The sequence below is a fragment of the Actinoplanes sp. NPDC004185 genome (assembly GCF_053603475.1).
Window position 1 is genome coordinate 75741 of the sequence record NZ_JBSGFR010000014.1, and the last position, 54448, is coordinate 130188.

Consider the following 54448-nt stretch of genomic DNA (forward strand, 5'->3'; position numbering starts at 1 on the left):
TCAACGAGCTGACCGCGGACGGCTACGTCGAGCGCAGCCCGGACCCGGCCGACAAGCGCCGCAACGTCGTGACGATCACCGACCGCGGCCAGGCACGCGCCCGCGAGCTGGCGGCACGGGCCGAGGCCATCCAGGACGAACTGCTCGCACCACTGACCGCCGCCGAGCGCGCCGAGCTGGTGCGGCTGCTGAGCCTGCTCAGAGGCGCGGCGCCAGCTTGAGCGCCACCCGCAGCGCCTGACCGGGCCGGCCGGAGCCGCCCTGGGCGTCCCAGACCTCGGAGAGCACCGCCTGCACGAACCCCCAGGCGACCACCCGGTCGACGGGCATGCCGAGGCCGTCGGCGAACTGCTCCACCCGGGCCGGCAGCAGCTCCAGCACCGGCTCGTCACCGCCGAACGGGTTGTAGAGCACCGCCCCGACCTCGTAGCCGGGATCACCGAGGACGCCGTGCGGGTCGATCGCCAGCCACGGCTCCCGGGCCGCGGCCAGCACGTTCTCGTGGTGCAGATCCCCGTGCAGGACCACCCGCCGCGAGGCCGAGGCGCACAAGTCGGCCAGGAGCGCCCGGGCCTGCTCGACCAGGCGCCGCGGCAACGGGTCGTCGCCGGGAAACCGGGCCAGATGCGCGTCGAACGCCGCGACGCGGGAGGACAGCTCCTCCAGCACCAGCCCCTCCGGCGCCGGCCGGTGCAGACGCCGCATCATGTCGACGAGCACGGCCGTGGCCTGCTCGTCGTGCTCGCGGACCAGGGCCCGCAGCGTCCCGCCGGGCTCGGCCCGCTCCAGCAGCAGCGCGCCCCGGTTGTCATCGCGGGCCAGCACCTCGACCGCGGCCCGGCCGCCGAAGAAGCCGAGCGTGTCGGCCTCCAGCGCGACGTGGCCGGCGGCGGCCAGGCCGAGCTTGAGCACGGCCGGCGACCCGTCGGCCCGCCGCGCCGGCGCGACATAGTTGAAACTCAACGGGTACGGCGCCCCGACTGCGAGCCCCCACTCCCGGGCGACGTCCTCGACGAGAACGGGCAGCCGCGCGAGCCAGCGCCGGCCGTCGTCGCCCCAGTTGCCGGTGACGTTGCGAACGAAAGCGCCGGGAAACATGCCCCCAGTCTCGCAGGATGATGATCGACCACATCGGCCTCAGTGCGGCAGGAGCGGCACCCGAGCCAACACGAGATTCGTGGTCTCCGGCCCGAAGGCGTGAGTGATGCGCCCGAGCAGCAAAGATCGGCGGCGCTCTCCGTCCGCGTCGACATATGTCAACGCCAGCAGCGTCAGCATCTGATCATCGATGTCACCACGGGATCGGTCGAGGGTGACCAGGGCCTGCTTGGCGGGCCGAACACCCCACCACCACGTCGTTGCCACGCCGATGATGACGCCACCGAGACCGACCAGTATCACCGCAGCAGGAGACATCTTCCGACCGTAGCCAACTCTGGCCGCGGAAAGGAGAGCTCGATGTCGGTCAATGCAGCGCCGCCGAGGCTCCGGAGTCCCACCGGTCTGTCGGAACGGCACGTTCGACAGACCGGTGGAAAACCGAAAACCGGCCGAGAACTCCGAGTGCGGGCCTCAGCCGGTCGGGCGGCGGATGCCGGTGATGGCTCCGCTGCGATCGATCGACGCCATGCGGACGTGGTCGCCCGTGTGTGGCGCGTGCACCATCGTGTTGCCGCCGACATAGATGCCGACGTGGTGCACCGGGCTGCCGTAGAAGATCAGGTCGCCCGGTTGCAGCTGGCTGCGGCTCACCGCGCGGCCCGCATGGATCTGGTCACCGGTGAAGTGCTCGAGATGCACCCCGGCCACCGCCCAGGCCACCTTGGTCAGGCCGGAGCAGTCGTAGCCGCCCGGCCCCTCCGCACCGAAGATGTAGGGCTTGCCGATGAGGTCGCACGCCTTCTGCGCCGCCCGGCCGCCCTTGTCGTCGGTGTAGTCGACCGGGCACGGGCCGGTCTTGAACGCGCCGTCGGAGACGCCGGCCGCGCCGTACGCCCTGATCCGCAGCTTCTGCAGCTCGTCGACCTTCTTCTGGATGTCCTTCTTCTGCTGTGCCAGCGCCTTGTCGCGCGCCGCCACGGCTTTGGTCAGGGTGTCCAGGTCGCGCTTGTCGCCCGCGAGCTGGTCGCGCAGCTTCGCGGCGCCCGAGACCGACTCACGCTGGTGCCGGCTGATCTGGTCGAGGAACGTGAGCTTCTCGGTCAGACCGGTCGGCGAGCCACTGACGACCATGGCCTTCATGGCGCTGGGCGAGCCCTGCATGTAGGCCTGTCCCGCCATGTTGCCCACCTGCGACATGGCCAGGTCGACCTCCAGCTCCAGCGGTGCGAGCCGTTTGTCGATCTTCCGGAGCTGGGCCTGGTTCTTGAGCAGCTGGTTGTGCACGTTGTTGTACTGCTCGATGACCGGTTCCAGCTTGTTCCACTGCTCGTCGATCTGCTTTTCGATGCTCGACGGGGACGGTGTCGCATTCGCCACCCCGGGAGTGAGAAGAATCCCGACCGCGGCGACGGCGCAGGCGATGCTGCGCAGAATTGCGGCGCTGCGCGCCTCAATCCGTTTCACGTAGGTGCAGTGTCCTTTCTTCCCTCGGCCGCCGACCGGGTTAGCTGACGGGTGCGGGCGGGAAGCGCGCCCGGCCACCGTGCTGCTGGTGGCTTAACCCCAGAACTCCTGGGTCCCCGGTTCGTCTCGCGACGATTAGGCGGTGGCCCGTCAGTTCGCCCGGGTTGGGACGAGGGGGGACTGCCGAGCCGGGCATTACCGTACTCCCGATCAACGACGAATTGAACCCGGCGGTATCAGGACACACTGCGCCGACCATTGCTTGACGCAGCGTAAGAAAAGTAGCCGTCAAAGCGGCCAGGCGGAGAGCGCCCGGTCCAGCCACGGCAATACCAGAATCACTGTGGGTAACACCAGCAGACCGACCGCGCCGGTGGCCGCGGCCAGGCTCAGGCCCACGGTGACCGGGCGCGGATCACTGACATTCAGCCGGTCGAGCCGGCGCCGGCGCTCCGCCGCCGCGCTGCCGAGCTCCGCCGGGGCGTCCGGGCTGACCGCGTCGCTGAGCAGCGCCAACGCCGTGCGCAGCGGCGTCGCGCCGCAGCGCCGCCGGGCCGCGTCGTCGGCGACCATCTCGAGCAGCAGGTGTACGGCGTCGAGCGGCGCCCGGCTGCGCAGTGGCCGCGGCACCGCCCGGTAGAACGCGGTGAACGACTCCATGACCACGTCGTGCCGGTGCCGCAGGTGGGTCTGCTCGTGCGCGATCACCGCGGCGACCTGCTCGGCGTCGAGCACCCGCAGCGCACCGTCGCTGAGCACCACGCGCGGCGAACGGCCCGGCAGGCAGTATGCGAACGGCAGCGGCCCGTCCAGCACCCGCAGCCCGGCGGGCACCTCGGCCGGCAGCTCACCGTGGCGCTCGGCGCTGTCCAGCAGGTCGACCAGCAGCCGGTGCCGGGACCGGCGGGCCCGGGACCGGATGCTCACCCGGACGAGCGACACCAGCAGCCGCACGATGATCACCGTGGCGACGGCCAGCGCGAAGATCAGCGCGGCCGCACCCACCGGACGGTCGGAGCCCAGCTCACTGACCAGCTCCTGCGATCCGGCCAGGACCACGCCGAGCGCGCACAGGACCCCCGTGAGGGTGATGCTCTGCCAGAGCGCGACGGCTGCCGCGGGCGCCCGGTCGGGCCAGCGCGCGCCGGCCAGGATGCCCGGCACCACGAGCGACAGGGTCAGCCCGAGCGCACCGAGCAGCAACGCGGTCACAGCGTCAGGCCCGGTCCTTGCGTGCCGCCTCGATGGCCGCGGTCAGGGCCGACGGGTCGATCCGGCCGACGAAGTGGGCCAGGGCCGCGTCCCGCACGCCGTCGGGCGCCGCGCTGAGGGCGTCGAGCATCAGGGCGGCGGTCATCTCCTCGCGCGACTGCGCGGGGGCATAGCGGTACGCCCGGTCGGCGCGCTGCTGGGTGACGACACCCTTCTTGGCCAGCCGGTCCAGCACGGTCATCACGGTCGTGTACGCCAGCTCGCGGTCGCCGCTCAGCCGTTCGTGCACCTGGCGCACGGTCAGCGGCTCGCCGGCGTTCCACAACTGCGTCATGACCTCACGTTCGAGGTCTCCCAAAGCCATGTGACCCACTCTACTGCACAGTGTCGTACTACGAGGCGTAGTATCTACTACGGAACGTCGTAGAGGGGGCCATCCGTGGACGTGCTCGAGCTGACCCGGCTGCAGTTCGCGGTCGTGACGATCTACCACTATTTCTTCGTGCCGCTGTCGATCAGCCTGGCCGGCACCGCCGCGGGCCTGCAGCTCGCGTGGCTGCGCACCGGCCAGGACCGCTACCGGCAGCTCACCAAGCTCGTCGGCAAGCTGCTCATCGTCACCTTCGCGGTCGGCGTGGTCACCGGGCTGGTGCAGGAGTTCCAGTTCGGCCTGGGCTGGAGCAACTTCGCCCGCTTCTACGGCGACGTGTTCGGCCCGACGCTGGCGATCGAGGGCATGCTCGCCTTCTTCCTGGAGGCGACGTTCCTCGCGCTCTGGTACTTCGGCTGGGACCGGCTCCCGCGCAAGCTGCACGCCGCCACCATCGTCATCGTCGCGGCCGGCACCGTGATGTCCGCGTTCATCATCCTGGCCGCCAACTCGTTCATGCAGAACCCGGTCGCGTACTCGCTGGACCCGGTGACCGGGCGGGCCCACCTCGACGACTTCGGCGCGCTGCTGCTCAACAAGGTCAACCTGGCCGCGTTCCCGCACACGCTGGCCGGCGCGGTCATGGCCGGCGGGTCGCTGCTCCTGGCCATCGGCGTGTGGCGGCTGCGGGCCGGGGGCGAGGCGGCATTCCGTACGCTGTCCCGGCTCGGCGCCTGGCTGACGCTGACCGGGGGCGCCCTCACCGCCCTGACCGGCGACCACCTCGGCAAGGTCATCACCGAGGTGCAGCCGATGAAGATGGCCGCCGCCGAGGCCCTGTACGCGACCACCACCGGCGCACCCTTCTCGGTCTTCGCCATCGGCGGCCCGGACGGCGGCGAGCCGTTCTTCAGCCTGGAGATCCCTCGCCTGCTGTCCATCCTGGCCAAGGGCGGCCCCGGCGCGACCGTGCAGGGCATCGACGACCTCCAGGCCCAGTACGCCGCCCAGTTCGGCCCGGGCAGCTACATCCCGATGATCCCGGTGGCGTTCTGGACGTTCCGGCTGATGATCGGCATCGGCATGCTGGCGGCGGCCGTCGCGGCGTACTACCTGTGGAGCACCCGGCGCGACCGGCAGGCGCACCGGCTGCTGCTCCGCTTCCTGCCGCTGATCCCGATCCTGCCCGCCGCGGCCAACACGTTCGGCTGGATCTTCACCGAGACCGCCCGCCAGCCCTGGCTCGCGTTCGGCATCTCCCGGGTCGCCGACGGCATCTCCCCCGGCCTGACCCGCGGCGAGGTGCTCGTCTCCCTGATCGGCTTCGCCGTCGTCTACGGCATCCTCGCCGTCGTCTGGCTGCGACTGGTCCGCCACCTGTCCCGGCAACCGCTCGAAGCCGCCGCGCCCGCCGCACCCGCCGGTGAGCCGGCCCCCGAGCGCGAACCGGTCCCGGTCTACTGAGGAATCGCCATGATCACAGTCTGGTTCGCGCTCGTCGTGCTCTGCTGGGTGCTGTTCTTCGTCCTCGAGGGCTTCGACTTCGGCGTCGGCCTGCTCTCCCCGGTCGTCGGCCGCGACGACCACGAGCGGGGAGCCGTCGTCCGCACCGTCGGCCCCTTCTGGGACGGCAACGAGGTCTGGCTGGTCGCCGCGATCGGCGTGACCTTCGCGGCCTTCCCCGACTGGTACGCCGCCCTGCTCTCCGGCCTCTACCTGCCGATGGTGGCGCTGTTGCTGCTGCTCGCCGTCCGCGGGGTGGCCCTGGAGTTCCGCGGCAAGGGCGACGGGCCCAGCTGGCGCCGCCGCTGCGACGTGGCCCTGGCGGCCAGCTCGGCCGGCATCGTGCTGCTCTGGGGAGCGGTGCTGGGCGTGCTCACCCACGGCCTGGCCCTCGGCCCGGACGGCCAGGTCACCGGCACGGGCCTGAGCCGCAGCACCGCGGCCCTGCTGAGCTGGCCGGCCCTGACCGGGGCGGGCGCGGCCCTGTTCGCCGCCCTGCTGATCGGGGCGATGTTCCTGACCCTGCGCACGACCGGTCCGGTGCACCTGCGGGCCCGCAGGCTCGGCGTCACGCTGGCCACGGGCGGCACCGCCGTGCTGGCCGCGATCGGCTTCGCCACCGAGTCGCGGTCGGCGCTGGCCGCGGCTGCCCTCTGCCTGGGCATCGCCATGCTGGCCCGCAACGGCCAGGAAGCCCTCGCCTTCGGCGGTACGGCGCTGAGCATCGCCGGCGCCGTCGTGACCGTCTTCACCGTGCACGGCGACGTCGTGCTGCGCAGCACGCTGGACCCGGCCTGGTCGCTGACCATGACGGGCGCGGCGGCCACCGACTCGGCACTGCGGCTGATCAGCGTCGTCGGCGTGGTCGTGCTCCCCGGCGTCCTGGTCTACCAAGCGTTCTCCTACTGGGTGTTCCGGCGCCGGGTGGCCAGCGAGCGGGTGCCGTCATGAGCCGGGGACCCCTCGACCCCCGGTTGCTGCGGCACGCTCGCTCCAGCCGTACCGGAATCGGGATCGCGGCCCTGCTCGGCGCCGGCCAGGCGGCCGCGACGGTCGCCGTCGCCGTCGCCCTGGCCCGGATCGTCACCGGCCACGACGCGCTGGCCCTGCTGGCCGCGGCCTTCGTGCTGCGGGCCGCGCTGACCTGGGCGGAGCAGGTGGTGGCTCAGCGTACGGCGGCCGCGGTCACCGACGAACTGCGCCGCTCGGCGCTCGCGGCGGCGCTGGACCACGGTCCCGCCTGGGTGGCCCGCTTCGGCGGCAACCGGCTCACCGCCGTGCTGGGCAGCGGCCTGGACTCGCTGCGGCCGTGGTTCTCCGGCTACCTGCCCGCGCTGGTCCTGGGCGTGGCGCTGCCGCCGCTGGTCATCGTCGCGATGGCCCTCACCGACCTGACGTCGGCGCTGATCGCCCTGGTCACGCTGCCGCTGATCCCGGTGCTGGGCGCGCTGATCGGCTGGGCGACCCGCGAGCGGGCCCAACGGGCCTGGGAGGCCGACGCCCGGCTGGCGGGCCACTTCCTGGACGTCGTACGCGGGCTGGCGACCCTGCGGGTGTACGGCCGCGCCGACCGCCAGACCACCGTGGTCCGCGACATGACCGACCGGCACCGCACGGCGACCCTGCGGGTGCTGCGGGTGGCGTTCCTGTCCTCGACGGCGCTGGACCTGGTGGCCACGCTGTCCGTCGGGCTGATCGCCGTCGAGGCCGGACTCCGCGTGGCCGCCGGCGACCTCACCCTGGGCCCGGCGCTGCTGGTCATCCTCCTCGCGCCCGAGGTGTACCGGCCGCTGCGCGAGATGGCGGCCCGCTACCACGCGAGCGCCGACGCCTCGGCGGTCATCGCGGACGCCGACGAGATCCTCGCACCGTCCGACGCCGATCCGGCCTTCCTGCCGACCGGTGCGGTCCTGGCCGCGTCCCACGGCGGACGCTTCGGTGCGGGCGGCGAACGACCGGCCGTGTACGCCGCCCGGCTGCGGGTGCGGCACCCCGGGTCCACCGTGGACGCGCTCAGCCTCTACGCGCTGGCCGTCCGCGAGGGGGAACTGGTCGCCCTGCGCGGACCGTCAGGTGCCGGCAAGACCACGGCGCTGCGGGTGCTGGCCGGGCTGCAACCGGCGGTCACGGGACGGGTCGAGCTCAGCGGTCCCGGCCTGCTGTACCTGCCCCAACGCCCGACGCTGCCGCACGTCCGCACGGTCGCCGACGTGTTCCCCGGATCCGGCCCGGACGCGGTGCGCGAGGCTCTGCGCACGGTGGGGCTGGACACCGAGGTGGAACCGGCGACGGTGCTGGGCGAGCACGGGGCCGGGGTGTCGGCGGGCCAGCGGCAGCGGCTGGCGCTGGCGGCCCTGCTGCGGGCGGCCGGGCACGCACCGGCGGTGCTGCTGCTCGACGAACCGACCGCGCACCTCGACGCGGAAGCCGAACGGCTGGTGATCGAGCGGCTGCGGGCGACCGCTGATCAGGGGTGCGCGGTGCTGGTGGTCGCGCACCGGCCCGGGCTGCTGGCCGCGGCCGACCGGATCATCGACGTCGCTCCCCCGGCGCCCGACGTCTCGCCGGGCCCAGGGCCGAGCCCGCATCACGCGGACGACCGGGCTGTTCCGGCGGCGTCCGGCTTCACCGCCTGGCCGCCGCCGGGCCCGGCAGAGCCGGACTCCGCCTCGGCAACGCCGTCACCCAGCATGCCCGCCGCGCGTAAGGAACTGGACCGGCGGGAGGTGGCCGCGGCTACCTGGGGCCAGGCCGGCGCGACCGACCCACCGGCTGTCGTTCCCGCTCCAGCGGCCGCGCCGGGCGCCGTACTCGCGGCCGCTCCGGGTGCTGGTCCCGCCCGCGCGGCCGGTGGATCGCCGGCGGCGCGAGCTGCCGGATGGCTTGTGCGACGCCCCGGCACGGCCGTCGGGTTCGGGGCGGCCTCCTGGCTGGCCGGGATCGTGCTGACCGGGGCGGCCACCTGGCTGCTCGTCCGGGCCGCGACCCTGCCGCCCGTGCTCACCCTGTCGACCGCCGTCGTGCTCGTCCGCGGCAGTGCCGTCGCCCGGCCGCTGCTGCGCTACGTCGAACGGCTGGTCTCGCACGACGTGGCCTTCGCCCGGCTCGGCGAACGGCGGGCGCGGGTCTTCGCCGACCTCATCCCCCGGGTGCCCGGCCCGCGGCTGCGCCGCCGCGGTGACCTGCTCACCCGGGTCGGGGACGACGTGGACGCCCGCGTCGACGGGCTGCTGCGGGGACGCCTGCCCGCCCTCGCGGCCGCCCTGACCCTGGCCCTGGTGACGGTCACCGCTGTGGCGGTGCTGCCCGCGGTCGCGCTTCCGCTCATGGCGGGCCTGCTGATCAGCGGGGTGGCCGCTCCGGCGCTGGCCGCGCGGCAGGCGAGCCGGCTCGACGCCGCCACCGGTCAGGCCCGCGCCGAACTGCGGGACGCCGTCGTGGAGACCGTCGACGGCGTCGAGGAGCTCGCCGTGGGCCACCGGGCCGGGCAGGCTCTGGCCGTACCGGATCGGCGCAGCCGGGTGCTGGCACGGCTGGAAGCGCGGGCGGCCCGCTCGGCCGGTGCCGCCGCCGCGCTGGGCCTGCTCGGCTGGGGTCTCGCGGTGACCGGGACCGCGCTGGTGACCGGCGGCAGCGGGCTGTCCGACGAGTGGGCGGCTGTGCTGCTGCTGGCGGTCGTGGCGCTCGGCGAGCCGGTCGCCGCGCTGCCCGATGCCGCCGTCGCCCGGCGCCGCGCGGCCGGAGCTCGCGCTCGGCTCGCGGAGATCGCCGCGCAACCGGCGTCGGCCGCTCCCAGCTCCGTCGAGGCCGCCGGTGCCGCCGGCGCGACCGGTACCGCCGGCGCGACCGGGGACATTGCGATCCGCGGGCTGGTGGCCGGCTGGGATCCGGCCCGGCCGCCCGCCCTGACCGGCATCGACCTGGACCTGCCGGCCGGCTCCCGCACCGCGGTGCTCGGACCGTCCGGCGGCGGCAAGTCCACCCTCGCCGCCGTGCTGGCCCGGCTGCTGGACCCGCGCGCGGGCACGGTCACCGGGCTGGGCCGTAGTGCCCTGGTCGGTGACGAGGCCGATCACGTGTTCGCCTCCACGGTCCGGGAGAACCTGCGCCTTGCCCGCCCCGGAGCCACTGACGCCGAGCTGCACGCCGCCCTGGCCCGGGTGCGGCTCGACGGCTGGCTGGCCGGCCTGCCGCAGGGGCTCGACACCTGGCTCGGCACCGGCGGGGGGACGATCTCCGGCGGTCAGCGCCGCCGGCTGGCGACCGCCCGGGCCCTGCTCGCCGCGCCCGATCTGCTCATTCTGGACGAGCCCACCGAGGGGCTGGACGAGGCCGGCGCGGCCGCGCTGATGGCGGATCTGCTCACCGCCACCGACGGGCGGACCGTGCTGCTGCTGACCCACCGCACGGAAGGGCTGGACCGGGTGCACGCCCGCTACGAACTGCGCGACGGACAGCTCACGGCCTGTCGGCGAGCGGACACCGCGGTGGTCGGGGCTCGGTGATACTGACCTCCTTTGTGGAGGTTGCATGAACAGCTTCGTGCTGGTCGGGGGTTCGGGCTTCCTCGGCACCGAGGTCGCCGCCGCGCTGCTGGCCGCCGGGGCCGAGGTCACCAGCGTGGACCGGGTCGCGCCGCCGGAGGTCACCGCGTCGGCCGGGCTCGGCTGGATCAGCGCCGACCTGCTCACCGACGAGCTGCCCGAGCTGCCGCCGGGCGTCGTCGTGCTGCTGCTCGGGGCCAGTGATCCTCGGCCGCGCCGGCCCTGGACGCTGCCGCTGCACAATGCCATCAGCACGGCCCGGCTGCTGCCCGCCCTGGCCGGGCGGCGGGTCGTGCTGACGTCCTCGGTCGAGGTGTACGGGTCGGCCGCCGGCCCGCTCACCGAGGACACCACACCGGTGCTGCCGTGGTCGGCCGGCGAGATCGACGCGTGGTGTGCCGACGCCCGTGATCTGGCCCGGGCCGCCTGTCCCCCGTGGCGGGCCGCGCCGCTCGTCCGCCGGATGGCCGACGCGGACCCGACCGGCCGGTGGACGTACGCGATGGCCAAGCTCGCCCAGGAGCGGCTCGTCGCCGGGGCCGTGGAGGACGGCCGGCTGACCGTGCTGCGGCTGGCCAACGCGTTCGGTGCGGGTCAGGACCGGGTCGCCACCCGGCTGGTCCGCCGGGCGCGCGCCGGGCTGCCGCTGCCCGTCACCGCCGGGACCGTCCGCAGCTTCCTGCCGCCGGTGGAGCTCGGCCGGATCCTCGTGGGCGGCATCGGGCCCGGCGTGTACAACGTCGGCGGGCCGCCGGTGTCGCTGCGCGCCCTGGCCACCGAGATCCGTACGCTGTGCGGCTCCGCCTCCCCCGTCCGCGAGCAGCCGCGCCGCCTGCCGGACAGCTCGGGGCTGGTGGTCACCAACCGGCTCGCCGCGGCCGGCTACCGGATCGGTTCGCTGCGCCCGCACCTGGCCCGGCTCATCGAGCAGATCGGCGACGACCGGGAGCCGCTGTTCCGCCCGCCGCTGCCGGTCGTGGTGCCGCCGCGGCCGGTCCGTCCCGAGCTCGTCGTCGCCCGCCAGCAGCAGTGCCTGGTCAGTGGCGAGGTGAAGCACGGCAACCGGTGGACGCGGGAGCTCACCGAACGTCTCGGCAAGGAGCTCGACCTCGACGACGACCGGCGGGTGCTGCTCACCGCCTCGGGGACCGCCGCGCTGCGGATCATGGTGGCGGCGACGGCAGGCCGGGCGGGGCCGGGCGACGTGGCGGTGCTGCCGTCGTACACGTTCCCGGCGACCGCCGAGGTCCTGGTGCAGCTGGGCTACCGGCTGCGGTTCGCCGACGTGGACCCGGCGACCTGGACGCTGGCCCCCGCGGCGGTCGCCGAGGCGCTACGGCCGGGTGACGTGCGGCTGGTCATGGCGGTCGACACCTTCGGCAATCCGTGCGACTACCCGGGGCTGCGCGCGGTCTGCGAGCGGGCCGGGGTGGCGCTGCTGGCCGATTCGGCGGCGGCGCTGGGCAGCCTGCACCGGGGCCGGCCGGTGGCGCAGCAGGCGGACGCGCACGCGTACTCGATGAGTTTCGCCAAGGTCCTGTCGGCCGGCGGCGCGGGCGGCGCCCTGGTCCTGCCGGCCGAGGCCGCGGAGCGGGTGCAGGCCGACCCGGCCGGCTGGACCCGCTCGGAGCTGATGAACGAGCTGCACGCGGTGGTCGCGCTGGATCAGCTGCCGGTGCTCGGCGACCTGGTCCGGTGGCGCGCCGAGGTGGCAGCCGTCTACGCCGGCCTGCCGCTGGAGACGCAGCGGGTGCATGCCGGCGACCGGCACAGTTATGTGCACTGGGTGGCCCGGGTGGCGGACCGCGACGGGCTGCAGCGGCGCCTCGACGCGCTCGGGGTGGGGACCAAGCCGTACTTCGCGGCGGTGCACCGGGGGCCGCTGGGCGCGGGTGAGAGCCTGCCGGTCACCGACGCGCTGCACGCCGAGGCGCTGGCCCTGCCGATGTCGTCGGAGCTGACGGTCGAGCAGGCCGAACGGGTGGTCGCGGCGGTCCGGCGCAGCCTGGCCTCAGGGTGAGGTGAACGCCGAGCCGGTGGGCTCGCCCTGGCGGGGACGGGCCAGGCAGTGCACCAGCCGCTGATCGGTGCCGGGCACCTCGATCGGCCAGGCTTCGCGTTCCCAGCCGTCGGTCGCGGCCCGGTCCCGGCTGCGGCCGGCCATGACCCGCACCGAGCAGGCGGCCGCGATGTCCTCGCGCAGCAGCAGTTCGTCCTCGTGACTGCGGCTGACGTCGGCGGGCAGGCCGGCGGCCGCGAAGGTCTCCCACGTGTGGTCCCCGGTGCAGGGGAGGTCCCTCGGCGACGACGCCCGGCCGTTGATGGCGGTCACCCCGGCCCAGCACAGCGGCTCGGCCGGGCAGAGCAGCGGCCCGCAGGTGACGAAGCCGGCCGGCTGGACGGCCCCGGGGGCGGCCGGGACCGAGGTCCCGGCGCCCGCTGCCGGCCCGCCGTCCGGTCCCGGGCGCAGCGTCTGCCACAGCGCCACGCCACCGGCCACGGCCAGGACAACCAGCGCCGCGGCCAGCACCGCCCAGCGCCGGGACCGTGAGGTGGACGGCCACGGTGCCCGCGGTGCCGGGCCGGGACCCGCTGCGGCGCGGGCGGCGTCGGCCAGTGCGGCTGCCGACGGCCAGCGGTCGGCCGGGTCGGTGGCCAGCGCCCGTTCGACCACGGCCAGCACCGGGGCGGGGATGTCACCGCCGAGTGTGCGCGGCGCGGCCTGCAGCCGCTGCAGCGCCACCGCGTACGGGTTGTCCCCCTCGAACGGGCGCCGTCCGGCCAGGCACTCGTACGCGGCCAGCCCGAGCGAGTAGATGTCACTGCGGCCGGTGGCGGGGTGACCGAGCACCTGCTCCGGTGACAGGTACGTCGGCGTGCCCAGGACGGCTCCGGAGGCGGTGAGCGAGGTGCCGTCCTGGGTCCGGGAGATCCCGAAGTCCGTGATGAGCAACGTGCCGTCACGCCGTACGAGGAGGTTGGCGGGTTTGATGTCGCGGTGCACGATGCCGCGCTCGTGCACCGCCTCGAGGCCGTCGGCGGCCTGCGCGACGAGCCGCATCGTCGTCACCGGGTCGAGGCGCCCTCGGCGGGCCAGCAGCTGCGACAGGGACTCGCCGTCGATGAACTCCATGACCAGGTACGTGATCCCGGCGCCGCGCCCGTAGTCGTGGATCGACGCCACCGCGGGATGGTTGACGCTGGCCATGGCCTTGGCCTCGACCAGGAACCGCTTGGCGAAGTCGGGCTGGTCGGCGACCCCGGGCAGCATGGCCTTGACCGCGACGACCCGGCCGAGCACCTCGTCGACCGCCCGCCAGACCTCGCCCATGCCGCCGGCGCCGATCCGCGCCTCGAGCCGGTAGCGGTCGCCGAGCCTGAGACCGGCCTGCAGCATCGCCCTCCACCGTCCGTCCGCCGGACCGCCCCCAGCGGCCGCCCGCCGCGCATCCTGTCATGCGCCGGCGGGCGACGGCCGGGGGCTCCCGATCCGCGGGTCTCAGGCGGAGAAGCGGGCGGCGATCCAGTCCGCGACCAGGGTCGTCGAGGCGAAGACCGCACCGTCGTGGCTCTCGTTCTCGAGGGAGACGAGTTCGACCGGCGGCGGGTAGTCGTCCAGCTCGTCCAGCAGCGCGTCGGTGACGAAGGCCGGCACCGCCTCGTCGGCCGTGCCCTGCACGAGCAGGATCGGCGCGCTCGGTGCCACCTGGGCCGGGTTGTCGTAGTGGGCCAGCTGGTCCACCACCGCCGGCGGCAGGGCGCCGCCCAGGAGCAGCTGACCGGCGTTCAGCGACTGGTACGCGGCCAGGATCTCGTACAGGCAGCCGGATGCGAGCACGGACACGCGTTGCCGGGCCGGCGGGGCCAGCACGGTGAGCGGGTCGAACGACGGCTGGACCGCGGCCAGGCCGTACAGGGCCATCACCAGGTAGCCCTGGCCGGGCGTGCCGGGGATCAGCGGGGCCAGCACATCGACGTTGGAGACCGGGGCGATGGCCGCGACGCCGCGCAACGTGAGATCGCCGTCGTAGCCCGGTGCCAGTTCTCCGGCGAACAGGGCGCCCTGGCCGCCCTGGGAGTGGCCGTCGAGGACGTACTCGGTGCCGAGGTTGGAGTCCAGGTGGCGGGCGGCCTTGACGCTGTCGATCATCGACCGGGCGGCGCTGCCACCGACGAGGTACGGGTGCGCCTGCGGCGTACCCAGTCCCGGATAGTCGGGGGCCGCGACGGTCCAGCCCCGGGTGAGCAGCTCGGCGACGGCGGCCCGGGCTTCCGGCCAGAAGACCCCCTGGTTCTCGGAGGGCGCGCACTGGTCGGCCAGCCCGGTGGTGCCGTGACCCCAGACCACTGTCTTGTTGGCCTTCTTGCGCCGGGGACTGAGCACCAGCCCGGTGGTGGTGATGCTCGCGCCGGTGACGCTCGTGCTGACGTACGAGACGCGCCGGCCGGTGGCCAGAGCGGTCAGCTCCGGCGGCAGAGTGGCCGCCGCCGTGGACAGGACAGTGCCCGGCGGGTCGGCCGCGGCCGCCGCCGGACTGGCGCCGGGGATACCACCACCGATGACCGCCAGGACGGATCCGACGACGGCGGCCCTCCTCGCGTGATGCCGCAGGACTGCGTTCATACGTTCCACCCCTTCCGGGCGTGATCTCGCTGGATACCTCCATGCAAGCCCGCTGACCAGGGCGATCTCGCACATCACGTGCGACGGTGCCGAGGACTCCCCGTTCGGTGCGGCCCTGGTCGGCCGATCGACGGCGCGGGCCGGCTGTGCGACGGTGGACCCATGACGGCCATCGTCGGGTTGACGCAGTCGGGTTCGGTCTACATCGGCGGGGACAGCGCGGGCGTGTCGGGCCTGAGCCTGACCGTGCGCGCCGACGCGAAGGTGTTCCGCAAGAACCGCTATCTGTTCGGCTTCACCACCTCGTTCCGGATGGGCCAGCTGATCCGGTATTCGCTGACCCTGCCGAAGCCCGCCGGCGACCTGGACCGGTTCATGGCGACGACATTCATCGACGCGGTGCGCGACTGTCTCAAGGCGGGCGGCTGGGCGGCCAAGGAGAACGACCGCGAGGAGGGCGGTACGTTCCTGGTCGGCGTACGCGGGCAGCTCTTCGCCGTCCACGACGACTACCAGGTGGCGAAGGCGGCCGACGGTTTCGCCGCGGTCGGCTGCGGTGACCAGATCGCCCTGGGCGCGCTCCACGCCACCGCGGGCACCGCGCTGGGCCCGCGCCGCCGGGTGAAGAAGGCCCTGGCCGCGGCCGAACGCTTCAACGCGGGCGTCCGTGGCCCGTTCGTGTGCCTGAAGGGCCGTTCCTAGGCCGACGCGGCGCGGAGCTGCGTGACCAGGAGCTCGAGGCGGGCGGTGTCATGGCCCGGGCGTAGCCGGCCGTTGCGGCCGAGCACCACCAGTCCGTGCAGCGCCGACCAGACGACCTCGGTGAGAGTGTCGACGTCGCGCCCGCCGGCGATCGTGGCGACCGCCGCGCGCAGCTCGGCGAAGGCTTCCTTCAGCGGCGCCGGGGTGTCCTCGGCCGCGAAGTGCAGTCGCGTGGCCCTGATGAACATCGCGTCGAACAGCGCCGGGTTCTTCGCCGCGAACCCGCTGTAGGCGGCGGCGACCCGGCCGAGCTCGTCGCCGGCCGCCCGACTGTCGCCGCGGGCGGCGCGCAACGTCCGGGCGAGCTCGTCGAAGCCCTCGATTGCGACGGCTTCGACGATGTCCTCCATCGAGCCGAAATGCTTGTAGAGCACCGGCTGGCTGTATTCGATCTCGGTGGACAGCCGGCGCGTGGTGACCGCCTCCCAGCCCTCGCTCTCGGCCAGGGTGCGCGCCGTCGCCGTGATCAGCCGGCGACGGGCGTCGCGCTCGCGCTGCCGGCGGTCCTTGATAGCCATGCCCGACTGTAGCACCGATATATTCGCTAGCGCTGCTATTGACGCGAGCGGCTTCGCGGGTTAGCGTCGCTAGCGCTAGCAGTGCTAACCACGAGGCGGAGCTTGCCATGACCACAGCCGCACACCAGCTCGCCGACCTGTTCGTCGAGATGACCAACACCCACGACCCGGACCTGGTGGACCGGTTCATCGCCGAGGACTACCGCAACCACAACGACTTCGTCGCCGACGGACGCGAGGCCAACCGCCAGTTCTGGGGCGCGTTCTTCACCGGCCTGCCCGACGTGAAGGTCACCATGGAGGACCTGATCGTCTCCAGTGACCGCGTCGTCGGCCGCTTCGTCTACCGCGGCACCCACACCGGGGACCTGCTGGGCATCCCGGCCAGCGGCAAGCCGGTCGAGATGCGCAGCATCGACATCTGGCGCGTCCGCGACGGCCTGTTCGTCGAGCACTGGGACCAGCTGAACCTGATGCAGATGTTCCAGCAGATCGGCGCCCTGCCCCCGCTCGGCGGTCCCGAGGCCCAGGCATGACACTGCTCTCGCAACTGGCCGCCCTCCTGGCCCTCCTGAGCACCGGGATCGTGTACGGCACGGACGCCTTCTGCGCGCTCGTCCAGCGTTCCGCCCTCGCGCACGTCGACGACAGCACCCTCACGGCGGTCATGGGCAACCTGCACCGCGTCGCTGACCGGCGCATGCCCGTACCCGGGATCCTCGGGGTCGTCGCGGCGGCCGCCGCGGCCGTGCTCGCCGCGGTGGCCGGCCGATCCACCGCGGCCGCGACCGCGGGAGCGGCATTCGTGCTGCTGGTGGTCTGGGTGCTGCTCTACCTGCGGATCAGCGCACCCATCAACCGGCGGCTCACCGCGGCGGCCGAGGCCCACGAGACTCCGGCCGACGTCCGCGCCTGGCAACGTGCCTGGGATCGCATCATCGTCCCCCGGGCGGTCCTGCAGGGGCTGGCCGTCCTCGCCCTCGGCGTGAGCCTGATCAGCTGACCGCGAGCTCGGGCTCGTGCACGCGGCGCCGTACGGCGGTCGCGATCAGCAGCAGGCCGGGGACGGCCCCGAACAGCCACAGGATCGGCCGCGGCCAGTGCACCAGCGCCCCCACCGCCCCGCGGATCTGGGGAGCCTTGTTGACCGTGTAGGTCGCGGCCGCGACGCTCACCCGGCAGACCAGGGAGTAGTCGCCGGCCGCGGGCACCCGGAATTCACCGATCCAGCGATACGCCGGGGTGGCATCGACGCCGGGGGTGCCGGGCTTGACGGGGAGCAGTTCCACCGCCCGATCGGGCAGGCCGAATCCGGTCACCTGGCAATCGGGGTCGGCCGGTGCGGAAGCGACCGCGTAGAGGCCGTACCGGCCGGCTGCCGCGAGAGACAGCGGCACCGGCCGATCGACCCGGATCTCGCCCGGCCCGGCGGGAAAGTTGCCGAAGCTGAACTCCGCACCCCGCTGCACGGTCACGGGAACCAGCAGCGCGCCGATCACGGCGATCAGCGCGCCGCCGACGACCCGGCCGGGCAGCCCCCGGATGCGAGCTCCCGGGTGGCCCAGCCGGCAACCGATCACGGCGCCGATCGCGGCCAGGGGCAGGCCGAGTACGGCCTCCGCGCCGACCGTCCGCCGCACCGGGATGCCCCATCGATACACCGCCCAGGACAGGCCGAGACAGGCGCCGGCGACAACGGTGCCGACGGTGACGGCACGCCACATCCGCCCTCCGGCGCGCGCGGCGGAGACGGCGGCGAGCAGCGGCAGAGGGGCGAGCATCCACCACGACACCGTCGGGCCCTTGGCCAGGACGTCCTCGGCGCGATGGAAGAACGGGTACAGCACCAACGGGCCCGGCACCGACACCACCACCCACAGGAACACCCAGAACGGCCCCGGAACTGCCCGCCTCGCCACCCTCACAGAATGGACGAAGCTAGTTGCCCACGCCGAGGGAAGCCATGAAAGCCGCGGGGTAGCGGTCGCCGCGGGCCGCTCCCGCCGGCACCGCCTGCTCGATCTCGGCGAGGTCGTCCGCCGTCAGGGTCAGCCCGGCCGCGGGCAGCGCCTCGGCCAGCCGCTCCCGGGTGCGCGCCCCGGCCAGGGGCACGATGTCCGGTCCCTGCGCCGCCACCCAGGCGATGGCCAGCTGCGCGACCGTGCAGCCCTTCGCCCCGGCGATCCGGCGCAGCGCCTCCACCAGGGCCAGGTTGTGCTCCACGTTGCCGTCGGCGAACCGCGGGCTGAAGCTTCGGCTGTCGCCCGGGCCGGCCGAACGTCCGGCGGACCAGTGCCCGGAGATCAGGCCGCGGCCCAGGACACCGTACGCGGTCAGCCCGATCCCCAGGTCCCGCAGCGTGGGCAGCACCTCGGCCTCCACCGCCCGGGACAGCAGTGAGTACTCGATCTGCAGGTCCGCCACCGGGTGCACGGCATGGGCCCGGCGGATCGTCTCCGCGCCGACCTCCGACAGGCCCAGGTGCCGCACGTAGCCGGCGTCGATCATCTCCTTGATCGCCCCGACGGTGTCCTCGATCGGCACCGCCGGGTCCAGCCGGGCGGGACGGTAGATGTCGATGTGGTCGACGCCCAGCCGGGTCAGCGAGTAGGCCAGGAAGTTGCGGACAGCCTCGGGGCGGCTGTCCTGGCCGCCGAAGATCGTGCCCGGCCCCCGCTGCATGCCGAACTTGACGCTCAGCTGGTAGCTGTCCCGGTCGCGGCCGCGCAGGGCCTCGCCGAGCAGTAGCTCGTTGTGGCCCATGCCGTAGAAGTCGGCGGTGTCGATCAGGGTCACTCCCGCGTCCAGCGCGGCGTGCACGGTGGCGATCGCTTCCGTGCGGTCGGTCGCGCCGTACGCGCCCGACATGCCCATCGCGCCCAGGCCCAGCGTGGAGACGGCCGGCCCGGTCCTGCCCAAGGTTCGTGTCTGCATCATGGCTCAACCGTGGACCCGGTCCGGCCCGGGCGGGAGCGGAGCGTTCATCGTGGGAGAGCCGCTCCCTGGATACGCGGGCCCGGCGCGGAGCACCATGACGTCATGCACCGTGACCAGCTCGCCGACTTCCTGCGCCGGCGCCGCGAGGCCGTCCGGCCGGCCCAGGTCGGCATCGCCGAGGGCCCGCGCCGCCGCACCACCGGCCTGCGCCGCGAGGAGGTCGCCATGCTGGCCGGCATGTCGGTCGACTACGTGGTACGCCTGGAGCAGGGCCGCAGCAGTCAGCCCTCGACCCAGCTGCTCGGTGCGCTGGCCCGGGCCCTGCGCCTGTCCGGCGACGAGCGTGACCACCTGTTCCACCTGGCCGGGCACCGTCCCCCGCCGGCCGAGGGCATCGCCGGCCAGGCCCGCGCCGGGCTGGTGCGCATGCTCGACCTGCTCGGTGACACCCCGGCCATGGTGCTGTCCGACCTCGGCGAGGTGCTCGCCCAGAACCGCGCGTCTCTGCTGCTGGCGGGCGACCTCACCCGGTTCCCCGGCGACCAGCGCTACGCCGTGTACCGCTGGTTCACCGATCCGGCCACCCGCCGCGCCCACGCCGACGACGAGCACCAGGAGCACAGCCGCCGGCTCGTGGCCGATCTGCGCGCGACCGTCGGCCGCCGGTCCGGAGATGCCGGCGTCGCCGGGCTGGTCGACCGGCTGGCGGCGGCGAGCGCCGACTTCCGGCGGCTCTGGGCCGAGCACGAGGTGGCGGTGCGGCGCATGGACCGCAAGACCTTCCGGCATCCGCGGGTGGGCCGGCTGCGGATGGACTGCGAGACCCTGGTCACCCCGGACCTGGGCCAGGAGCTGGTGGTCCTCACCCCGGCCGACGACGAGGCCCGCGAGCGGCTGGCGCTGCTGCGCGTGCTCGGCATCCAGGAGTGGCCCACGGCTACGCCGGTGCCGGACGACGGCCGGTGACCAGCAGCTGCTTGCCGGTGTCGGCCAGCAGGGGCGACTCCAGCAGGTGACGTTCCAGCTCCAGGTGGGCGTCGCGGTCGGTGGTCAGCCGGCGGGTGAGCTCGGCGCGGCCCAGCGGTGTCGCCGTCACCAGCAAGCCGCGGGCCCGGATGTCGGTCAGGCCGGCCGCGGTGAACGCCGCCTCCAGCCGGGCCCGGTCGAGCAGGTGCAGGTCGGCTTCCAGGCCGTGCTGGCACCACACGCCGCGCCGGGTCGTCAGCCGTTGCCGGGCCTCCTGCTCGCGGCCCTCGCGTAGCAGTTCCAGGACCAGGGCGACCAGGGAGTCGGCCAGCACGGCCAGGACGCCGCCGGGACGCAGCCAGCCGGCCAGGTGGGCGATCGCGGCCTCGGGGTCGTCGGTGTACTGCAGGGAACCCATCGCCAGCACCATCCCGGCGTCCGGCGGCAGCCGCACGTCGGTCATCGACGCCTCGACGAGGGTGAGACCGGGGTCGTCCGGGTGGCGGCGCAGGGCGGCGATCATGCCCGGGGACTGCTCGACGCCCGTCACGTCGTACCCCAGGCTCCGCAGCCGGCGCGCCCAGCGCCCGGCGCCGCAGCCGGCGTCGACGATCCGGTCCGGCGGTTCCGGCAGCAGGGCGACCGTCTGCTCCCAGGCCAGGTCGTCGTAGGCGCGGCGGTGCGGGACGGCGAAGTGCTCCTCGTAGCCGTCGGCGAGCGCGTCGTAGAGGGGTTCACTGGGCCGCAAGGGACCTCCGTCCCACGCGCCACTGCAGGTCCGCGAGGTACGTGCCGGGCCGCCACCGCAGGTTGAGGCTGTAGTTGCTGCCGCAGCCGACGCACTCCTTGCGGAACAGCTTGGCGTGCTCCTCGCGGTATTCGGGGGCGTCGACGATGGCGGCCAGCGACCGGGAGCGGACCGTGGCGGTGGGGTCGTGGGCCCAGCACCCGCCGACCTGGCCCTGCGAGTGGATCATCAGCTTGAGCTGCGACTCGGCGCACGGCAGGTCCCGTTGCACCAGGTCGCTGAAGTGGCCGCGCAGGTAGCGCAGGTCGGAGTAGCGCGGCAGCCAGCGGCGGTCCCGGCGGGCCAGCTCCTCCAGCTCGGCCAGGGCGGCGTCGAGGCGGTCGCGGTCGACGGCGGTCTGGTCGGTCACCGCGTCCGTGCGGAACAGGAACGTGCGGTCGGTGACCAGGTTGAGGTAGAGGGCGACGCCGAGCTCCTGGGCCAGGGCGGCGATGGCCGGCAGGCTGTCCACGTTGTCGCGCATGACGGTGAAGTTCATCCGCACCTTGAGCCGGTGCCGGTCGCGCTGGGCGATCAGGTGCCGCAGGTGCTCGGTGGTGGTGGCGAAGGCGCCCAGGCGGCCGCGGATCCGGTCGTGGACCAGGGCGGTCGGGCCGTCGACCGAGACGTTGAAGCTGCGGACGCCCGCGGCGATGACCTCGTCCAGGACGGCCGGGGTGAGCCGGATGCCGTTGCTGTTGAGGTGCAGGTGGCGTACGCCGGCGCTGCGGGCGTACGCCATCAGCGCGATCGCGTCCGGCCGGATCAGCGGCTCCCCGCCGGTGAAGTTGACCTTGTGGATGCGCAGCGCCACGAGCTGTCGCAGCACGTCCTGCCATTCCTGGGTGGACAGCTCGCCCTTGGTGTTCGAGGTCCAGCAGCCGCAGCTGGTGCAGCGCAGGTTGCAGTTGTCGGTGAGGAACAGCTCGGCGACCAGCGGCCGTACGTGCAGCCGGGGCGCGAACCGTTCCTTGACCGCCAGCCGGCCGAAGAACGCCGCCAGCCGGGCCTTCTCACCGAGGGTCATGGCAGTCTCCTCGCCGCGACGAACAGGTTGGCCGAGCGGAACAGCCGCCCGTCCAGATGGATACCGCGCTCCAGCAGCCGGCGCAGCGGGCCGCCGGTGAGCAGTGCGGGGATCTGCAGCCAGCGCCAGAACAGGTTGGCCCCGGTCACGACCACGGGCTCGAAGCCGTTGTCCCGCAACAATCGCAGCAGTTGCGGCGTGCGGTAGTTGGTGTGGCGGTCCTTGCCGACGGACATGTCGCCCCGCAGATCGTTGGCCAGGTCGGTGAAGCGTTCGTGGTAGGTGCGGGCGCCGAAGCGGCGGGTGTAGACCCAGCGGTGCAGCCGCGGCAGCCGGAACTTGGCGTCGTCCGGGTCGAGGAACGAGAAGACGTGCCGGCGCGGCACGGTCACCACCAGCAGCCCGCCGGGGACCAGGATGCGGTGCGCCTCGGCCAGCAGCTCGGCCTCATCCGGTACGTGTTCGAGCATGTCCAGCGCGCTCACCGAGTCGTACCGGGCGTCGGGCAGCTCCAGCGGGGCGCCCACGGTCAGCTGATGCAGAGTCAGTCCGGGGTGCCGGGCCCGGACCTCCGCCAGGTAGCCGGGGTGCGGGTCGGCTCCTTCCGCGACGACGGTGCCGCGGGCGTGCAGCACGCCGAGGAAGTCGCCGGTGCCGCAGCCGAGGTCGAGGTGCCGTCCGGTGCGCCCGTCGAGCTGCTCCCAGGCGAAGGCGTACCGGTGCAGCGGATGGCCGGCGAACGGGTTCACCGCACCAGCCGCCCGCACAGTTCGTCGAGGACGGCCACGAGCCGGTCGTCGGAGACCGCCGGTGGCAGCGGGCGCTCGGCGAGCAACCGCCGCGCGTCCTCGCCGTGCCGGGCGACCGCTGGGCGCAGCTCGGCGACGTCCCAGACCGCGATCACCCGTCCGGTCCGCTCCTCGGCCCGCAGGTATGCGACCTGGTGGTCGTTGCCCATCTCGCCGCGCGCGGCCTCGCGCGCCACCGCCACCGGCACGCCGCCGAGCCGCTGCACCAGCCGCACGGTGTTGCCGGCATGGGTGAGCACGACGTCCGCGGCGGCGAGCCGTTCCTGCAGCTCGTCCAGCGGCAGGAACGCCGCGTGCGGGCAGGGCGGCACGACGGTGGAGGTGCCGGTCTGGGCGAACACCTCGTGCTCGGCGCACAGCGGGGCCAGGGCGGCGATGAGCCGGTCGAAGGGCCACGGGCCCATCCCGACGGTGACCAGGACGCGGGCCATCAGTAGAGCTCCCCGATCAGCACCGCGCGGCGGCGGGTCTCCAGCAGGACCGGCCGCTGCACCAGGACGGCGGCGGCGAGCCGGGCGCAGATCCGGGCGGCGGCCCCGGGCGGACCGGTCATGTTGAACGTCTCGAGCCACAGAGCGGGCACGCGCAGCAGCCGGGCCGCGAGGAAGAACCCGACGGCCACGCCGGTGCCGGCCGACACGATGACGTCGGGCCGCTCCGCGCGCAGCAACCGCAGGGCCCGCCAGGTCGCCGGGACGACCCGCAGCTTGGTGCCGGTGGTCAGCTCGGGACGCCAGTGCACCCGCTGGCCGGTCAGCGCGACCTCGGTGTCCGGGGCCGGCACGGCGACCCAGACCGGGTCGTGACCCTGCCACCACGGTCGCAGGGCGAGCAGATCCAGCAGCACACCGCCGCTGCTGGAGACGAGGAGCACCCGATAGCGCCGGCCCATGGGGCGTCAGGCTAGCGCAGCGCCCGCCCCGGCCCCTCCACTGTGGAAAGGCGGATTTCCGACAGTCAGCCGAGCTTCTTGAAGAAGAAACTGCAGTCCCGGAGCTCGCCGGCCGGGTCGGCCGCGTAGTCCGGGACCATGCCGTACCGGTGCCAGCCCGCCGACTCGTAGAGCCGTTCCGCCGCGCTGGCCGTCTCCGTGTCGAGCAGCAACAGGGTGATCCCGGAGGCGGCGGCGGCCTCCTCGGCGGCGGCGAGCAACCGGCGGCCCAGACCGTGGCCCCGCGCGTCGCGGCGCACGGCCAGCTTGATCACTTCGGCCCGGTGCCGGGCGTTGGGCTTCTCCGCGTACGCCAGGCTGATCGTGCCGGTGACGCCGGCCGGACCGGTGCTGATCCACACGGCGAGGCTGCCGTCGGCGACCGCGCCGGCGCGGGACTGCCACCAGGCAGTGGCCGCTGCGTGGTCGAAATCGGCCAGGAAGCCCACGGAGGCGCCGCCGGTCACGGCGTCGACGAGCAGACCGGCCAAGGCCGGCAGGTGAGCGGCGAAGTCGTCGCCGGTGAGCCGGGTGACGGTCACGGCAGCACCACGAAGACGGCGTAGCGGACCGGGCCGGGACCCGGGTTGTGGAAGCGGGTCGGGCCCCACAGGCGGAACCGCAGGCAGTCCCCCGCGTCGAGGTGGTGCGGGGTGCGGTCGTCGGTCAGCTCCAGCCGGCCGTCGAGCACCCACACGTGCTGCTCCATGCCGGTCACCGGCGGCGCGTCGTAGGAGATGTCGGCCCCGGGGTCGAGGACCCCCTCGATCAGCTCGCCGCGCAGGCCGGCGTGCGGCGGGGAGACGCTGCGGCGGGTGAAGCCGGCGGACTCGTCGCGCCAGAGGGCCTGGTCCGCGGCCCGGACCACGGCGGGCGGCTCGGCCTCGACCTCGGCCAGCAGGCGGGACATCGTCCACCCGTACGCGGTGCAGAGCTTGCCGAGCAGCGAGGCCGTCGGGCTGATCTCGCCGCGTTCCAGGCGTGACAGCGTGGAACGGCTCACGCCGGTGCGGCCGGCCAGGTCGTCCAGCGACCAGCCGCGCGCGACCCGCAGCTCGGCGACGCGCGACGCCAGCCGCTCGTCCAGGGCATCTCTCATATCCGGGATGCTATCCCAGATCTGGTCAGTCGTTGCGTTCGGCCTTCAGCGCGCGCCGGCTGGCCGCGTCGTTCGCCTTGCCGATCGCCTCGACCAGCTCAGCCTTGGTCATCCGGGAGCGGCCGGTCACGTCCAGCCGCTTGGCCACCTCCAGCAGGTGCTTCTTGCTGGCGTTGGCGTCGACGCCGCCCGCCGTGGGACGGTCGGTGTCGACACCACCCTCGGCCTGCGCGTCGCTCGGACCGCGCTGCTCCTTGGGCTCCCAGTGATCGCCGACCTTCTCGAACGAGTGCTTGAGCGACGACAGGGCGGTGCGGTGCGCGCGCTCACCGTCGCCGTACTGCTCGACGGCGCTGTCCAGGGTCGCCGCGTAGGTGTCCTGGGCCTTGCGCGGCGACCGCTTGATGGTGCTCGGCAGGTTCTCGCGTGCGGGCATACCACCGGGTTTCCCGGGGGCCGTGGCGCGAAACTAGTCCGAGAGCATGTCCAGCACCGCCTGCTCGACCGGCTCGTCCTGCGGCACGGTCCGGCCCTTCTCGAACTCTTCCACCACGCGCGGGTCCACGTACGAGCTGCGAGCCACCGCCGGAGTGTTGCCGAGCATCTCGGCGACCTCCTTCATGGCGTGCGAGACGGCCTTCTTGCGGGCGGTCTTCGTCTTCTGCGGCCCGGCGGCGGCCAGCTCCTCAGCGGCCTTCACCGTGCCGTGCCAGGTGCGGAAGTCCTTCGCGGTCATCTCCTCGCCGCTGATCTCCCGCAGGTATGCGTTGATGTCGTCGGCCCGGATGTCCCGCCACCGCCGCCCGGCCGGGTCCCAGTACGCGAACAGCCGCTGCGCCCCTCGCCGGCGCCGCTTGAGGTCGCGCAGCACCTGGCAGACCTCGCCGTCCCCGACCGGATTGGCGTGCTCGACCCCGGACTTGCCGGTGAACTCCAGCACCACGCAGCCGCCCCGGACCCGGACGTGCTCGGGCAGCAGGGTGGACAGGCCGTAGGAGGGGTCCTCGTCACGGCGGGCGTACTGGTCGCTGCCGACGCGGAACATGCCCATGTCGAGCAGCCGGGCCACCGCCGCCAGCACCCGCTCGCGGGTCAGCCCCCGCCCGCTGAGGTCGGTGCAGAGCCGCGAGCGCATCTCCGGCAGCCGCTCGGCGATCTCCAGCGCGTGCTCGAACTTCTTCTCGTCGCGGGCGGTACGCCAGTCCGGGTGGTAGAGGTACTGCTTGCGGCCCGCGGCGTCCTGGCCGGTGGCCTGGATGTGCCCGCGCGGATCGGTGCTGATCCACACGTCGGTCCACGCGGGCGGGATCACCAGTTCCTTGATCCGGGTGACGGCGTCCTGGTCGCGCAGCGTCGTGGTGCCGTCGGTGTCGAGATAGCGGAAGCCCTTGCCGGACCGGCGCCGGCCGTAGCCGGGCTTGGTCAGGTCGCTACGCCGCAAACGCATGGCGCGCCTTCTCCGCCTCGCCGGCCGCCGCGAGCACCTCGTCGACGCTGACCCGCAGCAGCGCGGGATGGACCCCGGGGTCCATGGTGTCGCCCCGCTCGGCCCGGGTGCCGTGCCAGATCGCCCGGTGGTACGCGCGGTCCGGCGGCGGCCCCCAGCGGCGTGGCGGCACCGGCCCGAACAACACCACCGACGGCGTCCGGTACGCGGTGGCCAGGTGCGCGATGCCCGTGTCCCCGCTGACCAGCAGCCGCGCGTGGGCGACCAGCGCGGCCAGCTCATCGAGGCCGGTCCCCCCGGCCAGCACGGCAGCCGGCGGCAGGCCGGCGTCCCGCGCCACCGCCAGGGCGAGCTCCCGCTCCCCCGCCGAGCCGGTGATCACCACATCGTGGCCCCGCTCGGCCAGGGCGCGGGCCACCGCGGCGAAGTGCGGCCAGCGGCGCGCCGGGGACTTGGCCCCCGGATGGATGATCGTGACCCGCCGCGGCCCGTCCACCGCGGGCACGGCCAGGGACAGGTCACCGGGATCGGCCCGTACGTCGTAATGGCTCAGCAGCCGGCACCAGCGTCGCACTTCGTGCTCCTCCTCGGCCCAGGTCGGGCCGTCGAGATGCCCCGCGCCGGCGTTGGCAAACGCCCACAGCCGTACGGGGGCCAACGCCTGCAGCAGCCGGTGCGACTCCGGTCCGCTCCCGTGCAGATTGACCGCCAGTTCCGGGGCCGGCACGGCCGGCGGCGCGGTCAGCCCGTCGGTCACCACGATCCGGTCGACGCCGCCGATCAGCTCGATCAGCGGCGTCAGCCAGGCCGGTGCGGCCAGGGCGAGGGTCCGGTCCGGGAACGCGGCCCGCAGCCCCCGCAGGGCGGGCACGCCCGCGGCGAGGTCGCCCACGCCGAGGGCGCGCAACACCAGGATCACGGGTACGACGTCTCCTGCTCGGCCGCGATGATGAGCTCCCGCACCGCGCTGCCGGCCGGCTGGGTCAGCGCGAACATGATCGCGTTGGCCACGTGGGCCGGGTCGTTGAGGATCGCGTCCGGGCCGGGCTTGTACTGCTCGTCGCGGTCGTCGAAGAACTTCGTCCGCATGCCGCCGGGGATCAGCAGCGTGACGCCGACCTGTCCGGCCAGCTCGGCGGCGAGGGAGCGGGTGAAGCCGACGACGCCGAACTTCGCGGCGCAGTACGCGGTGGCGTCGCTGACCGCCTTGATGCCCAGCGTGGAGGCGATGGTCACGACGGTGCCGTGGGACTCCTTGAGCGCGGGGATGGCCGCCCGGATGACCGCGGCGGTGGCCAGCAAGTCGATCATGACAATCCGGTCCCAGGTCTCGCCCGGGATGTCGGCCAGCGCGCCGGGCACGTCCATGCCGGCCGCGGTGACCACCCCGTCGATGCTGCCGCCGGCCTGGGCGATGACCTCGCGGGTGGCGGCCTCGGCGGCCCGGGTGTCGGCCAGGTCGCACTCGACCCACGGGACACCCTCGGCGGGCGGCTGCCGGTCGATGACGAACGGGCGGCCGCCGGCCTTGAGCACGGCGTCCACGACGGCGGCGCCCAGGCCGCTGGATCCGCCGGTGACGATGACAGCGTCGGTCATGAGTTTCCTTCCGAATGGCCGCGCGCGGCGGCGATGGTCCTGGTGGTGGAACGGCCGTCGAGATAGGGGACGATGACCGTCTGGCCACCCCAGCGGTGCATGAGCTCGGCCTCGGGCAGGTCCGGCCCGCCGTCGGCGTAGTCGCCGCCCTTGACCCAGATGTCCGGGCGCAGCCGGGCCAGCACGGCCTCGGGCGTCGGCTCGTCGAAGACCACGACGGCGTCCACGCAGTCGAGGGCGGCCAGCAGCCGGGCCCGGTCACCCTGGCCGGTGAGCGGCCGGTCGGGGCCCTTGAGGGCGGCGACGCTGGAGTCGGAGTTGAGGCAGACGACCAGGCAGTCGCCCAGCTTGCGGGCGGCCTGCAGGGTCGCCAGGTGACCGATGTGCAGCAGGTCGAAGCAGCCGCCGGTGGCCACGACCGTGCCGCCCTGGGCGCGGACCCGGGAGATCACCCGGCTCGCCTCCTCGGTCTGCCGGTCGGGCTTGTCGGCAGGCGGGGCGAGGGCGACGGTGACGCCGCCGGCCGCCACGTACTCGGTCGCCGCGGTCACCGCCTGCTGGACCGCCTCGGAGACCAGCGCGCCGGAGGCCAGGGCCAGCGCGGCGGTCGCGGCGAACCGGTCACCGGCACCGCAGGTGTCCCCGTCGGCGGCCCTCGGGGCGGGCACGACCAGCGGCGTCGGCCCGGCGTGACACAGCACCGCGCCGTTCGCGCCGACGGTCACGGCGACCGCACCGGCCCGCCAGCGCTGCCGCAACTGCTGCCCGGCACGGTGCACAGTGCTCAGCATCGGCCCGGAACCGGCGTCGTCGGCCAGCTTGCGGACCTCGGCCTCGTTCGGGGTCACCAGCCGCACATTGGGCACCGGGGCCGGCCCGTTCGGGTGCGGATCCCAGACCACGGGCGCCTTGGCCTCCTGCAGCGCGGTACGCAGCCGGGGGTTGCGGGCCACGCCCCGGCCGTAGTCGCTGACCAGGATGGCCGAGGCTTCCTTGAGCACCTCGAGGGCGGCCTCGCTCGGGTCACCCGGTGCCACCGGCTCGCCACCCCGGTCGAGGCGCACCAGCACCTGGCCGTCGGCGCGCAGCCGGACCTTCTCGGCGGTCGCCCCCGGCAGCGGCAGCGGGTAGACCGCGATGCCGGCCTCGGTCAGCAGCTCGCAGAGCCGGCTCCCGGCGGCGTCGTCGGCGATCGCGGTGACCAGAGCGACGTCGTGACCCTGACCGGCGGCCAGCAGTGCGGCCAGACCGGCCCCGCCCGGCCGGTCGGTGACGGACTCCTCGTCCAGCACCGGAGCGGGCGCGTCCGGCGCGACCCGCCGCACCGTCCCCTCGACGTCCCGGTCCAGCAGGGTGTCCCCGACAATGACCAGCAGCGGCCCGTTCATGACGCCAGCACCGGCTGCATGCGCCGCGCGGGTCGCGCCGGTGCTTTTCCCAGCACCACCGGCAGCGCCCGGTCCAGGTGCTCGCACATCACGTGGACCGAGATCAGGTGCAGCTCCTGGACCACCTGCGAGTCCGGCGACGGGCAGCAGAGCGCCTCGTCGCAGGCATCGGCGAGCGGGTTCGGGCCCGGCCCGCACATCGCCCAGGTCCGCACGCCGATCTCGCGGGCGGCGTCGGCGGCGGTGAGCAGGTTCGGGCTGCGGCCGCTGGTCGACAGCAGCAGCAGGACATCACCCGGGCGGCCGTGGGCGCGGACCTGGCGGGCGAAGATCTCGTCGAAGCCGTAGTCGTTGCCGATCGCGGTGACCGCCGACGAGTCCGGGGTCAGTGCGATCGCCGACAGCGGCATCCGTTCGTCGCGCAGCCGGCCGACCAGCTCGGCCGCGAGGTGCTGGGCCTCGGCCGCGCTGCCGCCGTTGCCGGCGATCAGCAACCGCCCGCCGTGACCGAGGTGCCGGGCGAGCTCGCCGCCCCAGCGGGCCAGCCGGTCGGCGGCCGCCGCGCGGTACGGCAGCAGCGCCGCGGCCAGGCCGGTGAGGTGTTCGTCCAGGAGGTCCATCAGGCGACTGCCTCTCGGGTCTGGTCCTCGGCCACGGTGCGGCCGGTGACTGCGGCGTAGACGGCGGCGAGCCGGAGGGCCACGTGCCGCCAGGAGTAGGAGTGGGTGGCCCGGTCGACGGCGGCCGCCGCGTAGGAGAACCGGCGCACCTCGTCGGTGACCAACCGGCGCAGCGCCGACGCGAGCGCCCGCGGGTCCCGGGCCGGCACCAGGTCGCCGGTGATCCCGTCGACCACGGTGTCGGTGAGCCCGCCGACGGCCGTGGCGACCACGGGCACCCCGCAGGCCATGGCCTCCAGCGGGGTCAGGCCGAAAGGCTCGTACCAGGGAGTGGCGGCGAGCAGGTCCGCGGAGCGGTACCAGCGCGGCATGTCGGCGGCGGCCACGGCACCGGCGAGCCGGACCCGGTCACCGACCCGGCTGCGCTCGGCGAGGGCGCGCAGCTTGCGGGCGTACGGGTGGTCGTCGACCGACCCGTCCGGCGGTCCCCCGACGATGACCAGCTCGGCCCCGGGCACTGCCGGCATCGCGCGGATCAGGTCCTCGTAGCCTTTGCGCTCGACCAGCCGGCCCACCGTGATGATCCGCGGCACGTCCGGGTCGCGGGGCTCGGCCGGGCCGTCCGGGCGGAAGCGGCCGGTGTTGACGCCCGAGGGCACCAGCGCCATCCGGGATCGGGGCACGCCCATCCTGATGAGCTCGCGGACCTCGTCCTGGCACTGCACGACGACCCGGTCGACGACCCGGCCCAGCTGGCGTTCGTAGGCCACCCGGTGCGCCGGGCTGGTGTCGGCGGCGCCCTGGTGACGGCGCTTGACCGAGCCGAGCGCGTGATAGGTCTGCACGACCGGCACGTCGCAGGCCCGTCCGGCGGTCACGGCGGCCAGCCCGCTCATCCAGAAGTGCGCGTGGGCGACGTCCGGCAGCCAGTGCTCGCGCCAGTCGGCCGCCATCCACTCGGCGAAGTCACCCATGAACGGCAGCAGGTCGTCCTTGGGCAGCACGGTGGCCGGTCCGGCCGGCACGTGCACGACCTGGAAGCCGTTGGCCGGGACCACCCGGGGCTGGTCCGGGCTCTCCCGCCGGGTGTAGACCCGCACCTCGTGGCCCTGGTCGACCAGGGCGGCGGCGAGTTCGGCGACGTGCGCATTCTGGCCGCCCGCGTCCACGCCACCGAGGGCGGAGAGCGGGCTGGCGTGCTCCGAGATCATCGCTATGCGCATGTCTCCTCCTCCAACAAGCGGTCCCAGTCCGCGAGGAACCGGTCCAGGCCGTAGCGGGCCAGCGCCACCTGGCGGGCCCGGGCGCCGAGCAGGCGGGCCTGCTCGGGCTCCTCGATCAGCCAGTGGGCGGCGTCGACCAGCGTGTCGACGCGGGTGGCGAGCACCCCGGCGTCGTCCGGCACGGCGGCGATCGCCTCGGTGGTGGCCAGTGCGAGCACCGGCATGCCGATCTGCATGGCCTCGATCAGGCTGAGCCCCAGCGAGGTCCACCGGCACAGGTGCAGGTACGCCCGCCGCTGCGCGATCTCGGCGTGCATCCGGGCCTGCGGCGGGTCGTCGTAGGTGGTGACCCCGTCCAGGTGCAGGCCGGCGACGCCCATGCCGTACACGTCCAGGGGGGCCACCGCCGCGAACCGGGGCATCAGGTCGGTGCCGGTGACCCGGTTGCGGCGGACCGGCTCGTTGGTGACCACCGCGAAGCGGTCCAGCTCGCCGGTCCAGCGCGCGGCCGGCTCGACGATGCCGTGCTCGATCACCGTGGTCCGGGTGCCGCCGACGTCCCAGAACAGGTCGTTGAAGTGGGTGACGTGGGCGACGACCAGGTCGTCCCGGTCGGCCATCGGGTGCCGGCTGTTCGGCACGTCGCCCTTGGGAGTGTTGTGCTCGACGTAGATCTTCGGCACGTCCAGGTGCGCGACCCGGTCGAGCTCCTCGGGCCGTTGCAGCACGACGACGTCCACGTCGCGCACGTCGGCCAGGTCGACCTCCTCGACGGAGGCGGGCCAGTCGAAGGTGCGGGCCCGGCCGCGGCCCCACTCGTCGCGGGCGGCGTTGACGGGCACGAGGTAGCGGTGCTTGCCCTGGACGAACGACGTCGTCCAGGAGCCGTGCACGTGCCAGAGCAGGATGTTCACGCGGCTACCTCACTGATGACGGGAACGGGGACACCGAGCAGGCGTACGGCGGCGACGACCTCGGCCGGATCGATCCGGGTCAGGCACGGGTGGCCCGGCACGGGACAGACCGCGGCGCGGGTGTCACGGCAGGCCGCGGCGGGATCGCCGAGGCGCACGTAGGGCACCCGGTACGGGCCCCACTGACCGAACGGGACGGTGGGTGCGTAGAGGCTGACGACGGGGGTGCCGGCCGCCGCGGCGAGGTGGGCCGGGCCGGTGTTGCCGACCACCACACAGGACGCCCCGGCGATGATCCGGGTCAGCTCGGCCAGGCTGGTCGGGCCGGCCGGCGTACCCACGGCGGCGGCCAGCTCCTGCTCGTCCGGGCCGCCGGTCACGACCACCCGGTGTCCCGCGCGCTCCAGCGCGACGACGATCGCCCGCATGGTCTGCGGCGGGCAGGCCCGGGCGTCCACGGAGGCGCCGGGGTGCACGACAACGTAGTCACCGGCGGTGTCCGGTGCGTCCACCCGGACCCGCAGGGCGCCGTCGTCACCGTCCGGCAGGGCGAAACCGGCGGCTGCCGCGACCGAGCGGGCCCGCTCGGCCTCGGGCACCCCCACCGGTACGCGGTGCCGCACGTCCAGCAGCGAGCCGGGATAGTCGTCACTGATCGCCGTGATCCGCCCGACCCCGGCCGTCCGCAGCAGCAACGCCAGGGGCAGGGCGGACTGGTGGAACGAGGTGAAGACCACGGCCTCGTCGGCGCCGACAGCGGCGAGCCGGGCGACCAGGTCACCGGCGAAGTCCGGGCCGACCGGGGCCGGCTCCGGGTCGATCCACGGCAGCCGGGCCTCGATGATCTCGTCGACGCCGGGCAGCAGCTCGGCGGCGGCCCGCCCGCGCGGCCCGCAGAGCAGCACGACCCGGTCGGCGCCGGCCGCGACGGCCCGGATGCCCGGCCCGGTGAGCAGCACGTCCCCGGCCGAGTCGGACCGCACGACCAGCACGGTGCCGCCCGGCCGGCGCGGCTCGCGCGGGGTGACCAGCGCCTGACGCTCGAGGATGAGGTCGACGGCACCGGTCAGGTCGGCGGCTCGCGCGGGCGCCGCGGCGACCTCGAGACTCAGCGTCACGGCGGTCGGCACGATGATCCCGGTGGCGCCGGCCGCCCCGGCGGCGACCATGTCCCGGCCGATGTCCCCGACGACGACACAGCGCGCCGGGGTCGTGCCCAGCGTCGCGGCGGCCGCCAGCACCAGGCCGGGGGCGGGCTTGCGGCAGGCGCAGCCCGCGGTGTCGTCGTGCGGGCACACCTGCCAGGTGTCGAACGGGCCGAGCAGCTCCTCGACCCGGGCGTTGACCGCGGCGAGCTGCTCCGCGGTGAACAGCCCCCGGGCCAGGCCGGACTGGTTGGTCACCACGCCCAGCCGCAGCCCCGCGGTCCGCAGCCGGTCCAGCGCCTCCCGGGCGCCCGGCATCGGCTCGACCAGCGCCGGGTCGCCGTTGTAGGGCACGTCGACAATGAGAGTGCCGTCCCGATCGAACAGGACGGCATCGAAGAGAGCGGTCACGGCGCGTTCTCCAGGGGACGCGCGCCCCGCCATATGAACCAGCCGTGCACCCAGTGCGCGACGGCCACGGGCGGGATCGCGGCGCTGGTGGCGAGCATCGTGACCACCTCCCGGCGGTCCCGGGGACCGGGCTTGATCCGGGCGGCGGCGAACTCCGCGGTCCCGGCACCCCAGGCGGCCGCCGCGGCGGCGGCCACGGTCAGTGCTCCGCGTCTCCGGGTGAGCAGGGCGGTGGCCAGCGCGCCGGCGGCGAGGGTGCCGGCGGCGGTGACGGCCAGGTGCCGGGGGCGGCGGCCGGGCGGGATGTCGAGCCGGCCGCGCCAGCCCGGGCCGTACAGGCGACGCAGCAGCGCGTCGTCGGCGTTGCCGCGCTGGGTGCGCACGCTGACCCAGCGGTCCTCGGGACGGACCGGGTGGGTGACCGTCCGCGCGCCCCGGACCAGGTCCCAACCCGCCGCCCGCACCCGGTACGCCAGCTCGGCGTCCTCGCGGAAGGCCCGGGGCAGCCGCTCGTCGAAGCCACCGGTGGCCTCCAGCGCGGCCCGCCGGTACGCCATGTCGGCGGTGATCCAAGCGCCGTCCGCGAGCGCCGCGGTGACCCGTTCCCAGTCGGTCGGCCGTCGGTCCTCCGGCAGCGGCACGCGCAGCCGGCCCTGCACTCCCCCGGTCGACGCGGAGGCGCCGGTGAGGTCGGCGGCCAGCCGGACGAACCAGTCCGGATCGGGCAGCACGTCGTCGTCGAGGAACGCCACCCACTCGTGGCTCGCGGCGTGCCAGCCGACGTTGCGGGCGGCGGCCGGACCGGCGGCCCGGCCGGTGAGGATCTTCGCGTCGACGCCCGGCGGGAGCTCGAGCTCCTCGGCCCGGGCCGGGCGGTCGTCGACCAGCAGCAGCTCCACCGGCAGCGGGGCCGGGGCGCCGGCGGCCAGGGCGCTCAGCAGGGCGGTGAGGCTGGGCCGGCCGAGGGTCGGGACGACGACGGAGACTCCGGTCATCGGCCGCCCCCGAAGGCCGCGGCGCGGTGCACCGCGAACGGCCCGAGAGCCAGCAGGTCGACCGGGGCGGAGCCGAACAGCTCCATCGCCTCGCGCGGAGTGTCCACCATGGGCCGTCCGGCGGTGTTCAGGGAGGTGTTGACGACCACCGGCAGGCCGCTGAGCCGCTCGAACTCGGCGAGCATCTCGGCCACCAGCGGCTCGGTCTCGGTGTGCACGGTCTGCACCCGGGCGGTGCCGTCGACGTGCACGACGGCCGGGATCCGGTCCCGCCACTCGGGCTTCACCTGGTGCACGAAGAGCATGTACGGGCTCGGGTAGACGCCGTCGAAGATGTCGGCGAAACGCTCGGCCCGGACCATCGGCGCGATCGGGCGGAACTGCTCGCGGCCCTTCACGTTGTTCATCCGGGTCTGGGTGTCCGGGTCGCCGGGGTGGGCCAGCAGCGACCGGTGGCCCAGGGCGCGGGGGCCGTACTCGCTGCGGCCCTGGTACCAGGCCACGATGCCGTTGTCCGCGAGCACCCGGGCGGCCTCGGCGGCGATCGACTCCGGCCGGGTGTACGGCAGGGCGGCCCGCTGCAGCTCGGCCTCGAGCTCCTCGTCGCTCCACCCCCGGCCCAGGTCGGCCCCGGCGAACGGCACGACCGGACCGGCCTCGCGGGAGACGCTCAGCGCGGCACCCAGCGCGGTGCCGGAGTCACCGGCGGCCGGCTGCACCCAGACCCGCTCGTACGGGCCCTGCGCCGCGATCCGCGCGTTGGCCACGCAGTTGAGCGCGGTGCCACCGGCCATGGTCAGCGTCTTCGGGCCACCGGCGGCGTCGTACGTCCACCGGGCCAGGTCGAGCATGACCTCCTCGAGCCGGGCCTGCACGCTGGAGGCCAGGTCGGCGTGCGCGTCGGTCATCTCGCCCTCGGCACTGCGGGCCTTGGCCAGCGCGGACCAGTCGATGCGCTCGACGGTGAAGCCGCCGTCGTCGTTGGCGTGCACGAGCTCACGCAGCAGCGGCAGGAACTTCGGCGTGCCGAACGAGGCCAGCGCCATCACCTTGTACTCGTCGCTGGAGTGCAGGAAGCCCAGGTGCCGGGTCAGGTCCTCGTAGAGCAGGCCGAGCGAGTGCGGCAGGCCCTGTCCGGCGAGGACGGTCAGCTCGCCGTCGCGGTAGACGCCGGACAGGTGGCTGGCCACCTCACCGCGCCCGTCGAGGACCAGCACGGCGCTGTCCTCCTCGACGGCGAGGCCGGCCGAGGCGGCGTGGGCCACGTGGTGCGGGACGAAACGGACATGCTCCGGGTCGAGCCCGGGCAGTGCGGCGGCCAGGAACTGCGGCGCCCGCCGGGCGTAGTCGACGCGCAAGTGGTCCCACGGGTCGGCCAGGCCGAGCTCGGCGGCGTCCCGGGTCAGGCCGGGATCGAACGAGTACGCGACCGCGTCCAGGTCGCCGGGCTTGAGGCCGGCGCTCTCCAGACACCAGGCGGCGGCGAGCTCGGGCAGCTCCCAGGCGGAGAACGGCACCGGCCGCTTGCCGTGCTTGCGCCGGCTGAACCGCTCCTCCTCCGCGGCGGCGACCACCTGGCCGTCGACGACCAGGGCGGCGGCCGGATCGTGGAAGATCGCATTGATACCGAGGACACGCATGGCGCCCCGGGTACCCCGGCCCTATCGAGTTATTCGCTAGATCACTGACTTCTTCACGACTTCTTCAGCACTTCTTCAGAGGCCTGCGACCTGCACTGATAAAGGACGACGCCGCGTTTGCGAAGCCGGCTGATGGGCAACCGGCGAACCATGCATGACGTCGGACAACTCATCGGTGGAACCTGGACACCCGGCAGCGGGAGCGGCCGGCTGACCGTACTGAACCCCGCGGACGGCACTCCCGTGACCAGCGTCGCGATCGCCTCGGAGGCCGATGTGGCCGCCGCGGTGAAGGCCGCGCGCGACGCCGCCCCCCTCTGGAGCCGGACCGCCGCGGGCGCCCGGGCGGCTGCCCTGCACGCGGCGGCGGACGCGGTCGAGGCCGCCGCGGACGAGCTCGCCGAGCTGATGAACGCGGAGATGGGCAAGCCCGTCGACGGCGCGAAGGACTCGATCGGCGCGGGCGTCGGCACTCTGCGCCAGTACGCCGAGCTCGGACCCACCCACCGGGGCCGGGCCCTCGCCGGCAACGACGAGGCGATCGACCTGATGGCGTACGGGCCGCGCGGGGTGGTGGCGGTAGTGACGCCGTGGAACGACCCGGTCGCCGTCTCCTGCGGCCTGCTCGGCGCGGCCCTGGTGACCGGCAACACGGTCGTGTACAAGCCGAGCGAGCGCACCCCGGCCACCGGCCGGCGCCTCGCCCAGCTCCTCGCCCCGCACTTCCCGGACGGAGTGTTATCGCTGCTCAGCGGCGACGGCACGGTCGGAGCGGCGCTGGCGTCGGCGGAGGTGGACGTGGTCGCGCACGTCGGCTCGACCGCGACCGGCCGGGCCATCGCGGCGGCCTGCGCGACGACCGGCGCCAAGGCGCTGCTGGAGAACGGCGGCAGCGACCCGCTGATCGTCGACGCGGACGTCGACCCGGCGTGGGCGGCACAGCAGGCGGCGCTCGGCTCCTTCGCCAACTCGGGGCAGATCTGCGTGGCCGTGGAACGGATCTACGCGCACCGTGACATCGCGGACGCGTTCCTGCACGAGCTGGCCGAGCAGGCGAGGACCTGGGCGGGCGACATCGGGCCGCTGGTCGACACCCGGCTCCGCGAGGCGGTGCACGCCCAGGTCAGCGCGGCGGTGCAGGACGGCGCGCGGGTGCTCACCGGCGGCGAGGTGCCGGACGGACCGGGCGCGTACTACCCGCCGACCGTGCTGGCCGACTGCACCGACGACATGGCTGTGCTGCGCGAGGAGACCTTCGGCCCGGTCGCCCCGGTGATGGTCGTCGACTCGTTCAGCGAGGCGCTGGCCCGGGCCGCGGAGTCGCCGTACGGGCTGGCCGCGACGGTGCTGACCGGCTCGATGAGCCACGCCCAGCAGGCCTGGCGGGAGCTGCCGGTCGGCACCGTCAAGGTCAACGCGGTCTTCGGCGGCGCTCCCGGCGGCGCGGCGCATCCGCGCGGCGGCAGCGGGCAGGGCTTCGGGTACGGCCCCGAGCTGCTCGACGAGCTGACCGTCATGAAGGCGGTCCACCTGGAGGCCCCGCCCGCCGGGTGGTGATGCCTACCGGGTGGTGAGGACCCGCAACGCGTCCTCCACAGTGTCCGGAAGTGGCCGGCGCCGGCGCAGCGCCCACGGGAGCAGGCGCGCCGCGTCGGCCACACCCCGCCGATCGTCCCGCCAGGCCGACACCGCGGTCTTCGCCACCACGGCCGGCGGGCGGCGCAGCAGGGCGGTGAGCACCCGGTTGCGGGCCTCGATGCGGTGCCGGGCGCTGTTGTCGCGGCCGGTCGGCAGGGGCAGGTGGCGCACCGTCAGCTCGGGTGCGTAGATCTGCAGCCAGCCGGCGGCGGCCAGGTCCATGGCCAGCAGGGCTTCTTCGCCGTACACGTGCAGTTTGGGGTTGAAGCCCCCCACCTGCAGGAACGCCTCCCGCCGGACCGCGACCGCGCAGGCCAGGAAGCCCAGCACGGCCGGCCCGGGCGCACCCTCGGGGACTCCGAGGGGTGCGGCGGCCATGGCCTCGGAGACCGGGTCGACGCGGGAGTGCGGCCCGACCAGCACCCGGGCGCTGAGCAGACCGACCCGCGGGTGGTCGCGCAGCAGCGCGGCCGCGCCGGCGAGCGAGCCGGGCTCCCAGTACGAGTCGTCGTCGGCGAACGCGACATACGGGGTGCGAGCCAGCTCCACGCCGACGTTGCGCGCGGCGGCTCCCCTGTTCTCACCCAGGCGCACCACGGTGACCTGCGGGAAGGCAGCCTCGATGGCGTCCGGGCTGCCGTCGTCGGAACCGTTGTCGACCAGGATGACCGGGCCCTCGTGGTGCGGGATGGTCTCGAACAGCCGGGCGCGCCGGTTACGGGTGGCCACCACGACGGTGACTTCGCTGATCATCGCAGCGGCCTACCCGCACCGGCCCGGGACGAAACGGTAAGTCTCACACCCGCTGCAGCTTGTCGTGCAGGTCCTTCTGGAAGAAGTCGATGAAGCCGTCCGGGTCCGGGCCCGCGTTCTGCAGGACGATGTGGTCGAAGCCCGCCTCGGTGTACTTCTTCACCGCGGCCACGTACGGCTCGGCGTCCGGACCCAGCGCGAACTGGCCGCGGACGTCCTCCTCGCGCACCGTCTGCGACGCCGCGTCGAAGTTCACCGGGTTCGGCAGCTCGCTCATCACCTTCCAGCCGGTCAGCGCCCACCGGGTGGTCCTGAGCACCTCCTGGACGCCGGCCTCCTCGGTCGGGGCCCAGGCCATCGGCACCTCGGCGTAGCGGGGACCGGACCCGCCGGCGCCGGTGTAGCTCTCGATCAGGTCGGAGCGCGGCTCGGTGGCGAACAGCCCGTCACCCAGCTCGGCGGCCATCGCGGCGGCGCTCTTCCCGCCGGCCGCGACGGCGATCACCGGGAGCTGGTCCGGCAGGTCGAAGACCCGGGCGTCCTCCAGCTGCAGGTGCTTGCCCTCGTACGACTGGTAGCCGCCCTGCCAGAGCAGCTTGATGATCTCCAGCGCCTCGCGCAGCCGCTCGTGCCGGCCGCGGACACTCGGGAAGCCCTGTCCGACGACGTGCTCGTTGAGCCGCTCCCCCGCGCCGATGCCCAGGGTGAACCGGTTGTCCGACACGATCGCCAGCGTCGCGGCCGCCTGGGCGATGATCGCCGGGTGGTACCGCACGGTCGGGCAGGTCACGCCGGTGGCCAGGCCGATCCGCTCGGTGCGCGCGGCGATCGCCCCGAGCACGGTCCAGGCGAACGGCGAGTGCCCCTGCACGTCCAGCCATGGGTGGTAGTGGTCGCTGATCTCGACGAAGTCGAAGCCGGCCTGCTCGGCCCGCACCGCCTGCTGGATGAGCTCCTTCGGGCCGAAACCCTCGGCCGACAGCTTGTATCCGAACTTCACAGTCATGCGATTCCTGTGCCCGGGCAGTGCACCGACAAACGCCGGGCTTGCCCCCTTCGGGACAGCCCGGCGTCGGTCGTACGGGTCAGGACCTGGCGTCGCTGACCGCCTGCTTGCTCTGGTCCTTGGCGTCCTGCGCCGAGGACTGGGCCTGCTGCTTGGTGGTCTGCGCGGCGTCGGTGGCGGTCTCCTTGACCTGGCCGACCGCCTGCTGCACCGTGCCCGACACGTCGTCCTTCATCTCGGACGCGATGTCCTTGACCTTGTCGGTCAGGTCGCCGCTGTGCTCCTTGAGCTGCTGGCCGGCCCGCTTCTCCGCGTCGGTGACGGGGATGAGCGTGGCGGCGAGCATGCCCACGCCGAAGGCGATGATGCCGGCGGCGAGCGGGTTGCCCTGAGCTTGCTGGGCGACCGCCTGGGGAGCGCTGCGCACGGCGTCGGCGGCGCTGTGCGCCTTGTCGCCGGCGGCGTCCGACAGGCTCGACGCCTTGTCCTGCACCGTGCCGAGGGCCGAGGAGGCCTTGTCCTGCACGGTGCTGGCGGCCGACGAGGCCTTGTCCTGCACGGTGCCCGCGGCGTTGCCCGCCGAGTGCCTCGCGTGCTCCGAGCTACCCATGACCTTCTCCTTCACGGACGTCCAGCGGCGCTGGGCGGCCTTGGTAGGGCTGGTCTTCTCCGCCAGCAGATCCACGTGACGGGTCATGGAGGCGCGCGTCGCCTCGATGTCCTGCCTCAACCGGTCGGGTTCTTCAGCCATTGCGCGTCCTCCTTGAGGGTGTCGACGGTGCGCCGCGGGGTCGGGTCCACGGTCTTGAGCTTCTTGCGGCCGTTGGCGTAGAGCACGGCGCCGACGATGCCCCAGAGCACGGCGACGATGAGCGCGGCCCAGCCCGGGTCCATCACGTTGCTGAGCGCGGCGACCAGCGCGAAGCTGAGCAGGACGACGACGAGGTAACCGGCGAAGCCGGCCGCGCCGAGCATGCCGGCGGCCTTGCCCGCCTTGGTCGCCTCCTGCTTCAGCTCGACCTTGGCCAGCTCCACCTCCTGGCGGAACAGCGTGGACAGGTCGTTGCTGATGTTGCCGATCAGTTCACCGACGGAGGTCTCGCTGACCTCTTCGGCGTGATCACGCGAGTGCCCGGTGGAGTAAGGGGCGGTCATCGGGTGCCACCCGGGTAATCCCGTGTGGTCTCGGTGACGTACTCCTCCTCCACCACTACCGGCGTGCCGGTGCCCGTCGAGGCGTACTCGGTGGAGGCCGCGGGGTAGCCGGTGGTGGTGCCCACGGCCGGGTCCACGTAGCCACCGGTCGTCGTGCCGGTGGTGTAGCCGGTCGTGCCCGTGGTGTAGCCCGTCGTGCCGGTGGTGTAGCCGGTGTCGTAGGTGCCCGGGTTGGACACGAACGAGTCACTGGCGGGCTTGTCCGCCGTGAGCTCGTCGGCCTTGGCCACGCCCTTGCCGAGCCGGGCCACCACGAAGCCGGCGGCCAGGGCGCTCGCCAGGAACGCGCCGGGACGACGCCGGGCGAAGTCCTGGACCTCGCGCAGCACGCCCTCGGGGCCGTGGTGCTCCAGGTAGCCGGCGAGCTGCCGGCCGCTGTCGGCCACGCGGGAGACGATCTGGGTGGCGGGCGACTCGGAACGGTCGCCGCGCATCTCGTCCAGGTGGTCGGCCATCTCGCGGATGCTGCCCACGAGCTTGTCGTTCTGCGTCCGGGCCTGTTCGCTCACCTTGCCGCGAACCTCGGATGCCACGTTGCGGACCTGGGTCTTCGCCTCGGAGCCGACCCGCTGGGCCTGCTGCTTGGCGGTGTCCTTGACGTCGCTGGCGGCCTGACCCGCGGCCTGGGCGGTCTGTCCGGCGGCCTGCTTGACCGCGGACTGGTCGCCGCCCGAGGAGCCCTGACCGGTCGCCGGGTACGTCTCGGCGGGGTAGGTGGTCTCGGGATATGTCGTCGCCGCGTAGGTCTCGGTGACCGGCACGTCGGCGAGGGGGGTGGTGTCCGGCGCGCGGGCGCCCGCAGACGGGTCACTCATTGCTGCCTCCATCGTGGTTCGTTCGTCCGTTGGTGCTTCGCCACATTCAGTACCCCTAGTCGCGCCGGCTAACGCGTAAAATCGCCCGGACAATGCCGCGAATTCTCCCCGCATAGATCCGTTTCCAGCGGGTACTCACCTACGCTCTCTTCTCCTACAGCGCCCATCGGTTTACCATGCTGTGGACGATCGGACCGGTCAGCCGCAGAGGAGCACCGCGATGGACGACATGCTGGACGAGGCCACCTACGACCGGCGCCGGCTGGCCCAGTGGCGGGCCGGGGCGGCGACCGGCTTCTCCCGCCGGGACCTGCTCAAACTGTCCGCCGCGGCGAGCGCCGGCCTGGCCGGGGTGAGCGCCGTCGGCGGCGCGGCAGCCGCCGCGGCCGGGCCCGTCGTCAAGCCGCTGCCCCCCGAGTTCTTCACCGTGCACGGCACCAACGCCGAGATGCGCTGGTCCGCGCTGGCCGATCAGGGCTATCTGGTGCCGATCGATCGCTTTTTCGTCCGCAACCACACCAGCACCCCGATCATCGACGCGGCGAAATGGCGGCTGCGCCTCTTCGGCGCCGGGCTGCGCCACGAACCGATTTCGATAACGTATGACGAATTGCGTCGCCTGCCGGACGAAACAATCACCGCGACGGTGGAATGCGCGGGTAACGGCCGCAGCTACTTCACCACTCAGCAGGGTCAGACAGTGTCGGGTACGGCGTGGAAGCTCGGCGGCGTCGGCGTGGCCCGCTGGCGCGGCGTCCGGCTGTCCACCGTGCTGCGCCGGGCGGGCCTCACCCGCCACGCGGTGGACGTGCTGCCGGCCGGGCTGGACCCGAACTTCGTCAGCGGCGGCGTGGACCTGGGCCCGGTCCGCCGGCCGCTGCCGATCCGCAAGGCGCTGCACGACGTGCTGCTCGCGTACGAGATGAACGGCGAACCGTTGCCGCCCGACCACGGCCACCCGGTGCGGCTGGTAGTTCCCGGCTGGATCGGCGTCGCCTCGATCAAATGGCTGGGCAGCATCGAGGTCAGCGACGTTCCGCTGTTCTCACCCTGGAACACCCAGTTCTACCGCCTGTTCGGCCCGGACCGCCCGGCCGAGGGCGAGCCCTTCGACCGCCAGGTCCTCAAGAGCGCCTTCGAACTGGACCCGGGCGCGCAGGTGCCCGCGGGCCGGCCCCTGCGGCTGCGCGGCCGGTCCTGGTCGGCGGCGGGCGCGATCCGGCACGTGGACGTCAGCACGGACGGCGGCGCGACCTGGCGCCGGGCCCGCAAACTCGGCGGCAGCGAGGGTGCGGCCTGGCAGCGCTGGGAGACCGACTGGCGGCCGGCCCCGGGCCCGCACGAGCTGCTGGCCCGGGCGACGGACGTCCGCGGCAACACCCAGCCGGACGTGGCGACGTACAACGAGCTGGGCTATCTGTTCGACGCCGTGGTCCGGCACCCCGTGGTGGCCGTCTGACCGGCCGGCCGCGGTCGGTCAGCCGTGCCAGGTGCGCCACAGGGCCGCGTACGTGCCGTCCGCCGCGACCAGCTCGTCGTGGGTGCCCAGCTCCACCAGCCGGCCGCCGTCCATCACCGCCACCCGGTCCGCGTCGTGCGCGGTCTGCAGCCGGTGCGCGATCGCGATCACGGTACGGTCGTGCAGCACCGCGGCCAGCGACCGTTCCGCGTCCCGGGCGGTCGTCGGGTCGAGCAGCGCCGTCGCCTCGTCCAGCACCACCGTGTGCGGATCGGCCAGGACCACCCGGGCCAGCGCCAGCTGCTGGGCCTGGGCCCCGTCGAGCACGAAGCCGTCGCCGCCCAGCCGGGTGTCCAGGCCGTCCGGCAGCTCCCGGACCCAGTCCGCACCGACGATGGCCAGCGCCGAACGCAGGTCGTCGTCGGAGGCGTCCGGTGCGGCCAGGGTCAGGTTGTCGCGGACCGCGTCGCGGAACACGTGGTGCTCCTGGGTGACCAGCACGACCTGGCGGCGCAGCAGGCTCGGCGGCAGGTCGGCGATCGGCACCCCGCCGACGGTGAGCGTGCCGGCGCGGGGGCGGTCGACCCCGGCCAGCAGCCGGCCGAGGGTGGACTTGCCCGCGCCGGAGCGGCCGACCAGGGCGAGCCGCTCCCCCGGGCGCACGGTCAGATCGACGCCGCGCAGCACATCGCGCCCGCCGTCGTAGGCGTACCGCACGCCGCGCGCCTCGATCCGGTCGCCGGCGGGTGCGCGGCGCTCGGTGACGACCGCCCGCGGGATCATCGCCAGCCCTTCCACCCGGGCGAAGGACGCGCCGCTGCTCTGCAGCTGCTCCAGCCAGATCAGGATCGCGTCCAGGGGCACAGCGAGCTGGCGCAGATACAGGGCGGTCGCCGCGACGGCGCCCAGCGAGAGCAGCCCGTTGACATAGAGCGAGCCGCCGACCAGCAGCACGGCGACCACCGGCACCACGTAGGAGACGTCGACCGCGGGGAACAGCACGCTGCGCAGGAACAAGGTGCGCAGCCGGGTCCGGCGGGCCCGGGCGATCGCGGCGTCGCCGGCCGCCCGGCGGCGTTGCTGCAGGCCCAGGGCCTCGACCGTACGGGTGCCGGCGATCGTCGAGGCCAGCTCGTCGGCCAGCGCCGACCCGGCCGCCCCCTCGTCCAGGTAGGCCGTCGGCGCCCGGCGCAGATACCACCGGGTGGCCGGCGGGATCGCCGACAGTCCGGCCAGGGCCACCACGCCGAGCAACGGGTCCAGCAGGAAGACGGCGACGATCACGAACAGGGCCTGGGCCGAGGCGATGAGCACCTCGGGGATCGCGTCGCGCAGCGTCACCGCCACCGTGCTGACGTCGCCGGTGCCGCGGGCGGCCAGGTCGCCGGTCGGCACCCGTTCCACCACCGAGGCGGGCAGGGCCAGGGCCCGGTCGACGAACCGCTCGCGGACCCGGGCCGCCGTACGCTCGCCGAAGCGGTAGCCGACCGCCAGCGCCGAACGGGCCAGCACGGTCTGCGCGACCGTGCACAGCAGGATCGCGCCGGCGAGCTGGTCGACGGCGTGCACCGAGGCGTGGCCGCTGGTGACCGTGTCGACGATGCGGCCCAGCAGCCACGGGCCGGCCAGCCCGGCGACCGCCGCGAGCGCGTTGAGCAGCACCATCAGCACGACGGCCCGCCGGTCGTCGCGGATCAGCCGGATCGCGGCCCGGCGCACGTGGGCGCCGCCGGCGATCGGCAGGGTGCTCACCGGACGACCTCCGGCATCGCGGCCTCCCCCGCCGCCCGGGTGACCAGTGCGCGGTAGCCGGGCTCGGTGTCGAGCAGGGCGCGGTGGGTGCCGGTGGCGGCCAGCCGGCCGTCGACCAGGTAGTGCACGATGTCGGCCCGGTCCAGCAGCGCCGGCGAGGTCGTCGCGACCAGCGTGGTCCGGCCCGCCCGGGCGATCGGCAGGCGCTGGGCGATGGCGGCCTCGGTGTGCGCGTCCACGGCCGAGGTGGGCTCGACGGCGAGCAGGATCTCCGGGTCGGCGTGGAGGGCGCGGGCCAGCCGGATGCGCTGGCGTTGTCCGCCGGAGAGGTTACGGCCCTGGGTGTCGACGGTCGACGCGGTGCCGTCGGTGAGACCGTCCACGATGTCACCGGCGACGGCGGCGGTCAGCGCGCGGGTGACGGCGGCGTCGTCCACCGGCGACCGGCCCGCGACGATCTCACCGAGCGTGCCGGTGAACAGGTAGGCCTCGTGGTCGGCCATCAGGATCCGGTCGCGGACCGCGAGCCCGTCCATCCTCAGCTCGCCCCAGGTCGCGCGGGTCGGTCCGTAACGGCCGAGCCGGTCCATCACCGCGGCGGCGTCGGCGGGCCGGGCGCTGGCCAGCACGGTCAGCCGGCCGGGCACCACGACCACTCCGGACTCGGGGTCGCGCAGCACCGCCGGGCCGTCGGGACCCGGGCGGGCCGGCGCCGGGTCCACCGGCAGGCGCAGGAAACCCACGACGCGGCCTCCGGCGACCAGCGCGCGGCTGATGTCGAACCCGCCCTCGATGAAGAACGCGACCGGGACGACGAGCACGGCCGCGTACCCCCAGACCGCGACCAGCTCGCCGACCGTGATCTGGCCCTGGGCCGCCATCCGCGCGGCCAGCCAGATCACCACGGCCAGGAACAGCGCGGGCAGGCCGACCCCGAGTGCCTGGATCCAGCTGGTCACCGCGCCGACCAGGTAGCCCTCCTCGGCGACCCGCTGCGAGTCGCGGCGGTAGCGGCGGGCGTACGCCTCCTTGCCGCCGAGGCCGTTGAGGATGCGCAGCCCGGCCATGATGTCGACGAGCCGGTCGGCCAGCGCGCCCTGGTGGTCGCGGTAGCGGGCGCCGGCGCGCTGCAGCCGGCTGAGCATCGGGCCGACCACGATGGCCAGCACCGGCACGCCCGCCAGGACCACGACCGCGAGCAGCGGCGAGATCTTCAGCAGCAGCACGGCGACCACGACGTAGGCGACCACGGCGCCCAGCCCGGGCCCGGTCACGGTGAGGGCCTGGGCCAGCACCCAGACGTCGGCGATGCCGATGGTGACGATCTCGCCGGCGCCGATGCGCCGCGGCAGCGCGGCGCCGAGCCGGGTGGCGTGCGCGATGACGGCCCGCACGGTGCGGAAACCGCCGTCCAGCCGGATCTTCGTCATGGTGCGGTGCCGGAGGATGGCCAGCACCGCGTTGACCGCGCCGACCACGAAGAGCACAGCCACCCAGCCGGCCAGCGCGGCCAGGTCGCGCCGCTGCAGGCCGCGGTCGATGGCCTGGGAGAGCAGGTACGGCGGCAGCGTCAGCCCCACCATCCACAGCGACCCGAGCACCGCGCCGGCGGTGATCCGCAGCTTCTGCCGCCGGACGAGCCACCACAGGTACGGCAGCGGGCCACGTACGTCGGCCACCGCGTGTCCTGCTTCCGTCACGCCTTGCACCATAGAGCAGCAGCGATCATCGGCGGGAGCCCGAATTCGGGCGATGTTCACGGCCCGGTTAGTCTCCGGGCGTGACTGCCTTCGCACCCCCGCTGATCTGCGCCGAACGCGTCATCGGGGGACGCGCGCACGACTTCTCGCGCCGGGTCACGGTGATGGCGATCGTCAACCGCACGCCCGACTCGTTCCACGACCGCGGCCGGACGTTCGCGCTGGAGAAGGCGACCGGGGCGGTGCGCGCGGCGGCGGACGCCGGGGCGGACTGGATCGACATCGGCGGGGTGCCGTTCGCGCCGGGGCCGGAGGTCAGCGCGGCCGAGGAGCTGGACCGGGTGCTGCCGGTGGTGGAGGCGGCGCGCGGGCTGGCCGTGGTCTCGGTCGACACCTACCGGCCCGAGGTGGCGCGGGAGGTGATCGCGGCGGGTGCGGGAGTCATCAACGACACCTCGGGCCTGCGCGACCCGGCGATCGCGGACGCGGTGGCCGGCACCGACGCGTCCCTGGTGATCACCCACAGCCTGGCCGCGCCGCGCACGTTGCACCCGAGCCCGCGGTACGCCGACGTGACCGCGGAGGTGGCCGGCTTCCTGCGCGAGCGGGTGGCGCTGGCACTGTCCCGCGGCGTCCGGCCGGAGCAGATCATCATCGATCCGGGCCACGACCTGAACAAGAACACGTACCACTCGCTGGAGCTGACCCGGCGGCTCAGCGAGATCACCGCGATCGGCTATCCGACGCTGGCCGCGCTGAGCAACAAGGACTTCATCGGCGAGACCCTGGACCGCCCGCAGCAGGAGCGACTGGTCGGCACGGTCGCGGCGGTGGTCTTCTGCGTGACGCAGGGCGCCCGGATCGTCCGGGTGCACGACGTGCGGGCGGCGGTGGACGCGGTCCGGATGACCGAGGCGATGCTGGGGCTGCGCGAGCCGGCCTACGCCCGTCACAACATCTGACCCTCGACCGAGGGTTCCCCGGCGTCGGTCAGCAGGTCCCAGACCAGCTCCAGGGCAGAGTCGGGGGTTTCCGGGAGCTCGCCACCGTTGTCGAACGTCTCGGCGACGGCCCGTGTCAGTCGGGCGCGGACCGGTGAGACCTGCCGCATCGCCCTGACGAGAGTGCCGTTGGTGTTCAGGCCGGGGAGCACGGCCAGCCATTCGCCGAGCGGGCCGGGCAGTGGCCCTTCGAAGGTCGGCCAGCGATGCCGCACTTCGGCGTTGAGCTGCGGCAACCGCTCGATGCCGAGCCAGGTCGGATCGTAGGCGCCGAACGCCACGTGCCCGATCCGGGCCACCACGGTGGCACCCAGGCACATCGGCAGGGATGCAGCGTGGTGTAGAGCCGGGTGCGCCGGGCGCTCACCTTGTCGTCCGGCACGGCGGCGAGTGCTGCCATCTCGGCGTGGGCCAGCAGCCCCCGCGGCGCCGCCGTGTCGAAGCGCTGGTTACGACCCCGGCCCAGAATGTTTCCCGCATCGTCGGTGATGACGGCACCGACCGCGACCCCACCCTCGCGGAAGGACTCCCAGGCCATCGTCATCGCGTGTTGCCACGCCGGTTCGAGTGTCGACCACGCACGCTGGGCGGTGAGTTCGGGCATGCCGCGATCTTCACACGAAGGCGCGAACTATCCCGGCTCGGGCCCGAGCCAGCCTTTCTCGGCATTGTGGACGCCGATGAGCTCGGTCATCCACTGCTCGCGGGGCACCGCGTCCGGCCCGATGATCTGCAGCACGCCGAGCACGGTGAGCAGCATGCCGCTGGCCAGGAAGCCGCGGGCCTCCTCCTCATCCGCGCCGGTCAGATCGCGGACCGTGCGGTAGATCCGGCCGAAGCAGGCGCGCACGGTGGGCCCGAGGGCGGGATCGGCGCCCGCGGCGAAGGCGTGCAACAGGACGGTGATCAGGTCCCGTTCGGCCAGCAGGTCGTCGTAGGCGATGCCGAGGCTCTCCAGATCCGCGCGCTCCGCGGCGGCCTGGCGGAAGCGCTGCTCGACGCGGCCGGTGGCGTGCTCGGCGGCCGCCAGGAACAGCGCCTGCTTGGTGCCGAAGAGCCGGATCACGTACGGCTGCGAGACGCCGGCCAGGCGGGCCACCTGATCGGTGGTCGTGCCGGCGTAGCCACCGCGGGCGAAGGCGGTGATCGCGGCGGCCACGAGCTGCTCGTGGCGCTCCTCGGCGGTGAGGCGGGTCCTGGTCACGTTGACAGGTTATCAGTTGATAACTACGGTGGCCTCAGCTAGTTATCAGTGAATAGCAACAAGGAGATGCGATGTCCAGCCCAGCGGCTGCGCCCAGCCGGCCCCGCCCCCTCGCCGCGGTGCTGGCCGCCGTCGGCATCCCGGTCTTCATGGTCACCCTGGACAACCTGGTGGTCACCACGGCACTGCCGGTGATCCGCGCGGACCTCGGTGCGTCGGTCACCGACCTGCAGTGGTTCGTCAACGCGTACACGTTGCCCTTCGCCGCCTTCCTGCTCACCGCGGCCGCCATCGGCGACCGGATCGGCCGCCGCAGGATGTTCCTGGCCGGGATCGCGCTGTTCACCCTCGCGTCGGCCGCCGCCGCCCTGAGCACCGAGTCGTGGATGCTGACCGCGTCCCGCGCGGTGCAGGGCCTGGGCGGCGCCGCGGTCGCCCCGCTGTCCCTGACCCTGCTGGCCCAGGCGGTCCCGGACCGGCTGCGCAGCGCCGCGGTCGGGATCTGGGGCGGCATCAGCGGTCTCGGGGTCGCGGTCGGCCCGGTGGTCGGCGGCGCGGTGGTCGAGGGTCTCGACTGGTCGTGGATCTTCTGGCTGAACGTGCCGGTCGGCGTCGTGGCCGTGCTGCTGGCCGCGACCGTGCTGCCCGAGTCGCGCGGCGGTGCCGTCCGGCTCGACCCGCTGGGTCTGCTGCTCTCCGCCGCCGGCATGCTGCTGCTGGTCTGGGGCGTGGTGGACGGTCCGGACCACGGCTGGTCCTCGGCCCGCGTGCTGTCCATGCTGATCGGTGGGGCCGCGCTGCTCACCGCGTTCGTGGTCTGGCAGCGTCGCAACAGCGCGCCCATGCTGCCGCTGTCGCTGTTCCGCTCGCGGGGCTTCAGCCTGGTCAACATCGTGACGCTGACCTTCTCGGCCGGCACCTTCGGCGCGGTCTTCCTGCTGGCCCAGTTCTTCCAGGTGGTGCAGGGGCTGAGCCCGCTGGACGCCGGGATCCGCACCCTGCCGTGGACGATGGCGCCGATGGTGGTGGCGCCGCTGGCCGGCATCTTCGCCGACCGCCTCGGCGTGCGGAACCTGATCGTGGCGGGTCAGGCGCTGCTGGCCGCGGGCATCCTGTGGATCGCGCTGGCCACCACCACCGAGGTGAGCTACGGCGACCTGGTGATCGCGTTCGTGCTCAGCGGGGTCGGCATGGGCCTGACCTTCGCGCCGATCAGCACCATGGCCCTGGCCAGCGTCACCGCCCGCGAACGCGGCGTCGCCTCCGGGGCCAACAACACCATCCGCGAGCTGGGGGTGGCCGTCGGCATCGCGGTGCTGGCCTCCATCTTCAGCTCCACCGGCGACTACTCCAGCCGGCACGCCTTCGTCGACGGGCTGGTCCCCGCGGTGATCGTCGGCGCCTGCATCGTGGCAGCCGGCGGCGTCGTGGCCTTGTGGCTACCCCGCCGCCCGGCCCCGGCGGCCGGCCCGCTCCCGCCGAGCGTGCCCGAGGCGGTGCCGGCGCTTCAGCACTGACGGCTCGACCGGCTGCGCCGGGGCCCGATCGTGGGCTCCGGCGCGGTCACGCGTCTTCTTGCGGTTTCGTATCACGAATGTTTCATAATTCGGTCCAACTATTGCGGGACTGTGTCCTGCGCTGTCACGATGACCGTCGATCCGACATCCCCCTCCATCCCTAGGTCGGATCGGATCGGAGCATCCCCGTGCCCGTCTCCCGCCGTACCGTGCTGTCCACGTTGGCCGCCGGCTCCGCCGCGGCCGCCTCCCCCGCCCTGTTCGCCCGCCCGGCCGGCGCCGCGTCTCCGCCCGGCGACGTCGTCGGCAAGATCACCGTCGGCTACCAGGGCTGGTTCTCCTGCCCCGGCGACGGCGCCCCGATCGGCGGCTGGTGGCACTGGAGCCGCGACCGCTTCCAGCCGCCGTCGCCCGCCAACACCACGATCGTGTCCTGGCCGGACCTCACCGACCTGCAGCACGGCTACCCCACGGCCTACCCGAACCTGGGCAACGGTCAGAGCGCCCGGCTGTTCTCCTCCTACGACCAGCAGACGGTCGACACGCACTTCCGCTGGATGCGCGACTACACCATCGACACGGCGGCGCTGCAGCGCTTCAACCCGACCGGCGACGAGGGCCCGACCCGCGACGCCATGACGGTCAAGGTCCGCGGCGCGGCCGAGGGGACCGGCCGCAAGTTCTACATCATGTACGACGTCACCGGCTGGACCGGGATGCAGCAGGAGATCAAGAACGACTGGCTGACGAAGATGGCCGCGCACACGGCGTCACCGGCGTACGCCCGGCAGAACGGCAAGCCGGTCGTCTGCATCTGGGGTTTCGGCTTCGACGACCCCGGCCGCCCCTTCACCCCGGCCGCCTGCCTGGACGTCATCAACTGGTTCAAGGCGCAGGGCTGCTACGTCATCGGCGGCGTGCCGACGTGGTGGCGCCAGGGCATCAACGACTCGCGCCCGGGCTTCGCCGACGTCTACCACGCCTTCCACATGATCTCGCCGTGGATGGTGGGCCGGGCAGCGACCCTGGCCGACCTGGACTCGTACTACGCCAACGCCAACGTGGGTGACTACGCCGACTGCCAGGCGCACGGCATCGACTACCAGCCCTGCGTGCTGCCGGGCGACCTGTCGTCCGGGCACCGCCGGCACGGCGACTACTACTGGCGCAGCCTCTACAACATGATCCGGCTCGGCTCCCAGGGCCTGTACGTGTCCATGTTCGACGAGTTCAACGAGGGCAACCAGATCGCCAAGACGGCGCCCACCGCGGCGTTCGTGCCGGCCGGTTCGGGCATCCGGGCCCTCGACGAGGACGGCACCGCCTGCTCGGCCGACTACTACCTGCGGATCACCGCCGACGGCGGCCGGATGCTGAAGGGACAGCTCGCGCTGACCGCGACCCGCCCGACCCCACCGGTGATCGGTGGTGGCCCCGGGCCGGGCCCCGATCCGGCCCGCGATCTGGCCGCGGGCCGGCCGACCACGGAGAGCAGCCACACCCAGGTGTACGGCTCGGGTAACGCCGTCGACGGCAACCCGGGCTCGTACTGGGAGAGCGCGAACAACGCCTTCCCGCAGTGGCTGCAGGTGGACCTCGGCGCCGCCACCCCGGTGTCCCGCCTGGTCCTGCGCCTGCCACCCGGCTGGGAGACCCGCACCCAGACCATCGCCGTGCAGGGCAGCACCGACGGCGGCGCGTTCACCACCCTGTCCGCCGCGACGGGCCGTACGTTCAACCCGGCCACCGGCAACCAGGTGACGGTCACCTTCCCGAGCGCCTCCGCGCGCTACGTCCGGATCACCGTCACGGGTAACACGGGCTGGCCGGCCGGTCAGGTGTCCACGCTGGAGGCGTACGCGGGATAGCTCAGTCTCTGCGGCTTCCATCCTCAGCCGCAGGGACCCGGGATGGAAGGCCGGTGCCCGCCGGCGCCGGCCTTCCACTACGTGACGCCACCGATGATCGCCGACGCGACTTGCGCGACTCCGCAGCCCGTCAGTAGCGAGGGAAGGCCGCCCACTGCTTGACGGCGAACGCGCCGCCGCGGTGGCTCACCTCGAAGGCGCTGTGGCCGCTGAAGTGCGCCGGCAGCACCAGTGCACCGGCGTCCGCCGCCCATCCCAGCAGCCGGCGGCGGCTGGCCCGGGCCGCCGCCGGGTCCTCGCAGAAGCAGCTGTTGTGCTCCGGGTGCAGCAGCTGCAACGGCGAGTGCAGCAGGTCCCCGGCGAACAGCGCCCGGTCGTCACCCGAGCTCAGCTTGAGCACCGCGGAGCCGGGAGTGTGCCCCGGCGCCGCCTCCAGCCGCAGGTTCGCGTCGATCACGTGCGTGTCCTGCCAGAACAGGGCCTGTCCGGACTCGTGGATCGGGACGACACTGTCCTGGAAGGCGTCGCCCGCCGTCGCGGGCTGGAAGTCCGCTCGCGGCATCAGGTACGTGGCGTTCGGGAACGTCGGCACCCAGTGCCCGTCCACCAGCCGGGTGTTCCAGCCGACGTGGTCCGCGTGCAGGTGGGTGTTCACGACCAGGTCGACGTCCTCCGGGCGGACCCCGGCCGCCGCGAGCCGGTCCAGGAAGTCCCGGTCCAGGTGGTCCCACATCGGCACCGACGGGCGGGTCTTGTCGTTGCCCACGCCGGTGTCGACCAGGATCGTGCGGCCCTCGCTGCGCAGCAGCCAGGTCTGCATGGCCGCGTGCACCAGGTCGTCGCCGGCCCCGAGGTGATCGGGGACGAGCAGGTCGCGGTGCTGCTGCCAGGCGTCCGCCGGCAGGTCCGGGAAGAAGGCGCCCGGCGCCATGATCGGCCCGTGCATCTCCTCGACGCGGGTCACGGTGACGTCGCCGAGTTTGATCTCTTGCATGGTCGCTCCAGAGGGGTTGAGGGCGTACGGGGTCCGGCGCTCGTCGTCGGAGCACCAGGGGAAAGAAGAAAGGTCAGTCGGTGACGGCCCGCTCGGCCGGCACGGCGCCGCTGGTCGCCGTGCTGTGCACCAGCAACGTGAGCGCCGCCTCGGACGGCGACCCCGGCTCGGTCGTGGCGACCACCAGGACCTGGGCGTGTTCCGTGCGCAGGGTCTGCTGGGTGACGGTCAGGAGGCCCACCAGCGGGTGACGCATCTCGTAGACCGCGTCGCCGAGGGCCTTGACCCGGTGGTCGGCCCACATCGCGGCGAACCGCGGGCTCTTCATCGACAGCTCGCCGACCAGCCCGGCGAACGCCGGGTCGTCCGGGAAACAGCCGGAGGCCATCCGCAGCGTCGCCACCACGGCGCGGGACTTGGCCGGCCAGTCGGCGTACAGCTCGCGGGTGTGCTCGTCGAGGAAGACCAGCCGGGCCATGTTGGGCCGCTGCCGGCTGTCGGGGGCGGCCATGTCGAGGTGCCCGGCGAACAAGGCGTGCCCGGCAGCGTTCCAGGCGAGCACGTCACTGTGCCGGCCCAGCACCACCACCGGTACGTCGCCGAGCGCGGTCACCAGTTGCCGGACCGCGGGCGTGACCCGTTCCGGGGCGGGCCGGCGTCGCGTGGTGCCGCCGCGGGTCCCGGCGGCCAGCTCCCGCAGGTGGCTGCGTTCGGCGTCGTCGAGGCGCAGGGCCCGGGCGATCGCGTCCAGCACCTCCGGTGAGGCGTTGGACGACTGGCCCTGCTCCAGCCGGGAATAGTAGGACGCGCTGACCCCGGCCAGCAGCGCCAGTTCCTCGCGGCGCAGACCCGGCACGCGGCGCCGGTCGCCGTACGTGCTCAGCCCCACGTCCTGCGGCCGCAGCTGCGAACGGCGGGTCTGCAGGAACTCGCCGAGCTGTCGTTTCGCGTCCATGGCACCGAGTATGGGCAGCCCGCCCGGGGCCGAGCCACACCCTGCCGGTGGCAGGCACGGCGGTGTGACCCGCCGTGCCTGCCGGAGCTGCTGTCAGCCGACGCTGATCCAGACGTCGTCGAGGCTGCCGTGGAACTGGTCGTTGTTCACGCCCGTGCCCTTGCCGCCGATGCTCAGCGGTTGCGGGGTGACGACCTCGAGCGTCGCCGGCACCGTCGCGCTGCCGCCGTCCTGGTCGTCGACCAGGATGCTGAGCGTGGTGCCGGTCCGCCGGCACTCGATGGTGTGCCAGTCGCCGTCCGCGACCGAGGTCTGGCTCTTGGCGACGTGGATGGCCGGGTCGGTCTTGTCGCTCATCACGCAGCTGGGCTTGCCGGAGACGCCGTCGACCTGGAGCTTGTACTGGCCGCCGGCGGTGGAGTAGCCCTTCTGCATGATGTTCTCGCCTGACGAGGTCTCGGCCGGCGACAGCAGCACGTTGGCGCCGTACCGCAGGTCCTTGGCGCCGGGGTTCAGGTCCGGCACGTCGGTGGCC

At 73.7% G+C, this 54448-nt stretch carries 54 protein-coding genes, 1 pseudogene and 1 riboswitch (2 of these 56 only partly in view); of the genes and pseudogenes, 14 read left to right on the forward strand and 41 right to left on the reverse strand.

Going from position 1 to position 54448, the window contains the following annotated elements; translation table 11 throughout:
* On the forward strand, nucleotides 1-221 hold the 3' portion of the coding sequence (locus tag ACWEOZ_RS16620) for a MarR family winged helix-turn-helix transcriptional regulator (protein ID WP_451911548.1). 193 nt of this gene lie to the left of the window's left edge; only the last 221 of its 414 coding nucleotides appear in the window; the start codon falls outside the window, past its left edge; the stop codon is at nucleotides 219-221.
* Here the strand turns inward: ACWEOZ_RS16620 and ACWEOZ_RS16625 are convergent.
* The 5 genes from ACWEOZ_RS16625 to ACWEOZ_RS16645 form a co-directional block, all read right to left on the reverse strand.
* The gene (locus tag ACWEOZ_RS16625; protein WP_451911549.1) at nucleotides 199-1098 is read right to left on the reverse strand and encodes an aminoglycoside phosphotransferase family protein; all 900 of its coding nucleotides are present in this window, start codon (nucleotides 1096-1098) and stop codon (nucleotides 199-201) included. The two genes, ACWEOZ_RS16620 and ACWEOZ_RS16625, sit on opposite strands and share 23 nt — an antisense overlap.
* Before the next feature lie 39 nt (nucleotides 1099-1137).
* The gene (locus ACWEOZ_RS16630) at nucleotides 1138-1416 is read right to left on the reverse strand and encodes a hypothetical protein (protein ID WP_451911550.1); all 279 of its coding nucleotides are present in this window, start codon (nucleotides 1414-1416) and stop codon (nucleotides 1138-1140) included.
* 156 nt (nucleotides 1417-1572) lie between these two features.
* The gene (locus tag ACWEOZ_RS16635; protein WP_451911551.1) at nucleotides 1573-2565 is read right to left on the reverse strand and encodes a C40 family peptidase; all 993 of its coding nucleotides are present in this window, start codon (nucleotides 2563-2565) and stop codon (nucleotides 1573-1575) included.
* Between the two features lie 14 nt (nucleotides 2566-2579).
* Nucleotides 2580-2717: riboswitch (cyclic di-AMP (ydaO/yuaA leader) on the reverse strand.
* 136 nt (nucleotides 2718-2853) lie between these two features.
* Complete coding sequence (locus ACWEOZ_RS16640) at nucleotides 2854-3777, reverse strand: M56 family metallopeptidase (protein WP_451911552.1); 924 nt, start codon at nucleotides 3775-3777, stop codon at nucleotides 2854-2856.
* Nucleotides 3778-3781: 4 nt separating this feature from the next.
* The gene (locus ACWEOZ_RS16645) at nucleotides 3782-4141 is read right to left on the reverse strand and encodes a BlaI/MecI/CopY family transcriptional regulator (protein ID WP_451911553.1); all 360 of its coding nucleotides are present in this window, start codon (nucleotides 4139-4141) and stop codon (nucleotides 3782-3784) included.
* A 75-nt stretch (nucleotides 4142-4216) separates the two neighbouring features.
* Here ACWEOZ_RS16645 and ACWEOZ_RS16650 point away from each other — a divergent pair, with 75 nt between their 5' ends.
* The 4 genes from ACWEOZ_RS16650 to ACWEOZ_RS16665 are packed head-to-tail and all read left to right on the forward strand — an operon-like array spanning nucleotide 4217 to nucleotide 12214.
* A complete protein-coding gene (locus tag ACWEOZ_RS16650) occupies nucleotides 4217-5611 on the forward strand; it encodes a cytochrome ubiquinol oxidase subunit I (protein ID WP_451911554.1) in 1395 nt (464 codons plus the stop codon).
* Nucleotides 5612-5620: 9 nt separating this feature from the next.
* Nucleotides 5621-6601 carry a cytochrome d ubiquinol oxidase subunit II gene (gene cydB / locus ACWEOZ_RS16655; protein WP_451911555.1) on the forward strand — a complete coding sequence of 327 codons (981 nt, stop codon included), beginning with the start codon at nucleotides 5621-5623 and terminating at the stop codon, nucleotides 6599-6601.
* Nucleotides 6598-10155 carry a thiol reductant ABC exporter subunit CydC gene (cydC, locus tag ACWEOZ_RS16660; protein ID WP_451911556.1) on the forward strand — a complete coding sequence of 1186 codons (3558 nt, stop codon included), beginning with the start codon at nucleotides 6598-6600 and terminating at the stop codon, nucleotides 10153-10155. Before cydB ends, cydC begins: the two co-directional genes overlap by 4 nt.
* 25 nt (nucleotides 10156-10180) lie before the next feature.
* Complete coding sequence (locus ACWEOZ_RS16665) at nucleotides 10181-12214, forward strand: aminotransferase class I/II-fold pyridoxal phosphate-dependent enzyme (protein WP_451911557.1); 2034 nt, start codon at nucleotides 10181-10183, stop codon at nucleotides 12212-12214.
* Here ACWEOZ_RS16665 and ACWEOZ_RS16670 read toward each other — a convergent pair.
* Entirely contained in the window at nucleotides 12206-13591 is a 1386-nt protein-coding gene (locus ACWEOZ_RS16670) for a serine/threonine-protein kinase (RefSeq protein ID WP_451911558.1), read from the reverse strand. The genes ACWEOZ_RS16665 and ACWEOZ_RS16670 overlap by 9 nt on opposite strands.
* Before the next feature lie 102 nt (nucleotides 13592-13693).
* On the reverse strand, nucleotides 13694-14818 hold the full coding sequence (locus ACWEOZ_RS16675; RefSeq protein WP_451911559.1) for an alpha/beta fold hydrolase: 1125 nt from the start codon (nucleotides 14816-14818) through the stop codon (nucleotides 13694-13696).
* Nucleotides 14819-14980: 162 nt separating this feature from the next.
* Here ACWEOZ_RS16675 and ACWEOZ_RS16680 point away from each other — a divergent pair, with 162 nt between their 5' ends.
* Nucleotides 14981-15520 carry a hypothetical protein gene (locus ACWEOZ_RS16680; protein WP_451911560.1) on the forward strand — a complete coding sequence of 180 codons (540 nt, stop codon included), beginning with the start codon at nucleotides 14981-14983 and terminating at the stop codon, nucleotides 15518-15520.
* Here the strand turns inward: ACWEOZ_RS16680 and ACWEOZ_RS16685 are convergent.
* Nucleotides 15517-16098: a TetR/AcrR family transcriptional regulator gene (locus tag ACWEOZ_RS16685; RefSeq protein WP_451911561.1), complete on the reverse strand. Its 582-nt coding sequence runs from the start codon at nucleotides 16096-16098 to the stop codon at nucleotides 15517-15519. The two genes, ACWEOZ_RS16680 and ACWEOZ_RS16685, sit on opposite strands and share 4 nt — an antisense overlap.
* Nucleotides 16099-16205: 107 nt before the next feature.
* Between ACWEOZ_RS16685 and ACWEOZ_RS16690 the strand changes: the two genes are divergently transcribed.
* On the forward strand, nucleotides 16206-16634 hold the full coding sequence (locus tag ACWEOZ_RS16690) for an ester cyclase (RefSeq protein ID WP_451911562.1): 429 nt from the start codon (nucleotides 16206-16208) through the stop codon (nucleotides 16632-16634).
* Complete coding sequence (locus tag ACWEOZ_RS16695) at nucleotides 16631-17101, forward strand: DUF1772 domain-containing protein (protein WP_451911563.1); 471 nt, start codon at nucleotides 16631-16633, stop codon at nucleotides 17099-17101. The genes ACWEOZ_RS16690 and ACWEOZ_RS16695 overlap by 4 nt, the downstream gene beginning before the upstream one ends.
* Here ACWEOZ_RS16695 and ACWEOZ_RS16700 read toward each other — a convergent pair.
* Entirely contained in the window at nucleotides 17094-18017 is a 924-nt protein-coding gene (locus ACWEOZ_RS16700) for a hypothetical protein (RefSeq protein ID WP_451911564.1), read from the reverse strand. The genes ACWEOZ_RS16695 and ACWEOZ_RS16700 overlap by 8 nt on opposite strands.
* A 19-nt stretch (nucleotides 18018-18036) precedes the next feature.
* Entirely contained in the window at nucleotides 18037-19035 is a 999-nt protein-coding gene (locus ACWEOZ_RS16705) for an aldo/keto reductase (RefSeq protein WP_451911565.1), read from the reverse strand.
* 102 nt (nucleotides 19036-19137) lie between these two features.
* Between ACWEOZ_RS16705 and ACWEOZ_RS16710 the strand changes: the two genes are divergently transcribed.
* Entirely contained in the window at nucleotides 19138-20001 is an 864-nt protein-coding gene (locus ACWEOZ_RS16710; protein WP_451911566.1) for a helix-turn-helix transcriptional regulator, read from the forward strand.
* On the opposite strand, the gene ACWEOZ_RS16715 is transcribed toward ACWEOZ_RS16710, so the two are convergent.
* The 18 genes from ACWEOZ_RS16715 to ACWEOZ_RS16800 form a co-directional block, all read right to left on the reverse strand.
* The gene (locus ACWEOZ_RS16715) at nucleotides 19973-20749 is read right to left on the reverse strand and encodes a class I SAM-dependent methyltransferase (protein WP_451911567.1); all 777 of its coding nucleotides are present in this window, start codon (nucleotides 20747-20749) and stop codon (nucleotides 19973-19975) included. The two genes, ACWEOZ_RS16710 and ACWEOZ_RS16715, sit on opposite strands and share 29 nt — an antisense overlap.
* On the reverse strand, nucleotides 20736-21815 hold the full coding sequence (locus ACWEOZ_RS16720) for a radical SAM protein (protein WP_451911568.1): 1080 nt from the start codon (nucleotides 21813-21815) through the stop codon (nucleotides 20736-20738). The genes ACWEOZ_RS16715 and ACWEOZ_RS16720 overlap by 14 nt, the downstream gene beginning before the upstream one ends.
* On the reverse strand, nucleotides 21812-22564 hold the full coding sequence (locus tag ACWEOZ_RS16725) for a class I SAM-dependent methyltransferase (protein ID WP_451911569.1): 753 nt from the start codon (nucleotides 22562-22564) through the stop codon (nucleotides 21812-21814). The genes ACWEOZ_RS16720 and ACWEOZ_RS16725 overlap by 4 nt, the downstream gene beginning before the upstream one ends.
* A complete protein-coding gene (locus tag ACWEOZ_RS16730; protein WP_451911570.1) occupies nucleotides 22561-23055 on the reverse strand; it encodes a hypothetical protein in 495 nt (164 codons plus the stop codon). Before ACWEOZ_RS16730 ends, ACWEOZ_RS16725 begins: the two co-directional genes overlap by 4 nt.
* On the reverse strand, nucleotides 23055-23516 hold the full coding sequence (locus ACWEOZ_RS16735; protein WP_451911571.1) for a hypothetical protein: 462 nt from the start codon (nucleotides 23514-23516) through the stop codon (nucleotides 23055-23057). Before ACWEOZ_RS16735 ends, ACWEOZ_RS16730 begins: the two co-directional genes overlap by 1 nt.
* A 65-nt stretch (nucleotides 23517-23581) precedes the next feature.
* Nucleotides 23582-24097: a GNAT family N-acetyltransferase gene (locus ACWEOZ_RS16740; RefSeq protein WP_451911572.1), complete on the reverse strand. Its 516-nt coding sequence runs from the start codon at nucleotides 24095-24097 to the stop codon at nucleotides 23582-23584.
* Complete coding sequence (locus ACWEOZ_RS16745; protein ID WP_451911573.1) at nucleotides 24094-24654, reverse strand: helix-turn-helix domain-containing protein; 561 nt, start codon at nucleotides 24652-24654, stop codon at nucleotides 24094-24096. Before ACWEOZ_RS16745 ends, ACWEOZ_RS16740 begins: the two co-directional genes overlap by 4 nt.
* A gap of 25 nt (nucleotides 24655-24679) precedes the next feature.
* On the reverse strand, nucleotides 24680-25090 hold the full coding sequence (locus tag ACWEOZ_RS16750) for a ChaB family protein (RefSeq protein WP_451911574.1): 411 nt from the start codon (nucleotides 25088-25090) through the stop codon (nucleotides 24680-24682).
* A 33-nt stretch (nucleotides 25091-25123) separates the two neighbouring features.
* The gene (locus ACWEOZ_RS16755; RefSeq protein WP_451911575.1) at nucleotides 25124-26101 is read right to left on the reverse strand and encodes a DNA topoisomerase IB; all 978 of its coding nucleotides are present in this window, start codon (nucleotides 26099-26101) and stop codon (nucleotides 25124-25126) included.
* Nucleotides 26085-27020 carry a glycosyltransferase family 9 protein gene (locus tag ACWEOZ_RS16760; protein WP_451911576.1) on the reverse strand — a complete coding sequence of 312 codons (936 nt, stop codon included), beginning with the start codon at nucleotides 27018-27020 and terminating at the stop codon, nucleotides 26085-26087. Before ACWEOZ_RS16760 ends, ACWEOZ_RS16755 begins: the two co-directional genes overlap by 17 nt.
* Complete coding sequence (locus ACWEOZ_RS16765) at nucleotides 27017-27700, reverse strand: SDR family oxidoreductase (RefSeq protein ID WP_451911577.1); 684 nt, start codon at nucleotides 27698-27700, stop codon at nucleotides 27017-27019. Before ACWEOZ_RS16765 ends, ACWEOZ_RS16760 begins: the two co-directional genes overlap by 4 nt.
* The gene (locus ACWEOZ_RS16770) at nucleotides 27697-29088 is read right to left on the reverse strand and encodes a PfkB family carbohydrate kinase (RefSeq protein ID WP_451911578.1); all 1392 of its coding nucleotides are present in this window, start codon (nucleotides 29086-29088) and stop codon (nucleotides 27697-27699) included. The genes ACWEOZ_RS16765 and ACWEOZ_RS16770 overlap by 4 nt, the downstream gene beginning before the upstream one ends.
* Nucleotides 29085-29708 (reverse strand): D-sedoheptulose-7-phosphate isomerase, encoded by a 624-nt coding sequence (locus ACWEOZ_RS16775; RefSeq protein WP_451911579.1) that lies wholly within the window; start codon nucleotides 29706-29708, stop codon nucleotides 29085-29087. The genes ACWEOZ_RS16770 and ACWEOZ_RS16775 overlap by 4 nt, the downstream gene beginning before the upstream one ends.
* Nucleotides 29708-30931: a glycosyltransferase gene (locus ACWEOZ_RS16780; RefSeq protein ID WP_451911580.1), complete on the reverse strand. Its 1224-nt coding sequence runs from the start codon at nucleotides 30929-30931 to the stop codon at nucleotides 29708-29710. Before ACWEOZ_RS16780 ends, ACWEOZ_RS16775 begins: the two co-directional genes overlap by 1 nt.
* Nucleotides 30922-31845, reverse strand: coding sequence for a glycosyltransferase (locus ACWEOZ_RS16785; RefSeq protein WP_451911581.1), 924 nt, complete (start codon nucleotides 31843-31845; stop codon nucleotides 30922-30924). Before ACWEOZ_RS16785 ends, ACWEOZ_RS16780 begins: the two co-directional genes overlap by 10 nt.
* Nucleotides 31842-33434: an HAD-IIIA family hydrolase gene (locus tag ACWEOZ_RS16790; RefSeq protein ID WP_451911582.1), complete on the reverse strand. Its 1593-nt coding sequence runs from the start codon at nucleotides 33432-33434 to the stop codon at nucleotides 31842-31844. The genes ACWEOZ_RS16785 and ACWEOZ_RS16790 overlap by 4 nt, the downstream gene beginning before the upstream one ends.
* Entirely contained in the window at nucleotides 33398-34396 is a 999-nt protein-coding gene (locus ACWEOZ_RS16795; protein WP_451911583.1) for a glycosyltransferase family 2 protein, read from the reverse strand. The genes ACWEOZ_RS16790 and ACWEOZ_RS16795 overlap by 37 nt, the downstream gene beginning before the upstream one ends.
* Nucleotides 34393-36036: a carbamoyltransferase family protein gene (locus tag ACWEOZ_RS16800; protein WP_451911584.1), complete on the reverse strand. Its 1644-nt coding sequence runs from the start codon at nucleotides 36034-36036 to the stop codon at nucleotides 34393-34395. The genes ACWEOZ_RS16795 and ACWEOZ_RS16800 overlap by 4 nt, the downstream gene beginning before the upstream one ends.
* Before the next feature lie 150 nt (nucleotides 36037-36186).
* Here ACWEOZ_RS16800 and ACWEOZ_RS16805 point away from each other — a divergent pair, with 150 nt between their 5' ends.
* The gene (locus ACWEOZ_RS16805) at nucleotides 36187-37593 is read left to right on the forward strand and encodes an aldehyde dehydrogenase family protein (protein ID WP_451911585.1); all 1407 of its coding nucleotides are present in this window, start codon (nucleotides 36187-36189) and stop codon (nucleotides 37591-37593) included.
* Between the two features lie 3 nt (nucleotides 37594-37596).
* Here ACWEOZ_RS16805 and ACWEOZ_RS16810 read toward each other — a convergent pair whose 3' ends face one another.
* The 5 genes from ACWEOZ_RS16810 to ACWEOZ_RS16830 form a co-directional block, all read right to left on the reverse strand.
* The gene (locus tag ACWEOZ_RS16810) at nucleotides 37597-38427 is read right to left on the reverse strand and encodes a glycosyltransferase family 2 protein (RefSeq protein ID WP_451911586.1); all 831 of its coding nucleotides are present in this window, start codon (nucleotides 38425-38427) and stop codon (nucleotides 37597-37599) included.
* 43 nt (nucleotides 38428-38470) lie between these two features.
* Nucleotides 38471-39427 carry a TIGR03557 family F420-dependent LLM class oxidoreductase gene (locus ACWEOZ_RS16815; protein ID WP_451911649.1) on the reverse strand — a complete coding sequence of 319 codons (957 nt, stop codon included), beginning with the start codon at nucleotides 39425-39427 and terminating at the stop codon, nucleotides 38471-38473.
* Nucleotides 39428-39512: 85 nt separating this feature from the next.
* Nucleotides 39513-40184, reverse strand: coding sequence for a DUF3618 domain-containing protein (locus tag ACWEOZ_RS16820; RefSeq protein WP_451911587.1), 672 nt, complete (start codon nucleotides 40182-40184; stop codon nucleotides 39513-39515).
* Nucleotides 40160-40588 carry a phage holin family protein gene (locus ACWEOZ_RS16825; RefSeq protein ID WP_451911588.1) on the reverse strand — a complete coding sequence of 143 codons (429 nt, stop codon included), beginning with the start codon at nucleotides 40586-40588 and terminating at the stop codon, nucleotides 40160-40162. The genes ACWEOZ_RS16820 and ACWEOZ_RS16825 overlap by 25 nt, the downstream gene beginning before the upstream one ends.
* Nucleotides 40585-41463 (reverse strand): hypothetical protein, encoded by an 879-nt coding sequence (locus tag ACWEOZ_RS16830; RefSeq protein ID WP_451911589.1) that lies wholly within the window; start codon nucleotides 41461-41463, stop codon nucleotides 40585-40587. Before ACWEOZ_RS16830 ends, ACWEOZ_RS16825 begins: the two co-directional genes overlap by 4 nt.
* Nucleotides 41464-41683: 220 nt before the next feature.
* Here ACWEOZ_RS16830 and ACWEOZ_RS16835 point away from each other — a divergent pair, with 220 nt between their 5' ends.
* A complete protein-coding gene (locus tag ACWEOZ_RS16835; RefSeq protein WP_451911590.1) occupies nucleotides 41684-42922 on the forward strand; it encodes a sulfite oxidase in 1239 nt (412 codons plus the stop codon).
* 18 nt (nucleotides 42923-42940) lie between these two features.
* Here ACWEOZ_RS16835 and ACWEOZ_RS16840 read toward each other — a convergent pair whose 3' ends face one another.
* Together ACWEOZ_RS16840 and ACWEOZ_RS16845 are read right to left on the reverse strand one after the other, a co-directional pair.
* Entirely contained in the window at nucleotides 42941-44674 is a 1734-nt protein-coding gene (locus ACWEOZ_RS16840; RefSeq protein WP_451911591.1) for an ABC transporter ATP-binding protein, read from the reverse strand.
* Nucleotides 44671-46290: an ABC transporter transmembrane domain-containing protein gene (locus ACWEOZ_RS16845; RefSeq protein ID WP_451911650.1), complete on the reverse strand. Its 1620-nt coding sequence runs from the start codon at nucleotides 46288-46290 to the stop codon at nucleotides 44671-44673. Before ACWEOZ_RS16845 ends, ACWEOZ_RS16840 begins: the two co-directional genes overlap by 4 nt.
* 248 nt (nucleotides 46291-46538) lie before the next feature.
* On the opposite strand from ACWEOZ_RS16845, the gene folP reads away from it, so the two are divergent.
* Nucleotides 46539-47336: a dihydropteroate synthase gene (gene folP, locus ACWEOZ_RS16850; RefSeq protein WP_451911651.1), complete on the forward strand. Its 798-nt coding sequence runs from the start codon at nucleotides 46539-46541 to the stop codon at nucleotides 47334-47336.
* Here the strand turns inward: folP and ACWEOZ_RS16855 are convergent.
* The 3 genes and pseudogenes from ACWEOZ_RS16855 to ACWEOZ_RS16865 form a co-directional block, all read right to left on the reverse strand.
* On the reverse strand, nucleotides 47324-47695 hold the full coding sequence (locus ACWEOZ_RS16855; protein ID WP_451911653.1) for a hypothetical protein: 372 nt from the start codon (nucleotides 47693-47695) through the stop codon (nucleotides 47324-47326). The genes folP and ACWEOZ_RS16855 overlap by 13 nt on opposite strands.
* A gap of 59 nt (nucleotides 47696-47754) precedes the next feature.
* Nucleotides 47755-47979, reverse strand: a pseudogene (locus tag ACWEOZ_RS16860) (hypothetical protein); the annotation flags it as partial.
* Between the two features lie 27 nt (nucleotides 47980-48006).
* Complete coding sequence (locus tag ACWEOZ_RS16865; RefSeq protein WP_451911592.1) at nucleotides 48007-48579, reverse strand: TetR/AcrR family transcriptional regulator; 573 nt, start codon at nucleotides 48577-48579, stop codon at nucleotides 48007-48009.
* 71 nt (nucleotides 48580-48650) lie between these two features.
* Between ACWEOZ_RS16865 and ACWEOZ_RS16870 the strand changes: the two genes are divergently transcribed.
* Complete coding sequence (locus ACWEOZ_RS16870) at nucleotides 48651-50096, forward strand: DHA2 family efflux MFS transporter permease subunit (RefSeq protein WP_451911593.1); 1446 nt, start codon at nucleotides 48651-48653, stop codon at nucleotides 50094-50096.
* Between the two features lie 188 nt (nucleotides 50097-50284).
* Nucleotides 50285-51964, forward strand: a complete 1680-nt coding sequence (locus ACWEOZ_RS16875; protein WP_451911594.1) for a discoidin domain-containing protein — start codon at nucleotides 50285-50287, stop codon at nucleotides 51962-51964.
* Between the two features lie 130 nt (nucleotides 51965-52094).
* Here the strand turns inward: ACWEOZ_RS16875 and ACWEOZ_RS16880 are convergent, their stop codons facing one another.
* The 3 genes from ACWEOZ_RS16880 to ACWEOZ_RS16890 form a co-directional block, all read right to left on the reverse strand.
* Entirely contained in the window at nucleotides 52095-52958 is an 864-nt protein-coding gene (locus ACWEOZ_RS16880; RefSeq protein WP_451911595.1) for an MBL fold metallo-hydrolase, read from the reverse strand.
* Between the two features lie 73 nt (nucleotides 52959-53031).
* Nucleotides 53032-53913 (reverse strand): helix-turn-helix domain-containing protein, encoded by an 882-nt coding sequence (locus ACWEOZ_RS16885; protein ID WP_451911596.1) that lies wholly within the window; start codon nucleotides 53911-53913, stop codon nucleotides 53032-53034.
* 93 nt (nucleotides 53914-54006) lie between these two features.
* A protein-coding gene (locus ACWEOZ_RS16890) for a LamG domain-containing protein (RefSeq protein WP_451911597.1) crosses the window boundary here: on the reverse strand, nucleotides 54007-54448 show its final stretch. Its footprint extends 1388 nt past the window's final position; the window shows 442 of its 1830 coding nt (coding positions 1389-1830); its start codon lies off the right edge, out of view; the stop codon is at nucleotides 54007-54009.

What these genes read in the sequence shown, in the direction of transcription:
- ACWEOZ_RS16805 (WP_451911585.1), top strand. Translation starts at nt 36,187, where the DNA reads ATGCATGACGTCGGACAACTCATCGGTGGAACCTGGACACCCGGCAGC.
- ACWEOZ_RS16720 (WP_451911568.1), bottom strand. Translation starts at nt 21,815, where the DNA reads ATGACCCTCGGTGAGAAGGCCCGGCTGGCGGCGTTCTTCGGCCGGCTG.
- cydB (WP_451911555.1), top strand. Translation starts at nt 5,621, where the DNA reads ATGATCACAGTCTGGTTCGCGCTCGTCGTGCTCTGCTGGGTGCTGTTC.
- ACWEOZ_RS16770 (WP_451911578.1), bottom strand. Translation starts at nt 29,088, where the DNA reads ATGAACGGGCCGCTGCTGGTCATTGTCGGGGACACCCTGCTGGACCGG.
- ACWEOZ_RS16790 (WP_451911582.1), bottom strand. Translation starts at nt 33,434, where the DNA reads ATGGCGGGGCGCGCGTCCCCTGGAGAACGCGCCGTGACCGCTCTCTTC.
- ACWEOZ_RS16690 (WP_451911562.1), top strand. Translation starts at nt 16,206, where the DNA reads ATGACCACAGCCGCACACCAGCTCGCCGACCTGTTCGTCGAGATGACC.
- cydC (WP_451911556.1), top strand. Translation starts at nt 6,598, where the DNA reads ATGAGCCGGGGACCCCTCGACCCCCGGTTGCTGCGGCACGCTCGCTCC.
- folP (WP_451911651.1), top strand. Translation starts at nt 46,539, where the DNA reads ATGGCGATCGTCAACCGCACGCCCGACTCGTTCCACGACCGCGGCCGG.
- ACWEOZ_RS16680 (WP_451911560.1), top strand. Translation starts at nt 14,981, where the DNA reads ATGACGGCCATCGTCGGGTTGACGCAGTCGGGTTCGGTCTACATCGGC.
- ACWEOZ_RS16795 (WP_451911583.1), bottom strand. Translation starts at nt 34,396, where the DNA reads ATGACCGGAGTCTCCGTCGTCGTCCCGACCCTCGGCCGGCCCAGCCTC.
- ACWEOZ_RS16710 (WP_451911566.1), top strand. Translation starts at nt 19,138, where the DNA reads ATGCACCGTGACCAGCTCGCCGACTTCCTGCGCCGGCGCCGCGAGGCC.
- ACWEOZ_RS16775 (WP_451911579.1), bottom strand. Translation starts at nt 29,708, where the DNA reads ATGGACCTCCTGGACGAACACCTCACCGGCCTGGCCGCGGCGCTGCTG.
- ACWEOZ_RS16780 (WP_451911580.1), bottom strand. Translation starts at nt 30,931, where the DNA reads ATGCGCATAGCGATGATCTCGGAGCACGCCAGCCCGCTCTCCGCCCTC.
- ACWEOZ_RS16675 (WP_451911559.1), bottom strand. Translation starts at nt 14,818, where the DNA reads ATGAACGCAGTCCTGCGGCATCACGCGAGGAGGGCCGCCGTCGTCGGA.
- ACWEOZ_RS16855 (WP_451911653.1), bottom strand. Translation starts at nt 47,695, where the DNA reads ATGTGCCTGGGTGCCACCGTGGTGGCCCGGATCGGGCACGTGGCGTTC.
- ACWEOZ_RS16835 (WP_451911590.1), top strand. Translation starts at nt 41,684, where the DNA reads ATGGACGACATGCTGGACGAGGCCACCTACGACCGGCGCCGGCTGGCC.
- ACWEOZ_RS16800 (WP_451911584.1), bottom strand. Translation starts at nt 36,036, where the DNA reads ATGCGTGTCCTCGGTATCAATGCGATCTTCCACGATCCGGCCGCCGCC.
- ACWEOZ_RS16665 (WP_451911557.1), top strand. Translation starts at nt 10,181, where the DNA reads ATGAACAGCTTCGTGCTGGTCGGGGGTTCGGGCTTCCTCGGCACCGAG.
- ACWEOZ_RS16880 (WP_451911595.1), bottom strand. Translation starts at nt 52,958, where the DNA reads ATGCAAGAGATCAAACTCGGCGACGTCACCGTGACCCGCGTCGAGGAG.
- ACWEOZ_RS16750 (WP_451911574.1), bottom strand. Translation starts at nt 25,090, where the DNA reads ATGCCCGCACGCGAGAACCTGCCGAGCACCATCAAGCGGTCGCCGCGC.
- ACWEOZ_RS16625 (WP_451911549.1), bottom strand. Translation starts at nt 1,098, where the DNA reads ATGTTTCCCGGCGCTTTCGTTCGCAACGTCACCGGCAACTGGGGCGAC.
- ACWEOZ_RS16885 (WP_451911596.1), bottom strand. Translation starts at nt 53,913, where the DNA reads ATGGACGCGAAACGACAGCTCGGCGAGTTCCTGCAGACCCGCCGTTCG.
- ACWEOZ_RS16830 (WP_451911589.1), bottom strand. Translation starts at nt 41,463, where the DNA reads ATGAGTGACCCGTCTGCGGGCGCCCGCGCGCCGGACACCACCCCCCTC.
- ACWEOZ_RS16745 (WP_451911573.1), bottom strand. Translation starts at nt 24,654, where the DNA reads ATGAGAGATGCCCTGGACGAGCGGCTGGCGTCGCGCGTCGCCGAGCTG.
- ACWEOZ_RS16695 (WP_451911563.1), top strand. Translation starts at nt 16,631, where the DNA reads ATGACACTGCTCTCGCAACTGGCCGCCCTCCTGGCCCTCCTGAGCACC.
- ACWEOZ_RS16685 (WP_451911561.1), bottom strand. Translation starts at nt 16,098, where the DNA reads ATGGCTATCAAGGACCGCCGGCAGCGCGAGCGCGACGCCCGTCGCCGG.
- ACWEOZ_RS16645 (WP_451911553.1), bottom strand. Translation starts at nt 4,141, where the DNA reads ATGGCTTTGGGAGACCTCGAACGTGAGGTCATGACGCAGTTGTGGAAC.
- ACWEOZ_RS16735 (WP_451911571.1), bottom strand. Translation starts at nt 23,516, where the DNA reads ATGGGCCGGCGCTATCGGGTGCTCCTCGTCTCCAGCAGCGGCGGTGTG.
- ACWEOZ_RS16825 (WP_451911588.1), bottom strand. Translation starts at nt 40,588, where the DNA reads ATGACCGCCCCTTACTCCACCGGGCACTCGCGTGATCACGCCGAAGAG.
- ACWEOZ_RS16670 (WP_451911558.1), bottom strand. Translation starts at nt 13,591, where the DNA reads ATGCTGCAGGCCGGTCTCAGGCTCGGCGACCGCTACCGGCTCGAGGCG.
- ACWEOZ_RS16870 (WP_451911593.1), top strand. Translation starts at nt 48,651, where the DNA reads ATGTCCAGCCCAGCGGCTGCGCCCAGCCGGCCCCGCCCCCTCGCCGCG.
- ACWEOZ_RS16810 (WP_451911586.1), bottom strand. Translation starts at nt 38,427, where the DNA reads ATGATCAGCGAAGTCACCGTCGTGGTGGCCACCCGTAACCGGCGCGCC.
- ACWEOZ_RS16765 (WP_451911577.1), bottom strand. Translation starts at nt 27,700, where the DNA reads ATGACCGACGCTGTCATCGTCACCGGCGGATCCAGCGGCCTGGGCGCC.
- ACWEOZ_RS16730 (WP_451911570.1), bottom strand. Translation starts at nt 23,055, where the DNA reads ATGGCCCGCGTCCTGGTCACCGTCGGGATGGGCCCGTGGCCCTTCGAC.
- ACWEOZ_RS16755 (WP_451911575.1), bottom strand. Translation starts at nt 26,101, where the DNA reads ATGCGTTTGCGGCGTAGCGACCTGACCAAGCCCGGCTACGGCCGGCGC.
- ACWEOZ_RS16820 (WP_451911587.1), bottom strand. Translation starts at nt 40,184, where the DNA reads ATGGCTGAAGAACCCGACCGGTTGAGGCAGGACATCGAGGCGACGCGC.
- ACWEOZ_RS16630 (WP_451911550.1), bottom strand. Translation starts at nt 1,416, where the DNA reads ATGTCTCCTGCTGCGGTGATACTGGTCGGTCTCGGTGGCGTCATCATC.
- ACWEOZ_RS16705 (WP_451911565.1), bottom strand. Translation starts at nt 19,035, where the DNA reads ATGATGCAGACACGAACCTTGGGCAGGACCGGGCCGGCCGTCTCCACG.